This window comes from Streptococcus vestibularis ATCC 49124, from assembly GCF_000188295.1.
In the GTDB taxonomy this organism is placed as follows: Bacteria; Bacillota; Bacilli; order Lactobacillales; family Streptococcaceae; genus Streptococcus; species Streptococcus vestibularis.
In genome coordinates this window covers 106,401-164,071 of record NZ_GL831112.1, presented here as the reverse complement: position 1 = coordinate 164,071, position 57,671 = coordinate 106,401, and the positions used below count along the sequence as shown (strand labels likewise).

Here is a 57,671-nt window from a genome sequence, read left to right as displayed (position 1 = left end):
TTAGAGGTATTATTGTAAGTTTGGCGATCAATATTAATACCAACCCCCTCTACTGATGCTGCTGGTTGAGTAGTATAGATATTATCTTTATACTTTTTAGAAACCTTAGAATAATTTGAGCTATTAGGGAAGAGGCGAGCTAATGTGTAGACACCATCAGTGAACTTACGTTCCAAAGACTCTTGATCTGATCCATCATCATAAGTTAATTTGATATTGTCAAAGTAGACATTATCCTTATCCCAATAATTTTCATTCTTGGTGAACTCAATAGACGATTTAGTTGTCAAAGCTTTAAGAAGGTATGGTCCGTTATAAAGAATAGACGTTGGATCCGTTGACTTACCAAAATCTTTTCCTTTAGATTTCAAAAATCCTGCGTTAACAGGCCAAGTGACAGAGTAAGTCAATTTTGAGTTCCAGTAAGGTTCTGGTTGACTAAGCGTATATTGCAAAGTGTAATCATCAACTGCTTTGATACCTACATTTGAGAAGTCCTTGTTTGCACCTGAAAGGTAATCATTCAAGCCCTTAACTGAGTTTTGTAGCAAATAAATCGCTTCAGAATTAGTATCAGCAGCATGCTTAAGACCTGTTACAAAGTCTTTAGCTGTTACATTGGCATATTCTTCGCCGTCTGAAGTGTACCATTTGACACCCTTACGAATCTTGTAAGTATAAGTCAAACCATCTTGAGAAACAGACCAGTTTTCAGCGACAGAAGGTTTTAGATTCCCGTATTGGTCATTTTCAAACAAACCATCAACACCATTACTAACGGCTGTTGTCATATTTTTCTTATTTGTAGAAACATAGTCTAGGGTTGCAGGATCGCCACCGTAAACATAATTATAAGTCTTCCCAGACGTCTTACTTGATGACGAGCAAGCCGTTAATACACCTACAGATAACAGGCCTACGGCTACCAGTAAAAATACCTTACTCTTTTTCATTCATTACCTCCTTAAATTGTAACGTAAAAAGTTTTAAATCAAAAATTATGTGTATACGCGTAAATTATACCATAACCTCCAACAATCAACACTACTTTCTGAAGATTTTTTATTTTCTACTCAAGTATTCCTATCTAGCTCAATTAAAAAAACCTATCCGAAGATAGGTTTTTACTATTCTTACAATGAGTTAGGATCAACTTTGATACCAGCACCTTGTGTAGTAGTGATTGAAAGGTTTGTGATATAAGTACCTTTCGCTGTAGCTGGTTTAGCTTTTTGAATAGCATCGTTAAATGCTTTAAAGTTTTCAACCAATTTTTCAGATTCGAATGAAACTTTACCGATGATAGCTTGTACGTTACCTGCTTTATCAGCACGGTAAGTGATTTTACCACCTTTAGACTCTTCAACTGCTTTAGCAACGTCCATAGTTACTGTACCAGTTTTAGGGTTTGGCATCAAGTTACGTGGTCCAAGGACACGTCCAAGACGACCAACGATTGCCATCATGTCTGGTGTTGCAACAACAACGTCAAAGTCAAGCCATCCACCGTTGATTTTAGCAACGAGTTCGTCTTCACCAACGAAGTCAGCACCTGCTGCTTTAGCTTCTTCAGCTTTAGCACCACGGGCAAATACAAGAACACGTTGAGTTTTACCAGTACCGTTTGGCAATACCATTGCTCCACGGATTTGTTGGTCAGCTTTCTTAACATCAATGTTAAGATTGTATGATACTTCAACAGTAGCATCGAATTTTGCGAAGTTAGTTTCTTGTGCAAGAGCTACAGCTTCTTCTACGCTGTAAGCTTTTGTGCTGTCGATTTTCTCAAGAGCAGCACGCATTTGTTTGCTTTTTTTAGCCATGTTAATTATTTCTCCTTGTGTAATGTGGTCATAACGACTTTCATCTTCCACGTCACTCAGCGAAGTGAGACGACGTCTGTGGTTTTCTTGTTAACTGAATTAGTCAGTAACAGTGAATCCCATTGAACGTGCAGTACCTTCGATCATACGCATAGCTGATTCGATGTTTGCAGCGTTCAAGTCAGGCATTTTAGTTTCAGCAATTTCTTGTACTTGTGCACGAGTTACTGAAGCAACTTTAACTGAGTTTGGAGTACCTGAACCTTTTTCAACACCTGCAGCTTTTTTCAAAAGAACAGCAGCTGGTGGTGTTTTAGTGATGAAATCAAATGATTTATCTTCATACACAGAGATAACAACTGGGATAATCATACCAGCTTGATCAGCTGTACGAGCGTTAAACTCTTTAGTGAATCCCATGATGTTGATTCCGGCTTGACCAAGAGCTGGTCCAACTGGTGGAGCTGGAGTCGCTTTACCAGCAGGAATCTGAAGTTTTACGATGTTTTCGACTTTTTTAGCCATTTTGTAATTTCCTCCTATTGTGGTTTTGGCGGTAAGTAAGTTTTGTTACCTCCCACAAGTATGTTTTTACATACCCTATCTATTATACAGAAATTCTTTTTAGATGCAAGAATTTCTTATTAAGTTTAGGAAAAAATTTACATAAAGGCCTTTTCGAGGTAAAATAGACTTATGATTCTATATAAATTCTTTGCTATAGCATTTTTGATTTTAACACCTATCTTTGCTTTTATTATCCACCGCTTCTTCAGTTTAAAATATCTCGGGCTTAATTTCGCTGACCTTACCTTCCCACTTTATTTTATTGAAGTGGTTGCTGTATCAGCCCGTTTCTTTACCCATAGTTTTTTGCCTTACATCACCATCTTATTATCCTTGGTGGCTATCATTATCACGATTCAGATGCTAAGAAAAGCACAATCTTTCAAGCTTAAACGTTTTCTTAAGTTGTTCTGGCGTATAAGCTTTTTTATCACTAGTCTTTTCTATTTGGGGACCGTGATTCTCATTTTTATCGTTTCTTAAAAACTAGATTAACTCAGCATTTATATTGTGTGCTGAGTTTTTTTCATTGAATTATAAAAAAGCAGGCAATCACGCCTGCTCAATTTTTCGATATTAAGGGAGGACCTGAGTCATTCGACCAGTATCTACATCATAAACCGCACCGGAGATGATAACATCCTCAGGAATAAGCGGTGACTGACGAAGAATAGCCATATCTTCACGAACACTCTCTTCTACATCTGTGAATGGAAGAAAATCTTGATCAGAAACATCAACACCAAGTTCTTTATTGAGATAGGCGGTAAACTCATCGTTCTTAAAGGTCTGAGCACCACAATCTGTATGGTGGAGAACTACAATTTCTCGTGTCCCCATCTGCTGTTGAGAAATGACCAAAGAACGAATCATATCTTCCGTCACACGACCACCCGCATTACGTAAAATATGAGCGTCACCTAGGGCCAACCCCAAGGCCTGGGCAACGTGAAGGCGTGAATCCATACAAGTCACAATAGCCACCTTAGTCTTTGGTTTCAAGGGAAGATGGGCTGTCCCGTGGAGGTCAACATAGGCTTTGTTGGCATTGAGAAAGTTTTCAAAATAAGACATAATAACTCACTTTCTAATGAAGAAAATAATTTGACTATCAAATTATTTATACACTATCTTATCATCTTTTTCTTAACTTGTCAGCTATTGAGTTCGCAACATAAAAAGGAGAATGGATGCTTGTTAGCATCCATTCTCCTTCAATTCATATTATGAACGTTTTGGCAAGTATCTATTAAGCAAGCCTGCAAAGGTTTGAAGATTGAGACTTTGAACATAAATTTCACCTGTTCCTCTAAAGGTATTAACAACACCCTCTCCTGTCCCAATAGACTGCCAGAAACCATTTTCCAAGTGAATATTATAATCAAGTGTCTGACTCCAGGCAACGACATGAGCATTATCAATAGTCACTTCTTGATTGTTTAGCTCAATTTTTTTAATAGAACCGTAGGCATTTGCCAAGAGGGTTCCTTGGCCTTGAGTCGTCATGACGAAGAAACCACCCTGACCACCAAAAAGAGCCTTACCAACAGACTGGAGCTCCATTGTATAGTAAGCTGTGCCATCAAGTGCTAGAAAGGCACCGTCGTTTAGTCGGTACTGTTTTTCACCTAAATAAAGTGGAATCACTTGACCTGGAGAATCAGGGGCCAAGGCTATATAACCGTTATTGGACTGTGAGATAACCTGAGTAATAAAGCTACTTTCACCCGAAACCATTGAACGCCCAACGGCTTTTACAAAGCGACCTAGACCTGATCCACTGGCATTTAATTTGGTACTCAGTGTCACATTTGGTGTGTGATATACCATACTACCACGCTGGATAAAGACTGTTTCACCTTGATTAAGAGACAACTCTACTAAAGGGAATTGCATGTTGCTGTCTGTGAAAAATTGCATAATAAATACCTCCCTATCCTTATGAAAAGTATAGCATTGGAGGTATACTTTTGCAAACGTTTCCAAAAAAGCGGATTTTTTGTTATCTTAAGAAAAAACTTTTTTGAGTACTTCTCCTACCGTCGTGACCCCAATGACCTGTATACCTTCTGGAATCTTCATGCCATGAAGCGAATTTTTAGGAGCATAAATCTTAGTAAAACCTAGTTTAGCGGCTTCATTGATACGCTGCTCAATACGAGTCACACGACGAATCTCTCCGGTCAAGCCAATTTCTCCTATAAAGGCTTCTTGTGGATTGGTTGGAAGCTCCTTGTAACTAGAGGAGATAGCAACAGCAACTGCAAGGTCAATAGCTGGCTCGTCCAACTTGACACCACCAGCTGATTTGAGATAGGCATCTTGATTTTGGAGAAGAAGGCCGCAACGTTTCTCTAAGACAGCCATGATAAGGCTGACACGGTTAAAGTCCAGTCCCGTCGTTGTCCGCTTTGCATTACCAAAGACGGTCGGTGTCACCAAAGCTTGAACCTCAGCTAGGATAGGTCGACTCCCCTCCATTGTGACAACAATGGCAGAACCTGTGGCACCGTCTAGGCGTTCTTCTAAGAAAACTTGGCTAGGGTTTAGTACCTCGACCAGACCACCTGACTGCATTTCAAAAATCCCAATTTCATTGGTTGAACCAAAACGGTTTTTAACTGCTCGCAGAATACGGAAGGTATGATGACGTTCCCCCTCAAAATAGAGCACCGTATCCACCATGTGCTCCAACATACGTGGTCCAGCCAGCTGTCCCTCCTTGGTCACATGCCCAACAATAAAAGTGGCAATGTTATTGGTTTTGGCAATCTGCATGAGTTCGGCAGTTACTTCACGAACCTGGGAAACAGATCCTTGAACGCCAGAAATCTCTGGGCTCATGATGGTCTGAATTGAGTCGATAATAAGGAAATCGGGTTTGATAGCCTCGACTTGGCTACGGACGGCTTGCATATTGGTCTCAGCATACAGATAAAATTCGTTATCAATATCACCTAAACGTTCACTCCGCAATTTGATTTGCTCGGCCGATTCTTCCCCAGAAACATAGAGGACCGTTCCCTTGTTAGCCAGCTGTGTTGACACTTGTAAGAGAAGGGTGGATTTCCCTATTCCTGGATCTCCTCCAATAAGGACCAAACTCCCCGGAACCACACCGCCACCTAAAACACGGTTAAACTCGTCCATATCAGTTTTTATGCGGGCGTAGTTAATTGAAGAGACTTCTTTTAACTTAGTAGGTTTGGACTTTTCACCCGTCAAACTGACACGGGCATTTTTAACCTCCTGCACCTCAACTTCTTCCTCAAAAGAGGACCAAGAAGAACAATTGGGACAGCGTCCTAGATATTTGGGTGAATTGTAGCCACATTCTCTACAAACAAAAGTTGATTTTTTCTTAGCTATGATTCTAATCCTTTCCTTTCATGATAAACTCAGACATTGCCATCTACCCCTATAAGCTCTAGCTTTTAATACCATTTCTCTAGAAAAACTCTTTTAAATCCAGATTGGTTAAGCAATAAGCCCTATGCTTCTCAAAGATACGAGAAGATATAACCAGCAAGCCGGCCGCAAATTTCTTCTATTTTCCAGTTGACCCGAACCCACCAGTTCGAACGCCATCTGCTTCGTCCCCATCTGCGATTAAGAAAGGTGCGAAGACAGCCTGAACCATGCGTTCGCCAACTTCAAGAGTCACGGGCTGATTAGTAATATTTTTCATCTGGGCGAAGATGTGACCTTCATTCCCAGGATTTCCATAGTAATCGCCATCAATAACTCCAACTGAGTTGATTAAGACCAGACCTTTTTTACGAGGGTTAGAGGAACGGTCATAGAGATAGAGAACCTCACCAGGTTGCATGTAAGCCTTAACACCTGTTGGTACGAGAACAATTTCCCCAGGAGCAATTACAGTATTCTCCGCAACCTTTAAATCATAGCCAGCCGCATGGGCAGTCTCCCGCTTTGGAAGTAAGTCCTGATTGTTATAGGTTGATACAAGTTCAAATCCACGAATTTTAGTCATTATTTTTCCTTTCAATACATCAGTTAACTAATTCTTGTAAAATCAGCTACACTGAATTTAAGAAGAATATTTCTTAAATCTATCCTATTATAATCTATTCGAAATAAGATGACAAAAGTAATAGTCTAATCGTATTCTCATCAAACGAAGATTGACTTTTGCCTAGGAAAACGCTAACATGATACTAGATATAATACTTTTAAGGAGAATTGTCATGAAATTCATCGGACTTGTTGGTACGAATTCAAAACGTTCAACTAATAGACAATTATTGCAATATATTCAGAAGCATTTTGCAGATAAGGCAGAAATTGAACTTGTAGAAATCAGAGATCTTCCTGTCTTTAACAAACCTGCCAATAAGCAATTGCCAGAAAGTGCACTAGAAATCGCTAAAAAAATCGATGAAGCTGATGGTGTCATCATTGGAACACCTGAGTATGACCACTCAATTCCGGCTGTTCTCATGAATGCTTTGGCCTGGCTCTCATACGGTGTTTTCCCTCTTTTGAATAAGCCTGTTATGATTACAGGGGCATCTTATGGAACCCTAGGAGCTTCTCGTGCACAGCTACAACTTCGTCAAATTTTGAATGCTCCAGAAATCAAAGCTAATGTGCTTCCAGACGAATTCTTGCTCTCACATTCCCTTCAAGCTTTTGATAGCAACGGCGATTTAGTTGACCTTGATGTCATCAAAAAATTAGATGCTATTTTCGATGACTTCCGTCTCTACGTCAAAATTACTGGTAAACTCTCACATGCTACAGAGTTGCTACATAAAGAAGCTGAAGACTTCGACTGGGAAAGCCTATAAGACAGGAGAATATAAACTATGAAATTTGTTGGACTCGTTGGAGCAAATTATGATCAATCATATAACCGTAAACTGCTCGAATTTATCAGAAGACATTTTAAAATTAAATTTGAACTTGAAGTTTTAGAAATTGATGAAGTCCCTATGTTTAATCAAGATGAAAAATGGGATGAAAGTTTCCAACTTCGCTTACTTAATAACAAAATTACACGCGCTGATGGTGTTATCATTGCTACACCTGAGCACAACCACACTATCTCTGCAGCACTTAAATCAGTTTTAGAGTGGCTCTCATTCGAAGTGCACCCATTTGAAAACAAGCCTGTAATGATTGTTGGTGCTTCTTATTACGATCAAGGGACTTCACGTGCCCAAGTGCATTTGCGTAAAATCCTTGAAGCGCCTGGTGTTAATGCTTATACACTTCCAGGTAATGAATTCTTGCTTGGAAAGGCTAAAGAAGCTTTTGACCTTGAGGGGAACATTACTAACGAAGGTACTATTAATTTCCTTGAACAATGCTTAGACAATTTCATCCAATATGTAGGAGTGGTTGCTAAATTGAAAAAACCAAAACCAATTGAGCCTGAAGACTTGGATTGTAACAATCCAATCGCTACAACTGTTACTGAGGTCGACCCTGATGATCCTGAATGGGTAGAAAAAGTAGCTGAAATCACTGGTGCCGTATCTGGTGATACCTACGTGAAATTGGACCACGGTATTTTGACGGTTAATCAAATTGACATGTTCCTCAAGGCTATGCCATTTGAATTGACCTATGCCGATGATAATAACCAGTTCCTCTACTACAATAACGCCCATCAAGATCCTGATACTATGTTCGCCAAACGTGTACCGCCTCAATCAGGTAGCCGTATATCAACAGTTCACGGTTCACTTCCACCAGCTCGTATGAAGAATGTGGAATGGGTTATCGGTACCCTTCGTAACGGCAACCAAGAATATGTTCGTACGATTGTTCCAGGGTCACCTGAAGGAGTTATCAATACGCATAACTATCAGGCTATGTACTATGATGATGGTTCTTATGCAGGAATCAATGAAATCGTCTTTAACTTTAAACCATGGCTTGACTGGTATCTCGAAACAACTGGTCAACGCCTTGTCGGAGGAAGCGGTCCTTTTGCACCGGCTGCAGCTAGTCATGGCGGTAGCGACGCAACATCCGGAGCGTCAGACGCTGGTGGTCACGGTGGCGATGTAGCTCCAGCCGCAGATGCTACATCTGGAGCATCCTCATACTAAGACTTGGAAAAGTTGGGGCAACTGTCCTGACTTTTTTCATGGTCATCTTAGATTCATTTTCACTCGAGCTTGCGCATTTGCCATGCTCCAAGCCACACATTTTAGAGGTAAACCTATGTCTCAATTTCAAGAAAAAGTTTTCGCTGCTTGCGCTAAAAAAGAAGCTCTCTTTGACGAAAGTCTGGGGCGCTACGCCTTGCGTTCTATGCTTGCAGGAGCTTATCTTACCATGTCAACTGCTGTAGGAATTATTGGCGCGGATGTTATCGCTACGGGTATTCCAGCCCTTTCCCGCTTCGTCTTTGCCTTTATCTTTGCTATCGGATTGGTCTTCGTTCTCATTTTCAATGGGGAGTTGGCTACTTCAAACATGATGTTCCTGACCAGTGGTGCCTATTATGGTAAAATCAAATGGAGCAAGATGTGTACCATCCTCCTCTACTGTACCTTTTTTAATTTTGTCGGTGCCCTTATCTTGGCCTGGTTCTTCAACCAATCCTTCTCTTTCCAACATTTGACTGACAAGAGTTTCTTAGTTACTGCTGTCTCAACCAAGCTTAGAAAAACAGATTGGATGAACTTTACAGAAGGTATTACAGCTAATATGTTCGTTAATATTGCCATCTTAGGCTACATGCTCCTCAAAGAAGAATCTGCTAAAATTTTCATTGCGCTATCAGCTATCTTTATGTTTGTCTTTTTGATTAATGAACACTTGATTGCGAACTTTGCTTCTTTCATGTTGCTCGGTTTCAACGGTGTGCGTGACGCTGTAGATAATTTCACTTTGGCAAATATTCTACGTCAGTGGATAGTCGTTTTCTTCGGTAACTGGATTGGCGGAGGTATTTTCATTGGTTTGGCATACTCTTGGCTCAATAAAACTAAAACACCTCACATTGATTAGGAGACCACATGCGTCAAAAAACGTTCATCAAACAAACCAGCCTAGCTATTCTACTCTATTTTATTTGCCTAGCCCTTGCAGTTGCCATTGATTTAATCTTTTTTAAAGTTAAAAATATGTATCATACGCCTGCCTTAGCGGCTATCTTTGCAGGCTGGGTCTACTTGGGGCTTATCAGAAAGACAAAACAATTTGGAGCGATTACCTGTCTAGGTATCTTTATGTCCATCTTCTTCTTTGCCTCTGGGCACTTTGTTCTAGCCTTTCTTCCTAGCTTTTTAGCTGGCTTTGTCGCTGATTTTCTAGCTAAGAAAGGGAACTATGAGAATAATAAACTAAATCTACTCTCCTATATGATCTTTTCCCTAGGAAACTTAGCACCCATTATCACCATGTGGCTTGCACCCAAAGCCTATATCGCACAGCTCCTAGCCAAAGGGAAAACTCAAGATTATGTAAATCAAGTTATGGTTCCCTTTACAGGCAGTCATATCTTAATCCTGATTGGCGGAACTCTTATGGCTGCTCTCATTGGAGGCTACATTGCCCAAAATTGGCTGAAAAGATAAATGGCCATCAGCCTTCCTAACAGAGAGTACAAGACAAACATGCTTTTCTTATGTTATAATGAGAAAGAATATAGTCTTTTTCTGCTTTGTTAGAAAGGACCTAAAGGGAGACCTAATGATGAAAAAACAAAAAATCGCTGTCTTGGGCCCTGGTTCATGGGGAACTGCCCTTGCTCAGGTACTCAACGACAACGGACACGAGGTCCGTATTTGGGGAAACATCCCTGAACAAATTGATGAAATTAACGAGAAACACACCAACACCCGCTACTTCAAGGATGTGGTTTTGGATGAAAACATTAAAGCCTATAAGGGACTGTCTGAAGCCCTTGATAGTGTTGACGCTGTTCTCTTTGTTGTTCCGACCAAAGTTACTCGCTTAGTTGCTAAACAAGTTGCTGAACTTTTGGACCACGAAGTTGTTGTCATGCATGCTTCCAAAGGTTTGGAACCTGGAACACACGAACGCCTTTCAACAATCCTTGAAGAAGAGATTCCTAAGGAACTTCGTAGTGAAATTGTTGTCGTATCTGGCCCAAGCCACGCTGAAGAAACTATCGTTCGCGACATCACTTTGATTACAGCAGCATCTAAGGATCTTGAAGTGGCACGCTATGTCCAAGGCATTTTCAGTAATAACTACTTCCGCCTCTACACCAATTCAGATGTGATTGGTGTTGAAACAGCTGGTGCTCTTAAAAACATTATCGCGGTAGGTGCTGGTGCCCTCCACGGTATGGGTTATGGGGACAATGCTAAGGCAGCCGTTATTACTCGTGGACTTGCGGAAATTACTCGTCTTGGTGTGAAACTTGGGGCTGATCCTTTGACTTACAGCGGTCTATCTGGGGTTGGGGACCTTATTGTTACAGGAACTTCTATCCATTCACGTAACTGGCGTGCTGGGGATGCGCTTGGTCGTGGAGAAAAGCTAGAAGACATTGAACGTAACATGGGAATGGTTATCGAAGGTATTTCAACCACAAAGGTTGCCTACGAAATCGCCCAAGAACTTGGCGTCTACATGCCAATTACAACAGCAATCTACAAATCTATCTATGAAGGTGCTGATATCAAGGAATCTATTCTCAATATGATGTCCAATGAATTGCGCTCTGAAAATGAATGGGATAAAAAATAAAAATCTAAGGAGTTCTCATGAAAAATCAAAAAGTTAGAAAAGCTATCATCCCCGCTGCAGGACTCGGAACACGCTTTTTACCAGCTACTAAGGCCTTGGCCAAAGAAATGTTGCCTATCGTTGACAAACCAACCATCCAATTTATCGTTGAAGAAGCCCTCAAATCAGGTATCGAAGATATCTTGGTGGTTACTGGTAAGTCAAAACGTTCTATCGAAGACCACTTTGATTCAAACTTCGAGTTAGAATACAACTTGGAACAAAAAGGTAAGACAGACCTGTTGAAATTGGTTAATGACACCACTGCTATCAACCTCCACTTTATTCGTCAAAGCCATCCACGTGGTCTCGGAGATGCTGTTCTTCAAGCCAAAGCATTTGTCGGAAATGAGCCATTTGTTGTTATGCTTGGTGATGACCTTATGGATATCACTAACGACAAAGCAGTACCTTTAACTAAGCAGCTCATTAACGACTATGAGGAAACACACGCATCAACCATTGCAGTTATGCCTGTACCTCACGAAGAAGTTTCTTCTTATGGTGTCATCGCCCCTCAAGGAAAAGGCGAAAATGGACGTTATAGCGTTGAAACTTTCGTTGAAAAACCAAATCCAGAGGATGCACCAAGTGATCTTGCTATCATCGGTCGTTACCTTCTAACACCTGAAATTTTCAGTATTTTGGAAACTCAAGAACCAGGTGCTGGAAATGAAGTTCAATTGACTGATGCTATTGACACCCTTAACAAGACACAACGCGTCTTTGCTCGCGAATTTACTGGAGACCGTTATGATGTCGGTGACAAATTCGGATTCATGAAAACGTCTATCGATTACGCTCTTAAACATCCTCAAGTTAAAGATGACCTCAAGCAATACCTCATTGACTTGGGACACAAACTTGAAGGCAAACCAGCTAAAAAAGACTAATATAAAAACCATCGAACATGACATTCGATGGTTTTTTTCATATGACTTAAAAATAAGTGAATCCTAGAGGAATCAGCAATAGTAAAATATAGGTTAAAAGGGCTGTAGAACGCCAACCTCTACTAAAAAGGCGACTTTCAACCTTATTGGCCAAAAAGATAGCTGCCAGAGCACCCCCAACTAAACCACCGAGATGACCTGTAATCCCAACACTAGGTGTAAAAAGGTTGAAGATTAAGTTAATAACAATCAAAGCCAAATAATTACGGCCCAACTGATTGAGTAAGGGACTGTGACTATAATAACCAAGAATCACAATCGCCGCAAATAGGCCAAACAAGGAGGTCGAAGCACCAGCTGCAATAACATTAGGTGTAAAAAGCAAGGTAAAGGCATTTCCCATAACACCAGCTAGCAAATAAAGTCCTAGAAAACGTAGAGTACCAAAAATCTGTTCAGCCATCCTCCCCATAAAATAAAGGGTGAGCATATTGAAAAGAAAATGCTCAACACCTATATGGACAAAAATAGGTGTTACAAGACGCCAGAGATCTAAGGGATTGTATTGAACGAAGGTCCCATACATAGCTCCCATCTTAAAGAGACTAAGGGGTGACGTCGCTTGAAAACTATTTAAAAGATATTGACAGATAAAAGTCAACGTCGTAAGCCCCAACAATAGATAGGTTGCTGGGTATTTTTTCCACTCATTTACTGGCATGTAATAACCTTCCTAACGGCGATGTCATGGCTATCTGGGGTAAAATCCATTTCCTGACAGGGATAAACCGTGCTAACTGTCTCCCCTTCAAAATCAGACAAATAGCGATCATAGTAACCTGCTCCGTAACCAATGCGATAGCCTTCAGCATTGAAAACTACTCCTGGCACATGAATCAAATCAATCTCTGATTTTTCCACAGCCAAATCAGACGCAGGTTCCATCAAGCCAAAAGAGGTAGCAACAATATTATCTGGATCATAATCCACAAAAATCATTCGACCTTGTTTATATGTTTTAGGAATCAAAAGTCGTTTACCATCCTTTAAAGCCTGCTTGATTAAAAGACTGGTGTCATATTCATGAGGGAAAGACAAATAAGTCGCAATCACCTGGGCATCTTTATAAGCAGGTAAGGCAATCAATTGCTCCAAAAGATATTTATCTATCTTAGCCTTAGTCTCAGGATCTTGTGAAGTTAACTGAGCCAAGACCGTTTTTCTAAGTTCATTTTTCATAGGTTTATCATATCAAAAAATCTACCAAAAGTCAGACTTGGTAGATTTTTTAGCTGTATCAACTATGGTTAGGCTTCTGCCTTGTGTTTAAGGAATTTTCCAATTTCAGCCACTGCAAAAGCGAGGGCATCTTCATTTGGACTCATCTTAGGATGGTGAAGTGCATATGGCGTGTCAATTCCCAACCAGAACATGACACCAGGAACTTTACTAAGCAAATAACCAAAATCCTCGCCCGTCATAGCTGGTGGACAATCAATCAGGTTAACTTCTGGGCTAGCATCAAAGAAGGCCATCAACTCTTTGGCCAAGGCTGGATTATTTTCCACAGGAAGATAACCACCTTGTTTCAACACGATATCCACTTCCATACCAAAGCTAGCTGCTACTCCTTCTGCAATCTGGCGCACGCGCTTCTGGATAAGGAGACTCATTTCCTGAGTAAGGGTACGAATAGTTCCATAAACCTCTGCAGTTTCAGCGATAACATTGTTAGTAGTTCCTGCATGGAAAGAACCAAAGGTAACTACCCCACCCTGGATAGGGTCAACATTACGACTGACAATCGTTTGCACCTGAGTAATAAAGTAAGAAGCTGCTACAAGAGCATCATTGGCCTCATGTGGAAAGGCCGCATGTCCACCTTTCCCCTTGAAAGTAACGAGGACTTCACAAGTCCCAGCAAAAAGGGTGCTTGTGTTAGTCGCAATATCACCTACCTTGAAATCTGGACGGACGTGGAGGCCATAGAACTCATCTGGCAACCAGTCTCCAAAGGCACCATCCTCATACATAAGCATACCACCAGCTTCATTTTCTTCAGCCGGCTGGAAGAGGAAGAGCATGTTATTTTTAGGTTGTACTTGAAGCATCTGATCCAAGAGACCAAGCGCTGTCGTCATGTGCATATCGTGTCCACAAGCATGCATACGACCTTCATGAGTAGACTTGAAGTCAAGACCTGTTTCCTCTACGATTGGGAGACCATCAATATCTGTACGCCAACCAATAGTTTTTTCAGGAGCATGCCCGTGAAGATAGACAAGAATTCCTGTACGCCAAGTACGTTGCTCCACAAAGTCCTTACCTTCAGTCATTTCAGCAATACGCTCTAAGAGATAAGCCTGAGTTTTAAATTCTTCCAAACCAATTTCAGGAATTTGGTGAAGGTCTCGTCTAATTTTAATTAAATCAAGTGTCATGTTTTTATCCTTTTTATTTCTCTTATTTTATAGAGAATCTAGAAATAGAGGCCCTACAGGCCTCTACTATCAATATGTTACAAGTTACGCAAAGCGTCTTCAAGTGCTGTTTTTTGTTGTGTTTTTTCATCAATTTCCTTGATGATGCGAGCTGGAACACCTGCTACAACCACATTTTCAGGGACATCTTGAGTAACGATAGCGCCAGCGGCAACGACTGAACCGTTACCTACTTGAACACCTTCAATCACAACAGCATTAGCACCAACAAGAACATTATCACCGATACGTACTGGCTCTGCTGAAGCTGGTTCAATCACGCCAGCAAGGACTGCACCCGCACCAATGTGGCTGTTTTTACCAACAGTAGCACGACCACCAAGGATAGCACCCATATCAATCATAGTACCTGCACCGATTTCCGCCCCGATATTGATTACAGCCCCCATCATAACGACAGCATTGTCTTCAATCGTTACTTGGTCACGGATAATGGCACCTGGCTCGATACGGGCATTAAGGTGACGCTTATCAAGCAATGGAACAGCTGAGTTGCGGCCATCTTGTTCCACAACATAATCCTTATTTTCCGTCAAATTCGCAAGAAGCGGCTCGATATCTTTCCAGTCACCGAAAAGAACATTGCCAAGCTTAGTGACAGAAGTTGGAACAGCAGTTGCCAATTCCCCTTCAAAAGTTACTTTAACATTTGTTTTCTTTTCTGCATTACCGATAAAAGCGATAATTTCTTGTGCAGACATTTTTTGTGCAGTCATGAGATTCTCCATTCACATAAAGTTAGGAATTATTATACCAAAAATTCTGATAATTGTCTTTGCTTTTGCCAAATAGAGTGTATTTTTATGTAAATTCTGGCTTTAGAGCTTCTATATCAGTAATCACTCGGTCTGGCTTGATTGGGGAATTCTCCAGTTCTCGACGAGAATACGGGAAGGTATTGAGCAAGATACCATCGATCCCAACTGCTTCAGCCACAGCAATATCAGTCGTCAAGTCATTTCCCACCATGACAGTCTCAGATGGCTTTACCCCATGATCATCCAAAACTTGCTTTAAAAATTCAGGTTGAGGCTTACAGATACCGGCATCCGAAGACAAGTAAATGGCATCAAAGTAAGGTCTTAACGCCATTAAGTCAATCTCAGCATTAGTAAAGGCTGCTTGAGCATTAGACAAGAGATAGAGACGATAGCCCTGCTCTTTTAGAAAGGCTAGAACCTCCTTAGTATGAGGATAAGCTGTCAAATGTTTTCGAGATAAGACGCGAAAGACCATAGCTATCAAATTTCCCCAATCGTCCAGCTGATTAGAGTTACTAGACTGAGGCCGAGCATCTACATAAAGCTGGTTAAAAATGTGGGCTAAATCAATTTCTGGATAAACAACCCCTTTGAGCTCTATTAACTCCTTACGGGCCTGATCCACGTGCTTAGCATAAGCCTTTTTAAGAGCATCACCTTCATAAGCCGCTCCATAAGCCTGGTAAAGTTGGGCTAATTTATCCCATAACATAGGATCCTTCTCATCGGTTAGGATATCAACCAAGGTACCATAAAAATCAAAAATGTAGTTCTTATAGGCTCTATTTTTCATCACTTTTTACCCATTACTGAAACTTTCTTACTTATTGCTCCCATCATACATCTTTTAGGAAGACCAAACAAGCTAACTGAGATATTTTCCCATCAAAAAAATCCCAACGACTGTTAGGATTGCTTATCATCTCTAATACGACCCATCAACAGCTCTCCCGCAACGGTTAATTGCGTCACTGAAGTCAAGCCCAAAGTATCCTTATTGGCATGGAAGAAAAGAGGTGTCATCTCAGCAAATGTTTGAACATGCTCTGATGGCATAGACCAAGTCTTAGCAATCGTCACACGCTCCAAAAGCTCACAGGACTCCTGGAAATGTTCCAAAACATCCTGGTTAGAATAAGCTTGCACCTCCGGTAACAGTTGGCGAAACTCTTTAAGATGATCTTCGTGAGGAATAACCTTAAAAATCAAGCCCTGATCAGACAAAAGTCTTCCAAATTCTTGATAATTAGCTGGTGAAAAGATATCTAAAATGACATCGATACCGTGTTCACGTAAGGGCAATTGAGCCAAATCACCAACAAACCAAGCTACATTTTTCTGAGGATTTTGACGTGCCGCAAGAAGGATAGAATCCTTAGACAAGTCAAAGGCCATGAAATCCTTGTCAAACTCTTGAGCCAACTGACGGCTATAGTAGCCCTCACCACAGGCAACATCTAGAACATGCGAATGTTTAGGAAGATCACGCAAGCGCTCTGAAATCACCTCCAGGATAGGATCATAATAGCCTGCTGCTAAAATCTGGCTCCTCTTTTCAAAAGAAGCCATATCATAGTGCTTATCTCCCTTAGTCTGTCTCAAAAAATTGACAAAGCCCTGCTTGGCAATATTAAAGGTATGCCTATTCTGACAAACCAAGCTAGACAAATCCAAATGCATTGGCGCCTGACAGATAGGACAAGCAAAAAGACTCTCTTGATCTTTAAAAACACTAAATTTGGCCATAAATCCTCCTTAACACAAAAAAAGAGCACACACCTGAAATCGCTTAGGGCTGCTGGATTCCTCCCCTGACCCGCTTCACGCACAGATGTTGCTCCGAAAAATATTATACCATAAATTAAAGTGATTGCAAGTAGGGAACTTAAGACAAGACTAGCAATGCCATAGTGGCATAAATGTCACTACTTTTTATTTCTCTTCACCTTATAATAAATCCATAGCTTGAGGAAAGTACCAAAAGTCAGTGATATAACTGACTTTATTGAAAGGAGAAGTCATACTTAGGGTATCTCTTAGCACGTGGTTAGGGGGCTAAAAGATTTTAAAACTAATCAAGAATAAAAAGAGGAGAATGACAATGATTAACAAAGAAATGAAGGCAGCTGAGCTAGCCTCAGTAACAGGAGGCGGATGGAAAACAAATCTTGCCGTTGGAGTTGGAGGTCTCTGTCTTGCTTCAGGACCTATTGGAACACTTATATGTATTGGTTCCTACAACGGCTACATGGATACTGCTCGATAAGAAGAAAGGACAATAAGAACAATGACTAAAACAACAACCGTAAGAAAATGACTACTCAAGAACTCGAAATCGTATCAGGTGGTACTGTTCCTTGGGTTGCTATTTCAGTAGGAATTGTTGGCTCAAAACTGACTTATGATCTAAGCTATGCTGCGGGTAAATCTTTCTACAATCACGCACACTAATAAAAGAACTTAACTTCAACTGACATCTCAAAGATTTTGAGGATGATAACTTATGAAGTTTACAAAAAATCAAACAAATGATACTACTGCTAATCAATCACCTAAAATGAACAACTATTTACTCGTAAAAATCGCTTTAGCTGGAATTATCAGTAGCCTATTTCTCATACTCCTAATCAACCTTATCTTTCATGTACGATTAGGAACACCAATTATTGACACTAATTTGAAATCCGCTTTTGGTACACTTATCCTCTTCATGCCTATTTTTCTTTTGACAAGAGAACAAGAAAAACATAAGACTAGGGAAGAGTGACTTAAAGAGCCTTCAATAAAACAAGACTCCCTCTAATCTCCCATTGAAAAATGCAAGCTCTTTTGGCTTGCATTTTGTCTTTACATATCTTGCACGACTTCTAATTTAGCCAATCGTTTGGCTTCTTTTTTGCGTTCACGGCTCTGGCGGAAAAAGTCTTGCATAATCTTAGCACAGTCCGCTTCCATGACACTAGTCTCTACTTCTACGCGATGATTGAGACGCTCATCTCTTAGGATATCATAAAGGCTACCTGCACCACCAAATTTTTGATTGCATGCTCCATAGATAACTTTGGGAATACGAGCTAGGCCAATGGCCCCACTACACATGACACAGGGTTCAATAGTCACAAAAAGGGTGCAGTCTAACAAACGCCAGTTGCCCACTGTCCTATTGGCCTCCTGAATGGCCATAACCTCCGCATGCATAATAGCTTGGTTAAGCTCCTCACGCGCATTATGCCCACGACCAACGATTTCTCTATCCTTAACAATAACACAACCAATTGGAATTTCTGCTTTATCTAGAGATTTTTGGGCCTCCTTAAGAGCCTCAGACATAAAGAACTCTTTCTCTTCTTGGCTATAGTCAAGCATTTGTCTTACTCCTGTTCCAAGATTAACGAGATACCGTCTCGCTTAGTCCCTCTATTATAGCATAAGAAAAACATTCCCTTTCCAAAAGGCACAAAAAAAGCTTAGACGAATCATCCTAGCTTCAAACACATTAGTTTGGTGAGTCTTAGGAATCACACTAATGTTGTTCCCCCAAGGCTAGACGAAATGTCAACGACCGCTTAACATCCTAATTTATATGTCAGTCGGAGTGTCATAGTCAATTGTCTGTGAAATCTTTGAAGCGACCTATAGCCTCACAACAATAAACTAAAATGTAACTGTCTCAAACGATTGCAAGGATAGTATTATAGTTGTGATACTTCACACTTTCCTTCCAAACAAGTAATGCCTACTATAGTTTATCACGAAACCTCTATCATTTAATTTAAAAAAGAGAATTGTTAATTGTGTCCACTATTTTGGCTAATCCACCAAACAGCAAAAACATGTTATAACTGCATTTAAAGGTTTTTCGAATAAATTTCTCTACTCTATCTATACTTTTAAACACCTATCATCCTAAGTCTTATCTAATTTTACTATTTATTAGTCTAACGAGTGTTTAATATTTCGTCTCCAACAATTCTTCAAAACAAGGTATGGAACAAGATAATGATTTTTTTGGAGTGATTGCTTCAAAGATAGAAGACTTAAATAGCTAGTACAAAGGATAAACTAAAAGGGAAGTTCTTCTTCTAAAATCAGGTCAGCCAAGTCATTGTCAGGATTATTTTCCCTAACAGCACGCTGAGCACGACTCTCCAGAAGTTGGAAAGAGGAACAAAGCACTTCAGTAACGTAATGAGTTTGACCATCCTTATCATACTTACGAGTGCGAATCTCACCATCAAGAGAAATTAAACTTCCCTTGCTAACATAAGATGCCAAGGTCTCAGCTAAACGGCCCCAAACCACTACTGTAATAAAGTCAGCCTCACGCTCACCATTTTGCGTCTTATAGCGACGATTAACCGCAACTGTGACACGTGTAAAAGACCTGTCGCTAGCAGTCTTAACTATTTCAGGTGTTGCTGTCAAACGTCCAATTAAAATTACTTTGTTATACATTTTTTACCTCCACCTATCTATTCGTAAGAGGGAGTAAAAAAGTGGTTTATTTTAAATAGTTTTACAAATTTTTTCGAGAGGATCCTCTCTAATACTCGAATCCCTCTACTACTCGAAGAATATTATTTTTCTAGAAATAGTACTCCATAAAATATTTTCATTACAAAAATTGATCTTTAAATATTCCCGACTCGCTTAGCTAACTCAACGTTTTTGAACCACAATTTCCCATGAAGCAGGACCGACTTGTTCAAAGCGCGTCACAGGATAATCATTATCTGCAGCCCAGTTTGGTATACTTTCCGTTGCTTGCGTACAATCGAAAGCTATCAACAACTCATCACCTGTAGCTAATTCAGCCATTTTTTTCTTCGCATCAATCAATGGGAATGGACATACCAATCCACCCGTTTCAAGTTTTATCAAAGCCATATGATATTCTCCTCTTAATTTTTGTTGGGTTTTACAAAGATAATATAGGAAGCCGTCCAAACACCTAAAATAGTCACTGGCAAAGCAATCCATCCCTTACTAGAAAAAATTGCTGTAGCTGTTAAACCATTACCAATCGTACAGCCACCAGCCCATGAAGCACCGATTCCCATAAAAATACCCCCTAGTGTGCTCTTACCGATGGTTGACAAGTCTGGCAAGCGCCAACGAAACTCTCGAGACCCCTTTGCAGCAAGAAAGGAACCAAGAAAAATCCCCAATACAAGAAAAACACCCCAACCAAGCTGTTTACTATCACCTGTAATAATATAACTAATTAGATGTGCTGAGGGAGTTGTAATACCTAGCCCTCCAACACGACCTGTCAACTGACTAGCAGGCCAAGCAATTAAAGCAACAAGACCTATTAGAAGTCCTGCAAAATATTTATGGTAAGTTTTCTCAAAAAGATAGTGTCTCACTCCCTTATATTTTGATGGAAGCGTAGCAATCTGACGTCTGGGCTTACGTAACTCTCGAATGACGACAAAACTTGTTATGGCTACTAATAAAACAAGAAAATACCAAACCGGAATTCCTAATTGACCAGCTAAATCATCATTAATTACCCATCGCTTGGCTATTAATTGATTCAAAGAAACAAGAAATCCTGATTTCATAGCTGCTGCACTTATCATATAAAAGAATAGTGCAACCCAACTACCTAGGAGCCCTTCACCGGCACGATACCACGTCCCTGTGGCACATCCCCCAGCGAGAACAATTCCAATACCAAATAGATAGGAGCCCACAATAGCTCCTAACACGGAGAAGTCTTCATAAGAGTTTCCAATAATACCTAATTTAATCAGGGAAAGCACTCCTATACTTTCTACTGTGATTGCAATAAGGAAAGCGTAAAATAAGGTATTATTACGAGCAATATACATGTCTCGGAAACCACCAGTCAAGCAGAAACGAGTTCGTTGCAAAATGAATCCAAATATCAGACCAATGAGCCCACCAGAAAGAACAGTCGTAAGCATAAGTACCTCCTAAAGTAAATATTGATTACATTTTAAGAAAAATATTACAACTTGCATAATCTTTCTTTTTTATAATTAGCTATAAACTTTCTTTATGACAAACAAAAAAGCGGCTTACTTACCGCTTCTTGTCTTATTTACCCTTTCCAGTGTTTGGCTGGATCAAAAGTCTCACCGACTACTGCTGAATCATCAAGTTCAATAATACCACGTTTTTGTGGGGCATTTGGAAGTGCCAACTCACGTGGGGAACACATCATACCATAACTATCTTCACCACGAAGTTTTCCTGGGAAGATAAGGGCACCGCTAGGCATCATAGCACCGGGAAGAGCTACGATAGTTTTAAGACCAAGCGCTGCGTTTGGTGCTCCTGCAACGATTTGGACCTTCTTATCACCAATGTTCACTTGGCAGATGTTAAGGTGGTCACTGTCTGGATGTGGAACCATTTCTTCAATTTGTCCAACCACAAAGACTGGTCCTTGTGTGTTTTCCAAACGCTCTTCAAAGCCCTCTTTAGCCAATTCCTCGTTCAAAACAGCTACATCTTGGTCTGACAAGAAAACTTGACCGTTACCTTTGATATCAATGAGGCTTGACGCTTCAAAAATATTCCAAGCAAGAGTCTTGCCTGTTTCATCAGCTGTGACACGCGCCACTTTACCTTTACGTTCTACGCTACGTTTGACGTCTTTAGTATCTTCCAAAATAACCAACAAAACGTCGCCAACTTGTTCCTTATTGTATGCAAAAATCATGGGTTCTCCTTATACTGTTGCCAAAAAGGCAGTGATTTCTTCTTTAGTTTTACGAGCTTTATTGACCAAGCGTCCCAATTCCTGACCTTTCTGAGTCACAACAAAACTTGGGATACCAAAAATATTCCAAGTTTGTGCCAGAGCCATATAATCATCACGATTAACACGCACAAAGGTCATATCTGGATGGAGGGCTTCGATTTCAGGCATAACAGGGTAGATGAACTGGCAGTCCGGACACCAATCGGCAGTAAAAAAGAAGACCACTTTTTGATCACTCTCGACATAGCTTGCCAGTTCTTCAAAATTATTAGGAATAATCATGCTTGTTCCTCCTCATAGGTCACCTTGTCCTCTGCATAAACAAAGCTATAGGCACGTCCATCCTCTAAGACGATACCTCCTGTGAGCCCAGGATTTTCTTTATCCGTAGGATTCGTGTAAAGAACTGCGATGGGTCCAAGATGTGATAATTCTTGTCTAATATCTTGGATTAATGCAGCTTTCTTCATTTCTACGCGTGACTGTCTATACTTCTCTGTCATTGCCAAGAGACCTAAAGCTCCTACGCCTCCAGCAAACAAGGCCAATGTTTTACGTTTCATAAGAAACATTTTACCATAATTTTAGAGGAATGGGGAGAGGCTACCTATCTCTTAAGAATCGTGCTAAAATAGTAGCAAGTACTACTCAAGGAGGATTTTATGACTACCCTATTTGACAAAATTAAAGAAGTAACCGAGCTTAGCGCTACTTCAGGCTTTGAAGCTCCTGTACGCGACTACCTTCGCAACAATATCACCCCACTTGTAGATGAGGTCCAAACAGATGGTCTCGGTGGTATTTTCGGTATCAAGCATAGCCGGGCAGAAAATACCCCTAAGGTGCTTGTGGCTGCCCACATGGACGAAGTTGGGTTTATGATTAAAGAAATCAAGGCAGACGGAACTTTCCGTGTCGTCGAACTTGGCGGTTGGAACCCACTTGTTGTCAGCTCACAACGCTTCACCCTACACACTCGTGATGGCCGTATCTATCCTGTCATCTCAGGTTCGGTACCACCTCATTTCTTACGTGCCAGCGGTGGGGCTCCAAGTCTTCCTAGTGTTTCTGATATCGTCTTTGATGCTGGTTTTTCCAACCAAGAAGAGGCTAATGCCTACGGTGTTTTTCCAGGTGATGTCATCATTCCTGAATCAGAAACGATCCTCACAGCCAATCAAAAGAATGTCATTTCTAAAGCTTGGGATAACCGTTATGGTGTTCTCATGATTCGCGAACTCTTGGAAAACGTTAAAGATCAAGAACTCAATAATACTCTAATTGCTGGTGCCAATGTTCAAGAAGAAGTTGGTTTACGTGGTGCCCATGTTTCTACCACTAAATTTGATCCTGAAGTTTTCTTTGCAGTGGACTGTTCTCCTGCAGGTGATATTTATGGTAATCAAGGTAAGGTAGGTGATGGTACCCTTATTCGTTTCTTCGACCCAGGTCACATCATGTTGCCAAATATGAAAGATTTCCTTTTGACTACAGCTGAAGAAGCTGGTATCAAATACCAATACTACTGTGCTGCGGGCGGAACAGATGCTGGTGCCGCTCACTTGCAGAATGCTGGTGTCCCATCAACAACTATCGGTGTTTGTGCCCGTTACATTCACTCGCACCAAACCCTTTATGCGATGGATGACTTCCTAGAGGCACAAGCCTTCTTACAAGCGATTGTTAAGAAGTTGGATCGTTCAACAGTGGATTTGATTAAAAACTACTAAGATAAGGAGTAGCCCATGATTATTGGTTTTATTGGCGTTGGAAAGATGGCGACAGCCATTATCAACGGCCTAAATACAAGCTCACATCGTATCATTATTTCAGGGTCTTCCTTGGCTCGTTCGCGCCAAATTGCAGAGGAACTAGAGGTTGAAGCTGCTGCTTCCCATCAGGAATTGTTGGATAAGGCTGACCTGGTCATTCTTGGTATTAAACCTCAAATGTTTGATAAGGTGCTAACTGACCTCAACTTCCATCAACCTATCATGAGTATGGCTGCTGGAGTGACCTTGGAACGCCTCGCTTCACTCACAAGTGCAGACCTACCTCTTATTCGTATCATGCCTAACCTTAATGCTCAGATTCTTAAGAGCACTACCGGTCTTTGTACCAATGATAAGGTATCTGAGGACCTTTTGGCAATTGCCAAGGAAATCACAGATAGTTTTGGAACTACTGTTGAATTGGCTGAGAAGGACTTCGATACCTTCACTGCCCTAGCTGGCTCTAGTCCGGCCTACATCGCCCTCTTTATCGAGGCTCTGGCTAAAGCTGGCGTCAAAAATGGCCTAAGTAAGCAAGTTGCTCTGACCATTGCCACACAGACAGTTCTAGCCACTGCTGAAAATCTCAGTCTAGGTAGCGACAGTCCACATGATCTTATTGACAAAGTATGTAGCCCTGGCGGGACCACTATCGCCGGTCTCATGGACCTTGAGCGGACTGGTCTTACCCATAGTGTGGCTTCAAGTATTGATACAACCATTGCCAAAGCCAAAAAATTATAGTAAAAAGCTCGGAAAATTCCGAGCTTTATTTGATATATGGTGCTAAAAATTGTAAAAGTAACATCATTGAAACCACAATACTATTGTTAATCATATGGGCTATGATACAGTACTCTAACTTTTGACACTTACGATATACTACCCCAAGGGTAAACCCCATACCTGCATATATAATCCAGACACCGATACTATTAGGCATATGAACAAGGCCAAAGAGTAAACTACTTAGAGTCAACCCAACAATAGAATCTGGATTAAAGACACGTCCCATGAGGAGCCCTCTAAAAATCAACTCTTCCACAATCGGTGCCATAATCACCGTAACTGTTATGAGAACAAAGGGATTCATATGGGCATTTTCTATGGCTGCCTGATTGGCGCTATTACTAACACCCTCCATTTGCATGACCATCCCACCTACCCTAGTAACAATGTAAATACCTAGGTAGGTCAAGCCAATCATACCCCATGCCTTTAAGGAAGAAAGTGTCTTGAAGCCCTCAAGAAGCCCCATGCGTTTTCCTAAGAAAAGAGCTCCTGCACTAATGAGTAGCATAACCAAAATTAGGAGACTCACTGCCCTCACGTCTTTAACACGAACAAATATGGTTGGAGCTTGTTCAATACACAAAATTAGGAAAGCCAGTAAGAAATAAAGAAAGCGTTTTAAAATGGACTCTTTGTTCATAAGAAGCTACCTCTTTTCATTGTTATTTTGTACCTTTATTATAATACAAATCTACTGTTTTGACAAGCCACTATGAAATAGAGGGATAATTAAGGAATCTTATCCGATTTTAGATAGGATGAGACGAATAAAGACAAATCCTACAACTAAGCCATAGAGCAAGACAGATAAGACTGTAACATATGGCAACTGAATACTGACAAAGGCATGTAGGGCAATCAAAGCAAAGATAAGCAAAAACTCCAGAATCAGTGTTGCGACTGCTGACGCCTTCAAAATCTGTTTATTTCTCTCATCGTAGGCAGCAATATACATCTGGTGAAGGCGTTTAGGATGACTAAGCGCTGCAAAATAATAAATCGACAGAGCATAACTCCCAATGGTAACCCCCACTACTAATCCTAGTGCATAATCACTAAGACTATTAGAGCAAACAATAAATAATCCCAAAATACCCAAAGAAAAGAAAGAACATGATACTCGGGCTATGTATCTTTTATACTCTGATTCTGCTTTTTTCTTTCCTAACGTCTTCAATAACATATCTTGATACTCCTTAATCTTCCTCAAAAATAAAGACTTCTTCAATAGTCTTTCCAAAATACCTAGCAATTTTAAAAGCCAGCTCCAAGGACGCATTATAGCGACCTTTTTCGAGTGAAATGATGGTCTGCCTGGTGACCCCCATTTCATCTGCTAACTCTGCCTGACTAATCTTATTAGCCTTGCGAAGTTCCTGAATTTTTGTTTCCATGTGGTACCTCAACCTTATCGTTTATTCTCAAATAGTTAAACTCCTTACTTTTCTTTGTTAAGTTAACTTTACATTTATAGTATAGTCTACTTTACATATTTTGTAAAGCCTCTTTTACATTTTTTGTAAAGTTTTCTTTACTTATAGAATTACACATAAATAGAAATAGTCGAATGATTCTGTCAGAGCATTCAAAAAAGCTGGCCAATCACTCAGCCAACTTTTCTGGTCTTATCAAATTTTTGATAACTTATTTAGTTTTAAGGCGCTCAACATCACGCGCAATCACCAACTCTTCATCCGTTGGGATAACAAATACTTTAACAGCTGACTCTGCTGTTGTAATGTCGCCTACATGTCCAAAGACATTCTTTTCAGGATCCACTTCAATACCAAACCAAGTGAGACCATCCAAGACTGAAGCACGAACTTCTGCAGAGTTTTCACCAATACCTGCTGTAAAGACGATAGCATCCGCTCCGTTCAACACACCGAAGTATTGAGCAATGTATTTACGCAAACGATCCACATAAAGATTATAGGCTAACACACATTTTTCATCGCCAGCATTCTTACCAGCAATGATATCACGCATATCACTTGATTTTTCAGAAATACCAAGGAGACCTGATTCCTTATTAAAGACGTGACGGATACGCTCAGCATCTGCCATTTCAGGCTCACGGTCGATAACAAATGGAATAATCGCAGGGTCAAGATCCCCAGTACGTGTTCCCATCATAACGCCACCAAGTGGTGTCAACCCCATTGACGTGTCTACTGATTTACCACCATCAACGGCAGTAATTGAAACACCATTTCCCACATGGGCTGTGATAATCTTAGTTTCTTCAATTGGCTTACCTAACAACTTAGCTGCTTCTTGAGAAACATATTGGTGGCTAGTTCCGTGTGCTCCATACTTACGGACTTGGTAGTCTGTATAGTAACGATTAGGCACTGGATAACGGTAGGCCACTTCCGGCATAGACGTATGGAAGGCTGTATCAAAAACAGCAACACTCGTAATATCTGGGAGGAGCTCCTTAAAGGCCCGAATCCCTGAAGCTGCACCTGGATTGTGCAAAGGTGCTAAGGCTGACAATTCTTCAATCTTAGCCAAGGCATCTTCATCCACCAAGCTTGATTCTTTGAAATATTCTCCACCAGCAACCACACGGTGACCAACACCTGTAATTTCATCATAACTCTTGATAATATCAAAACGAATCAAATCATCAAGCAAGATTTTTACTGCCTGAACATGGTCAGCAATATCTAGGGTTTGCGATTCTGAACGGTCATCAAATTTTACTGTTGAAACAGAATCTTTCAAGCCGATACGTTCAATCAAACCCTTAGCAAGAACAACTTCATCTGGCATCTCATATAGTTGCCATTTCAAGCTTGAGCTTCCTGCATTAATTGCTATTGTTTTTGTCATAAGCCACCTCTTTGTAAAACGCTTTCAATAATATAGTCCTATTCTAACATGTTTTGCTAGAAAATGGAATTATCTGATTTCCATTTTTGGAAATTCTCTGTAAAATCTTTGAGGACCTCTGGATTTTGCAAATCACTAAGTGGATAAACAAAGGTCTCAGGAGCATTTTCAGTTTGTTTTTTAAGCACAAAGATAGACTTCATGTTATGTTTATTGCCAAAAGCTGCTTCTGGAAGAGTGATAACAGCAATAATATCAGCATATCCTGATAGCCATTTCTTAAGCAAATCACTTTGTGGACTTGTCAAAAGATTAGTTGGTGCCAAAAGAATAGCAATACCATCTTTCTTCAAGTACTTGAGTGATTGCTCCATGAGAAGGTGATGGGCATAGGTGTGTTCACCAGTTGCTGCAACCTTGAAACGACTCGCAATCTCATCATTAGGGTAGTAACCAACAGGTAGGTCACTGATAATAACATCACTCTCTTTGAGAATGTGTGGTCGAACAGCATCTTCTTGGATGTAAACTGCACTCGAATTCACCACATCAGCAATACTAGCTGACAAATCGATAAGGAGATCGTCAACTTCCATTCCCATATAATTAAGGGTTTTCTGACTATTATTTAGAAGAGTTTCAGCCAAGTTTCCTGTCCCCGAACCAATCTCCAAAACATCTAATTGGTCGTCCTTGGTCAAACCTTCGAGTAGGTAGAGGATGATAAAGCCAATAGCATCAGGTGTAAACTGGTGATTGGCCTGTAAGGCTTCCAATTGCCCTAGCTTGATAAATAAGAACTGAAAAGCACGACGCCACTCCTCTTTACTTAGATCAAGAGCACGTAATTTCTCGTTGTTTTTGATAATGACTTCATTAGCTACCTCAGCCCCCAAATAATAGGAATTTTGCTCAATAAGCGCATCGTAAGCATGGGTTCCAAGATCACTTTCAATGGTTTGGACATTTTCTAACAACAGCTCAAAGGCTGTCTCAATTGCTTCAAAATTCATGATTTCCTCCGTCCTTCTATCATATCAAAAAGGAAAGAGAATTTCTATTTCTGCTCCTGTTTCTTCACATAACGATAGGTCTTAATTTGGCCTTTACTGACAACTCGAACAATCACTTGTTTATCCTTAACCTCGTAAGTCGTAGTACCCTGAGAAAAACTAAAAGCACCTGCTTCCTTATCCACCAAATCCATGGTCATCTCTGCCATGAGACGACTTTGACTGGTCACTATTTGTGCTTGGTTTTGTCTAGAGCTAGCAACCACCCGTTCCAGATAAACATGAAGAAGGAGTGTGAAAATGCCAGCCATAAAAAGAGCGTAGAGGAGAACGCCTCCCCTAACCTGTTTTTTCAAAAGCATAAATAAAACTCCTTTGTAGTCCATTTTTAAGAGTCACTTGAATAGTAACTATCTGGTTCTTTTGACTTACCGTACTAGATTTGACATCGAAAAGCATTGGTTGATAGCCTCGACCGTCAGCATTTGTTTTTCGAAAATCAGTAGCACTTGAAAGTCCAAAAGCCAGGTCTTGATTATCCTGCTTGACATAGAGTTTGTTCCCCTCTACCTTTACCAACTGACAACCTTCTAATTCTGCCTCCATTTGTTGGACAAATAGAAGCCAGTCTTGGTTTTCTTGTTGTCTTACCTGTTTGACATTGCCCACCAGAACGGTGGTTAAGCCCTGATATACTTGGACAGAACCAGCTATAACCAGTAAGGCTACCAGACATTCCAAAAGGGTAAAGGCGCGAACCTTACTATTTAGAGACATGAGTAATTTCCTTTCCTGATTCATAAACTGTGATGCCCTGCTTGCTACGTTTTACTGTCACTGTGATACCATTTAAGGTCAACTGATCCTGTTTGGTCTGAACTGCCATGGTAGCCACACTCAAGACCTCCTGTTGGTGGAGATTCCTAGCCATTAGCCTACGATTGGTATTGATCTGATCCAAGATAAGACCACTGACGAGTACTAAAACAGCCATTGCTACCAGGCTTTCGATAAGAATATAGCCTCTAAGAGACCGTCTTTTTATATTTACCGCTGCCCATGTTAAGCTGATAGGTCACCACCTCCTTATCACTTGAAAAACGAATCTTGGTGAGGCTCGAGTTGCCTCCTTTGGCATTAAACACTAGCGTCTGCCCCTTATCCAGATGAATATTTTTAGGAATCACCAGACTGGATTTTCCGTTACTGATTTTATCCTTGGTCAACTGCAATTCAACATTGGCCCCTTTCGCCGCTGCCAATCGCTGACTATCTCGGTATAGGTACTCAAAGCGCAGATAAAAAAGATTAGTCTCAACCTGCTGAAAAATACCTGTGACTGAGCCTGACAAACTCAGAGTGAGAAAGGCAACCACTGCTAGAGTCACCAGACTCTCCAACAAGGTAAAGGCTCTAATTGGCCACTGAGCGGCTTTCGCCACCATGTTTCGCATAATAATCATTGTATGAATCTGCCTGTTTTTGCGTGATTTGACCTTCTGAAACAAGAGCGGCTAAGCTAGCTGTCTTGTTATTCTTCATTTCATAAAGTTCTGCTTGAGAATCCACGACCTTGACCACAGCCGCATTTCCAGTCTCTTTAACAGAATCCTTCTGCTTGCTCAAGTTAGGTACAAAGAGCAAAAGGAGAATACTGATAATGAGAAGCACGACCAACATTTCAATCAGTGTAAAAGCTCGTAGTTTAACGGCATTCAATTTTTTTAACATCATTTTCATGACATCATTCCTTCCATATTTTGATACATTGGTAATAGCATGGCTGCATAGATCATTACAATCACGACAGCAACAATAATAAAAATGAGGGGTTGCACAAAGGTTGTTGCCTTATTAAGACGGTTAAAGAAAGCCTGCCAAACCTCTTCAGCATAGACTTCTAACTCATAGCCCAACCTAGCATTAGCCTCTCCATAAGCAATAATCAAGGATAGTTCCTTAGTGAAAAAAGGGTGACTAGCAATACGATCAGGAAAACTCTGTCCTAGCATCAAGGCCTCTTCTAAATCAGCCCCCAGCTCACGAAAGAGCTTAGACTTTTGCTCTTGCATAAGAGAAACCAAGTCTAACAGGTCAATCCCTTGTCCTAAGAGATTTCCCCATTCCCTAGCATAATAGGCGGTCGTATATAGCCTGACAGTTTGGCCTATAAAAGGGATTTTTGCCATTCGTCGATAAAAGACAAGGGCTGGCTGGCGTTTCACCCATAGATAGAGAATTAAGCTTAATACAAGAAGTCCGCACAAAGTCACAAAAAAGAGCTGGGGAAAAATCTGAACCAACTGTATAGCCCAATTCTCCTTACCATCCCCCTCTAACAATTGAGGAAGAAGATAATTTTTGAGCCCCAACATAATCAGAATCAGGAAACCCAGAAGTAGGATAGGGTAGGTCGCTACCTCCATGAGTTTCTTACGAACCTTGGTCATGCGAAGCATGTAGGTTTCAATCTTGGTTAAACTCCCTAGAAGATTACCGTGCTTATCAGCAAGGGCAATCTGAGTAACAATGTTGTCCGAAAAACCCACTGACGCAAACATCTGGTCTAGCCTGTCGCCTCGCATTAAGCTTGCTTTCATAAGAGATAATGACGATTCTTTCAACAAGTGACTTCGCTCCAAAAAGGCTACGATTTCAGTTAAGGTAAAACCGGCCTTTAGAAGTTGTTTGAAGAGCTGGATAACCTTGACTTGCTGATTAATCTTTAATTTTTTCCCCTTGGATATCCCCTTCAGTGAGATATCCTTGTTTAACCAAGCCTTCCAACTGTTGGTTCCAGCTGGCTGACGAATGGCTTTGGAAATTTTCACAGGCAAAATCAATCGCACCTCCTCCCTTAATCAAACGCATATAGGCAATCCCTTGAAGAGCATTATCCAACTCAGACTTATCTACACCGAGGTCCAGAAGACGCTCATAAACACCTGCCACACTCTTTGCGTGAATAGTTGAAAGAACAGTCACTCCTGTCAGACTAGCTCTAATAACCGCTCGAGCAGTCTCCTTATCTCGAATTTCTCCAATAATCAAAACATCCGGGCGGTGACGTAGTGATAGCTTAATCAAATTATCATAGGTCATGTCAATTGCCTGATTTACCTGGAGTTGCAAGACATTATCCTGTTTAATTTCCACAGGATCTTCAATAGAAATCACCTGCTGTCCCTTAAAACGCTCCTGAACCAATTCATGCATAAGTGTGGTCTTCCCAGAACCTACGGGACCCGCAAAGAGATACAGTCCTCGATAATCCAATGCATCCTTAATAGGCTGAATCCCTTGATTCCAGTAAGTTAGCTCTCTTCGTTCGGAATGAAGAACACGAATAACCAAGCTCTCCAAACCTCGATAGTCTCCAACAGTTGATAAACGCAGAGAAACCAAGTGACCGTCACCACAATCATAGTCACAAGAGCCCAATTGACTCCTACGCTTCTCACCTACCATCATTCCCGCCACAAATTTAAAGTGACCAATAAGACTAGCCATGAAATCAGGCCGATATACATCAATCAATCTCCTCTCTTGCCCAACTCGCATATAGAGCTCATAATTATCCTGACGTGGAATGACATAGATGTCTTGAGCCCCACAACTATCAGCATTTTTGATTATTTCTTTAGCAAATTCTGTTATCATAAGGACCTCCTCATAAACCTATTCGTAAAAAGTTTAAAAAAATGAAAAGAAGCTCGAAAAAATTCGAGCTTCTGCATTGTTTAACGTTTAATTTTACAGTGGGCATGACTTGGAAGGTCATTTCGCTTTTCATATCCCGGACTGTGTTTTTCCTCAGGAATTTCCTGCCAATCATCTAAAAGTGCAATCGATCGATAGACCTGCAAGTATTCGTCACACTCCTCACACCAGTGTTTATCCTCTTGGTCCCAAAAAGCAGTCATGACACTACTACGACTGATGTAACTTGGCAAGATTTCTTCCATGGCAAACCAAAGTTTTTTATAGTACTTGAGGGCATCGTAAAAATTTTCAAATTCCTTAGTACTTATAATATCCTCCTGCCAACCTTCCAAGAACCACCACGGTTCCAAATTCCCTTTCATTTCAACTACTTGGTACATTTTTCTTTCTCACTTCATCTTTGGTGTCCTTATTATACAAAATTTTCTGGAAAAGATAAAAAAATGGTCTTATATTTTATATTTATCAAAAATTGAAGAGATTCTAGTCATATAAATACGAAAAGAACCCACAATTCATTGTGAGTTCTTTTGCTTTCATTTTAGTCTTCAGATGTTTCCACAATTGCTTCATCAACAGCAATGTTTTCAATAACTTCAACTTCATTAACTGAAAGTGGTTCAATGTTACGGTAACGAGCCATACCTGTACCAGCAGGGATAGTCTTACCAATAATAACATTTTCTTTAAGACCAAGGAGATGGTCTTTCTTACCACGGATAGCTGCATCTGTAAGCACACGTGTTGTTTCTTGGAAGGAAGCCGCTGACAAGAATGAATTTGTTTCAAGTGAGGCTTTCGTAATACCAAGAAGGACTGGACGAGATGTTGCAGGAACACCACCAGAGATAACAATATCCTTGTTAGCATCTGTGAAGTCAGAAATGTCCATAAGTGTACCTGGAAGGAGGTCTGTATCACCTGGATCCATAACACGTACTTTACGAAGCATTTGACGAACCATTACTTCGACGTGTTTGTCACCGATTTCTACCCCTTGGCTACGGTAAACTTTTTGCACTTCTGCAAGAAGATAAGTTTCAACTGACAAGGTATCACGTACTTCAAGGAGACGTTTAGGTTGGATTGACCCTTCTGTCAAGGCCGCACCACGGTGTACTTCGTCACCAACTTCTACTTTCATACGAGCTGTAAATGGAACGACGTACTCACCCATTCCAGTCTTACCTTGAACAAAGACTTTCTTAGTACGTGTCGCAGCATCTTCTTCGATTTCAATAACAGTACCCTTAACTTCAGTGATAACCGCTTCCCCTTTAGGGTTACGTGCTTCAAAGATTTCCTGGATACGTGGAAGACCCTGTGTGATATCGGTGTTTGAGGCTACCCCACCGGTGTGGAAGGTACGCATGGTAAGCTGTGTACCAGGTTCCCCGATAGATTGGGCAGCGATAGTACCAACTGCTTCACCAACTTCAACCGCATCACCTGTCGCCAAGTTGATACCGTAACAGTGACGGCAGACACCGTGACGTGTGTTACATGTAAAGACTGAACGGATAGTTACTTCTTCAACACCAGCATTGACAATAGCTGCAGCCATGTCTTCAGTAATCAAAGTATCTGGACCTACGATTACTTCACCTGTTGTAGGGTTCTTAACTGATTTCTTAGTATAACGCCCTTGAAGACGTTCTTCAAGTGTTTCCGTAACTTCTTTACCGTCAGTAATAGCACGGATGAGAAGACCACGATCTGTTCCACAGTCATCTTCACGAATAATAACATCTTGAGCAACATCAACCAGACGACGAGTAAGGTAACCTGAGTCAGCTGTCTTAAGGGCCGTATCGGTCATACCTTTACGCGCACCGTGAGTAGAGAAGAACATTTCCAAAACGCTCAAACCTTCACGGAAGTTTGAAAGGATAGGCAATTCCATGATACGTCCGTTAGGAGCAGCCATCAAACCACGCATACCGGCAAGTTGAGAGAAGTTAGAGATGTTACCACGGGCTCCTGAGTCCATCATCATAACGATTGGGTTCTTAGGATCTTGTGTCTCAATCAGACGTTTTTCAAGTGCTTCTTTCGCTTCACGCCATGTTGTTGTAACAGCAACATAGCGGTCATCTTCTGTCATCAAACCACGACGGAAAGCTTTGTTAATTTCTTCAACACGGTGGTGAGCAGCATCGATAATTTCTTGTTTGTTATCGATAACTGGGATATCGGCGATACCCACTGTCAATCCAGCAAGTGTTGAGTGGTAGTAACCAAGGTCTTTCAAACGGTCAAGGAAGGCTGATGTTTCAGTCGTACGAAGACGTTTGAAGGTTTCAGCGATGATGTTACCAAGATTTTTCTTCTTGAATGGCGCATTAATTTCCAAACTATCAATAACTGTTTGGATATCTTGACCTGGTTCAAGGAAGTACTTATCTGGTGTACTATCTGTCAAGTTCTCATTTGTTGTTTCTTGAAGATATGGAATTTCTGCTGGAATGATTGAGTTAAAGAGAATCTTACCAACAGTTGTAACCAAAATCTTGTGAAGTTGGTTTTCTTTCCAAGGTTTATCAGGCATGCTGTCTACTGCGATACCGACACGGCTATGCAAGTGAACATAACCATTACGATAAGCCATAACTGCCTCATCAATATCCTTGAAGACCATACCTTCACCCTCACGGCCTTCTTCTTCCATAGTCAAGTAGTAGTTACCAAGAACCATATCCTGAGATGGCGTTACGACCGGTTTACCGTCTTTAGGGTTAAGGATGTGTTCAGCCGCAAGAAGGAGCAAACGTGCTTCAGCTTGAGCTTCTTCAGACAATGGAACGTGGATGGCCATTTGGTCACCGTCAAAGTCGGCATTGTAGGCCTCACATACCAATGGGTGAAGACGAAGGGCCTTACCATCAATCAAGACAGGTTCGAAGGCTTGGATACCCAAACGGTGGAGGGTAGGTGCGCGGTTAAGAAGTACTGGGTGTTCCTTGATAACATCTTCAAGAATATCCCAAATACGTTCGTCACCACGTTCAACCATACGTTTAGCAGCTTTCACGTTACCTGCGTATTCACGCGCAACGATTTCACGCATAACAAATGGTTTGAAAAGTTCGATGGCCATCAAACGGGGAACACCACATTGATACATTTTAAGTGTTGGACCAACGGCAATAACGGAACGTCCAGAGAAGTCGACACGTTTACCAAGTAAGTTTTGACGGAAACGGCCTTGTTTACCTTTAAGCATGTGACTCAAAGATTTAAGTGGACGACTACCTGGTCCAGTAATTGGACGACCACGACGTCCATTATCAATAAGAGCGTCAACCGCTTCTTGCAACATACGTTTTTCGTTTTGCACGATGATACCTGGAGCACTCAACTCAAGCAAACGAGCCAAACGGTTGTTACGGTTGATCACACGACGGTAGAGGTCGTTCAAGTCAGATGCTGCAAAACGACCACCGTCCAATTGAACCATCGGACGAAGATCTGGTGGCAATACTGGCAAGATGTTAAGTACCATCCATTCTGGTTTATTACCAGACTTGTAGAAGGCATCAAGAACGTCCAAACGACGAACTGCTTTAACACGTTTTTGACCAGTTGCTGTCTTCAACTCTTCTTTGAGTTCAGCAATTTCCGCTTCCAAATCTACTTGTTTCAAGAGATCTTGTATTGCTTCTGCACCCATTTTAGCGACAAATGAACCATGACCATACTCTTGCAATTTTTCACGATATTCACGTTCAGTCAAGAGAGATTTTGGCTCAAGTGGCGTTTCCTTTGGATCGATAACCACGTAAGCTGCGAAGTAAATAACTTCTTCAAGCGCACGAGGACTCATATCCAAAGTCAATCCCATACGAGAAGGGATTCCCTTGAAGTACCAGATATGTGATACTGGTGCTTTCAACTCGATGTGACCCATACGTTCGCGACGAACCTTAGCACGTGTTACTTCAACACCACAGCGGTCACAAACGATACCTTTATAACGGATACGTTTGTATTTTCCACACGCACATTCCCAGTCTTTAGTAGGACCAAAGATCACTTCGTCGAAGAGACCTTCACGTTCTGGTTTGAGCGTACGGTAGTTGATTGTTTCAGGTTTCTTAACTTCACCATAAGACCATGAACGGACCTTGGTCGGTGAAGCTAGTGTGATTTGCATACTTTTAAATCGATTTACGTCAACCACTAGTATTACCTTTCTTTTGTTCTATTGACAATAGCAGCGCTATTCTAACCTTTATCAGCTACCTTAGCAGAGAGATTTAACTCCCTCTCTAAAGCTTATTTTATTCTGTTTTATCTGAAGCTTCTTCTTTATCTTTTTCTAATTCAGTAGCTTCTTGGGCTTGTTGTACACGTGCTTTTTCAAGATCATCAACGTGCATGACGTCGTCATCTTCACCTTCATCAAGATCACGCAATTCAACTTCATGATCGTCTTCATCAAGGACACGCATATCAAGACCGAGTGATTGCAATTCTTTAACAAGTACTCGGAATGATTCTGGTACACCTGGTTTTGGAATTGGTTTACCTTTAGTGATAGCTTCATAGGCTTTCAAACGTCCATTAACGTCATCAGACTTGTAAGTCAAGATTTCTTGAAGAATGTTTGATGCACCGTAAGCTTCAAGGGCCCAAACCTCCATCTCACCGAAACGTTGTCCACCAAATTGTGCTTTACCACCAAGAGGTTGTTGAGTAACAAGTGAGTAAGGACCAACTGAACGGGCGTGAAGTTTATCATCAACCATGTGGTGAAGTTTGATCATGTACATGACACCAACTGACACACGATTATCAAACGGCTCACCTGTACGGCCATCGTAAAGGATTGTCTTAGCATCGCTGTCCATACCAGCTTCACGAACAGTATCCCAGAGATCTTCTGAGCTTGCCCCATCAAAGACTGGTGTTGCGATGTGGATACCCAAGTTACGAGCAGCCATACCAAGGTGAAGTTCCATAACCTGACCAATGTTCATACGTGATGGCACTCCAAGAGGGTTCAACATGATATCAACTGGTGTACCGTCTGGAAGGTAAGGCATGTCTTCAACAGGAACAATACGAGAAACAACCCCTTTGTTACCGTGACGACCGGCCATCTTATCTCCGACCTTGATTTTACGTTTTTGAGCGATGTAAACACGAACAAGCATGTTAACACCTGATTGCAATTCATCACCGTTTGCACGTGTAAAGATTTTAACATCACGAACGACACCATCACCACCGTGAGGTACACGGAGTGATGTATCACGTACTTCACGAGATTTATCACCAAAGATAGCATGGAGAAGACGTTCTTCAGCAGAAAGGTCTTTTTCACCCTTAGGTGTTACCTTACCAACAAGAATATCACCTTCTTTAACCTCAGCACCAATACGGATAATACCCATTTCGTCAAGGTCTTTAAGGGCTTCTTCACCAACGTTTGGCAATTCACGTGTGATTTCTTCAGGTCCAAGCTTTGTATCACGTGTTTCTGATTCGAATTCTTCCAAGTGAACAGATGTATAAACATCGTCTTTCACGAGGCGTTCACTCATGATAACGGCATCCTCGAAGTTGTAACCTTCCCATGTCATGTATGCGACAATAGGGTTTTGACCGAGGGCCATTTCGCCACCTTCCATAGATGGACCGTCAGCGATAAAGTCTCCTTTTTCAACAATATCACCAACCTTAACCAAAGTACGTTGGTTGTAGGCAGTACCTGAGTTTGAACGACGGAATTTTTGAATAGTATAAACATCAAGAGAACCATCTTCACGACGAACTTCAACCTTATCGGCGTCAGAATAAACAACTTTACCGTCGTGTTGAGCGATAACTGCAGCACCTGAATCGTGGGCAGCTTGATATTCCATACCAGTACCAACATAAGGTGCTTTTGGATCAATCAAAGGCACAGCCTGACGTTGCATGTTGGCACCCATGAGGGCACGGTTAGAGTCATCGTTTTCCAAGAAAGGAATACATGCTGTCGCAACGGCAACTACCTGTTTAGGAGAAACATCCACGAAATCTACAAGGTGTGATGGGTATTCTTGGTTATTACCTTGGTGACGACCCATGACAATTTCTTCTGCAAATGTTCCATCTTCGTTCAACTTAGAGTTGGCCTGAGCAACTGTGTACTCATCTTCTTCGTCAGCAGTCAACCAAACCACTTCGTTGGTTACTTTACCAGTTGCACGGTCAACTTTACGGTATGGTGTTTGAATGAAACCGTACTTGTTAAGGTGTCCATATGAAGACAAGTTATTGATCAAACCGATGTTAGGTCCTTCAGGTGTTTCAATTGGACACATACGACCGTAGTGCGTGTAGTGCACGTCACGAACTTCATATCCGGCACGGTCACGTGTCAAACCACCAGGTCCCAAGGCTGACAAACGACGTTTGTGTGACAACTCTGACAATGGGTTGTGTTGGTCCATGAACTGTGACAACTGTGAAGAACCGAAGAATTCTTTAACAGCTGCAGTTACAGGGCGAATATTGATGATTTGTTGTGGTGTCAAGACTTCGTTATCTTGAACTGACATACGCTCACGTACGTTACGTTCCATACGAGCCAAACCAATACGGAATTGGTTGGCAAGCAATTCACCAACCGCACGGATACGACGGTTACCAAGGTGGTCGATATCGTCTACTTTACCGATACCTTCAGCAAGGTTGAGGAAGTAGCTCATTTCAGCCAAGATATCCGCTGTTGTCAAAGCACGAACTTTATCATCTGGGTTGGCATTACCAACAATTGTAACCACACGATCTGGATCATTTGGTGCAACAACCTTGAATTTTTGAAGAACCACAGGTTCTGTAACCACCGCATAATCGTTTGGTGTGTATACAAATTTGTTCAAATCACCATCCAAGTGTTCTGCGATTGAATCAATCACATCACGTGTCATTTCAGTACCAGCTTCAACAAGGATTTCACCTGTTTCAGGATCTACCAAGTTTTCAGCAATTGTTTGTCCCAAAAGACGTGTCTTGATGTTAAGTTTTTTGTTAACTTTGTAACGACCAACAGCAGCCAAGTCGTAACGACGTGGGTCGAAGAAGCGAGCTACAAGCAAGCTACGTGAGCTGTCAGCAGTTTTGGGTTCACCTGGACGAAGTCGTTCATAAATTTCTTTAAGTGCTTCATCAGTGCGCGAATCTGCTGGATTTTTGTGGATATCTTTTTCAACAGTGTTACGAACCAACTCGCTATCACCAAAGATATCAACAATTTCGTCATCACCTGAGAATCCAAGCGCACGCACAAGCGTTGTGAATGGGATCTTACGTGTACGGTCGATACGAGTGTAGGCGATATCTTTTGAATCTGTTTCAAGCTCAAGCCATGCCCCACGGTTAGGAATAACTGTTGATCCGTAACCCACTTTGCCGTTTTTATCAACCTTATCGTTAAAGTAAACACCAGGTGAACGCACCAACTGAGAAACGATAATACGTTCACCACCATTGATGATGAAAGTACCCATCTCAGTCATAATTGGAAAATCTCCGAAGAAGACTTCCTGAGTTTTGATTTCACCAGTTTCTTTGTTAATAAGGCGGAAAGTCACAAAGATTGGTGCTGAGTATGATGCATCGTGGATACGAGCTTCCTCAAGTGTATACTTAGGTTCCTTCAATTCGTAACCAACAAATTCCAATTCCATGGTGTCTGTGAAGTTTGAAATGGGAAGTACATCCTCAAAAACCTCTTTAAGACCAGTATCTAAGAATTCTTTGAATGAATCCGTTTGGATTTCAATCAAGTTTGGTAAATCAAGAACTTCTTTGATTCTTGAAAAACTACGACGGGTACGATGCTTCCCGTATTGAACGTCATGTCCTGCCAAGTCTTCTACTCCTTTTCTACATTCGAGACCTGCTTTGCAAGTCGTGCACTTTAAATATTTGTCTCCTGCCTTTTTCAGTTGCTTGTCCCGCTAACAAGTGATTAGATACTAACATCCACTTATCCGATTAACGATAAGCGAAAACTTTAATCTGTGAATTTTTAGAACCTTTAAATATGTATTACAATAACCAAAAATCCTAAAAATAAGCACAAAAATAGCAGCTAAATCTGACCGAAAAAACGTTGATTTAACTGCTGTATCTCTTGATTGGACAATATTTCAACCAAATAAGACGACAAATAGTTGTCTATATTATACCTAATTTTTTGCTTTTTTGCAAGTTTTCTTGGTAATTCCTAATGTCCTTCAAGAATGCTAGACCAGGCTTTTTGATAGTCACTGTCAGTTCCACCAATAGCAAATTTGTAGGTTGTATCCCCAGGCCCATTTTTAGCCCAATAAGTATCAACCATTTCACCACTTACAGAAACATTACGACCATTGACAGACACTGTTGCTGGTTTAAGGCCTGTTGATTTGAGCACACTTGCCTTAATGGCACTTGAATCGATATTAAACTTATCTCCCGTTTTAAAAATACTCGGATTAGCATTGTAGATGGCGGAAGTTAAACGAGCCATATATTGCGCATTGTAGGTGTAACCCGTTTTAGAATTGGTAGGTGCATTGTCATCATAACCAGCCCAACCTCCAAGGGTAATACCAGGCGTCGATACTATCAACCAAGCATCCGCAAAGTTATCTGTCGTTCCTGTTTTACCCATCCAGTCAGCTGAGGCTGCTGCACCATTGACATTTTTCAACTCAGAATAAAATTGGGTTGTCGCTCCTTTAACCACAACTTCCTTGAGCAGGTTATCCATAATGCTAGCCGTAGCTCTTGAAAAGACCTGAACCCCTTCAGATTTATGCTGATAGATAACTTCGCCAGTCCGGTCAGTAATACTATCAATCATATGGCCCTTCTCATAGACACCACCATTTGAAAGCATTTGATAGGCATTTACCTGTTGGGCAACCGTGGTTTCAATCCCTCCACCAAGAGGTAGACTCTCGATATTGTAGTTAGCAATCTTATAACCCATCTTGGTCATATAGCCCTCAACGTCAACATCATGACGTTGAAGCATTTGATAAGTCCAAAAGGCTGGAATGTTCCATGAGGTATTGAGTGCTTCTTGAAGATTCATCATAGCTGTACCCTTATCACCATCATGGAGAATAGGCGTTCCACCCGTAAAATTAGTTGGGTAGTTAGAAAGGATACTTGAGCTACCCATCAAACCTTGATCAATAGCAATTCCATAAGCGATAATAGGCTTAATAGAAGATCCAGGAGAACGAGCAGTATCAAAGGCATGGTTATTCTGGTTATTCTCATAATTACGACCACCGACAAATCCTAAGATTGCTCCAGTCGCATTATCCATGAGCACATTTCCGACTTCAACTCCACTATTTCCACCTTGGTCGAGGAGGCCACCATATTGAGTCGCAGCATCTTGCATCGCATTATAAACTGCATTATCAATAGTTGTCTTAACGCTGTAGCCACCGGTTTGTAGCTCTTTAAGGGCCATCTCACGATAGGTTTCCTTGGTCTTATCATTTTTCAAATCTTGACTCGACACCTTGTCACGTTTAACGAGATAATCATACATGACATCCTGAGCCTCAGACATGACAGAATAGTACAAATAGTCATGACTTACGGCATCAGACTTCTCACCAGCCTTGAAATCTTTAGTGATATCATAATCCTTATAGCTTTCATACTGCGACTTATCTAGATAGCCACCGCGATAAAGATTGTAGAGTACATCTTGTTGACGTGCCAAGCCATAAGAAAGATCCTCTGCGTTTTTTAATTGTCCATCAGCTGTATAAGGTGAGTAGACAATCGGGCTCTGTGGCAAACCTGCCAGATAGGCCGCCTGAGGAACTGTCAAACCCGCAGCAGAGACCCCAAAAATCCCTTGTGCAGCCTCTTCGATACCAGCAATATTTTTCCCCTTGTTGTTACGACCAAAAGGAGAAACATTCAGATAATCAGTTAAAATTTCATTTTTGGAAGCGCGACGCTCCAATTGTAAAGCATAGATAATCTCTGCCGCCTTACGTTTGAAGGTTGGTGCATCTCCTGTTACCTGTTGCTTGATTAACTGTTGAGTCAGAGTTGAACCACCACTTGAAGAGCCAACTCCCAAAACTGATGATACCAACGCCCTAAAAACTGCCTTTGGTACAACACCCTTATGCTTTTTAAAATTTTCATCCTCAGTCGCAATGATGGCATTTTTGACATTGTTAGAAATCGCATCACTCTCAATAGGTGTTCTCAGCAAGTCAGTGTCAATATCCGCAATCTTCTTGGAATCGGAATAGCTCATCGAAGATACCAAACTAACCTCACTAATCTGATTCAACAAGGTTTTGTCCTTAATCGATGGAACAGACTCAATTTGACTCCCCAGATAACCCAAACCAATTCCTGCACCGAATAGGGTAAGAACGATAATAACCACATAAAAGAAATCAGACAAGAGCTTTAAGGTTTTTAAGAAAACATCACCCATGTCTAAGAGTGTCACCCCATCCTCAGGCGACTTCCGTGCTTGCTTACGATTCCACTTAGATCCAGTCGTAGCTTTCCTTTCTTTAAAATATTTATCTCCTCTTTTAGACCTAGGACTAGCAAACTTTGTACGAATAGTCTGCCCTAGTCGCCTAAAATAATTTATTATTTTTTCAAAATTCATAGAAATACCTCAAAGCCTATTATAACAAACTTTGACAAAGCTTGCATAGGGTTGCTTTCTTTTGGTATAATGGTGCAGAATATACTTTACTGGAGAATATCATGACAATTTTTGAAGAACTAAAAGCACGTGGCTTGATTTTTCAAACCACTGATGAAGAAGCCCTTGTAAAAGCCTTTGAAGAGGGACCAGTCTCATACTACACTGGTTATGACCCAACAGCAGACAGTCTCCACCTTGGACACCTTGTCGCTATCCTTACTAGTCGTCGCCTTCAATTGGCTGGCCACAAACCTTACGCCCTTGTTGGGGGTGCGACAGGTTTGATTGGTGACCCATCATTTAAAGATGCTGAGCGTAGCCTCCAAACCAAAGAAACCGTTGAAGGTTGGGTAGAAAAAATCCAAGGCCAACTCTCTCGCTTCCTTGATTTTGAAAATGGTGACAACAAAGCCGTTATGGTCAACAACTATGACTGGTTTGGTTCAGTTAGCTTCATCGATTTCTTGCGTGATGTCGGTAAATACTTCACAGTTAACTACATGATGAGCAAGGAATCTGTTAAGAAACGTATCGAAACAGGTATCTCTTACACTGAGTTCGCTTACCAAATTATGCAAGGTTACGACTTCTATGAACTCAATGATAAATATGGCGTAACCCTCCAAATTGGTGGTTCTGACCAATGGGGTAACATGACAGCAGGTACTGAGCTATTGCGTCGTAAAGCGGACAAATCTGGACACGTTATCACAGTTCCACTTATCACAGATTCAACCGGTAAAAAATTCGGTAAATCTGAAGGTAACGCTGTCTGGCTTGACTCTACTAAGACAACACCTTACGAAATGTACCAATTCTGGCTTAACGTTATGGACGATGACGCCGTTCGTTTCTTGAAAATTTTCACTTTCTTGTCACTTGAAGAAATCGAAGAAATCGGTAAAGAATTTGACCAAGCTCGTCACCAACGTTTAGCACAAAAGGTTCTGGCTCGCGAAGTTGTTACTTTGGTTCACGGTAAAGAAGCCTATGAACAAGCTGTTCACATCACTGAACAACTCTTCGCTGGTAACCTTAAAGCTCTCTCAGCACGTGACCTTAAAGTTGCCCTTAACGGTGTCCCAACATATGAAATTTCAGCAGATGAAAATCTGAACATTGTTGAACTTCTCGTCAATGCAAAAATTTCACCATCTAAACGTCAAGCACGTGAAGATGTCCAAAACGGCGCTATCTACATCAACGGTGAACGTGTACAAGACCTGGATTACACTCTCTCAGATACAGATAAAATTGATAATGAAATTACTGTTATCCGTCGTGGTAAGAAGAAAAACTTTGTCTTGACTTACTAATTTATAGCTATTCTCACTCCTTAATGGAGTGAGTTTTTTTATCCAAAAAAAGCAGTCGGATTCCCAACTACTCTCTTCAGAACACAAAAAACCAGTACTAGACTGGTTTTTGAGACTATCACATTAGTTATAGATTTTGAATGCGTCATCGTCATTTTGACCAACGAATGGCATTGCTTTACGCAATTCAGCACCAATCTTTTCAATTTCAAGCTCTTCAGCTTCTTTACGGTAAGCTTTCAAACGTGGGAAGCCAGCATCATGGTCTTCAACGAATTCACGTGCAAATTTACCTGATTGGATATCCGCAAGGGCAGCTTTCATGTTTTCTTTGACTTCTGGACCGATGACACGTGGACCAGTTACAAAGTCACCAAATTCTGCAGTATTTGAACATGATTGACGCATTTTCTTGAATCCACCTTCGTAGATCAAGTCAACGATCAATTTCATTTCGTGAAGCACTTCAAAGTAAGCCAATTGTGGTGCATAGCCTGCTTCAGTCAAGACTTCAAAACCAGCTTCAATAAGATGTGTCAACCCACCCATAAGAACCGCTTGCTCACCAAACAAATCTTCTTCAGTTTCTTCTTTAAATGTTGTTACAAGTAATCCAACACGTGCAGAACCAATACCTTTAGCCCAGTCCATAGCGATGTCTTTAGCATTGCCTGTAGCATCTTGATATACTGCGTAAAGTGCTGGAACACCAAAGCCTTCTGTATATGTACGGCGTACCAAGTGACCTGGTCCTTTAGGAGCAACCATAAAGACATCAACATCTTTAGGGACTTTGATGAATTCGAAGTGGATGTTAAATCCGTGTGCAAAACCAAGAGCTTTGCCTGCACTCAAGTTTGGCTCAATTTCATCTTTATAGATATCTTTTTGAATTTCATCTGGTGCCAAAACCATAATGATATCAGCCAATTTAGTTGCTTCTGCTACTGTGTAAGTATCAAAACCATCTTCTTTAGCTTTATCAAATGATTTACCTGGACGAACACCGATGATCACATCGTGACCTGAATCACGCAAGTTTTGTGCATGCGCATGACCTTGTGAACCGTAACCGATAACGGCGATTTTTTTACCGTCAAGTGCTGCTACTTTTACGTCTTTTTCATATTCCATTTGAACTGCCATAGTAATATGTCTCTTTTCTAAAAAAATATTTTATTGCCTTTTTAAGGCTGGGTTAACAAATTTAGGTTGGATTTTTTAATCACGGGTAAATCCAGTAGCACCCGTACGAGCGATATTCTTGATTCCGTAAGGACGAATAACTCGTAGAAGCGCCTCGCTCTTTTCAGCATCACCTGTCATCTGGATAGTGATAGAGCTTGGTGCTACATCAACCACCGAAGCACGGAAAGGTTGAATAATCGCCAAGATTTCAGCACGCTTAGATGTTGGTGCTGATACCTTAATTAGGATAACTTCACGTTCCAAGTGTGGCTGATCCGTGATATCACGGATACGAATCACATCAATCTGACGATTAAGCTGTTTGATGATTTGTTCCACTTCATTTTGAGAATTCACATCAATAATAATCGTAATACGTGAAACGTTAGGATCCTCAGAAGCCCCTACAGAGATACTTTCAATATTAACTTGACGTCGTGAAAGAACACCTGTGAAGCGGTTAAGGACACCCGAACGGTTCTGAAGTTTAGCTGTTAACATTCTACGCATTGAACTTCACCCCCAACATTTCGTGATTACTCTTACCAGCCGGAACGATTGGCAAGACATGCTCTTTACGAGAGATATCCACCTCGATGAACATTGGCACGTCTTCCTTGATAACTTCCAAATCCTGATCAATTGTCTCTGGATTATCAAACTTGTAAGACTTAATGCCGTAAGCTTGAGCCATCAATTGGAAATCCGGAAGAGTATCAAAGACAGACTCTGATGTACGCCCTTCGTAGAAGGACTCTTGCCATTGACGTACCATACCAAGCGAGTGATTGTTCAACATAACAACCTTGATTGGCACCTTGTAAATATTTAAGATAGCCAATTCTTGGTTCGTCATTTGGAAACCACCATCACCAACAAAGAGGATAACTTCTTTATCAGGATTAGCAATTTTAGCACCAATTGCTGCTGGGACACCGAATCCCATTGTTCCAAGACCACCTGAGGTCACCAATTGACGCTCATTTTGGTATGGATAATACTGAGCTGTCCACATTTGATGTTGACCAACGTCAGTAACAACAACGGCGTCACCCTTAGTCAATTCACCAATACGCTCGATAACCGACTGAGGCTGTACCATACGTTCTTTCTTATCGTAAGAACGTACACGCTCTTTGTCTTTTGTAACTTTTTCAATCCATTTTTCAGTGTTATTCTGAACTACCGGTTCTGCTAAGAGCATTTCAAGGGCTTGTTTAGCATCACCAACAACCGGAAGGTCCACTGCAATAATTTTACCAATCTCAGCTGGATCTACATCAATATGGACAACCTTAGCATTTTTAGCAAATGTTTTAGGATTACCTGTCAAACGATCATCAAAACGACAACCAATGGCAATCATAAAGTCAGCATCGGTCATAGCAATGTTAGCCGCATATGAACCGTGCATACCACCCATCCCCAAGAAAAGGGGATGACTAGTAGCAATTGTCCCTTGTCCTAGAAGACTTGTAACAACTGGGATTTGGTAGCGCTCTGCAAAAGCAACTAGCTCCTTAGCAGATTCGGAATAAGACACCCCACCTCCAGCTACAATAACCGGCTTTTTAGCTTTCCCCAACTGCTTCAAGATTTTCTTGATTTGCATTTCGTTTGGTCTTAGCGTCGGTTGGTAACTTGGAAGATTAATTTCAGTATCATTGATGAAGGCTGTTTCCTTAGCTACGACATCTTTAGGGAGGTCGATAACAACTGGACCAGGACGACCAGTTGTTGCGATATGAACCGCTTCTCGAATAATACGAGGAATATCAGCCGTATCACGAATCTGGTAGTTGTATTTGGTAATTGGCATGGTAATTCCGACAATGTCAGCCTCTTGGAAGGCATCCTTACCAATACCTGATGTTGCTACCTGACCTGTAAAGACCAGGAGAGGTACACTATCACTCATAGCATCTGCAATCCCGGTAATAGCATTTGTTGCACCGGGACCACTCGTTACAAGAGCAACACCAAGTTTACCAGTTGATTTAGCATAACCTTCAGCTTCGTGCAGACTTCCTTGCTCATGACGAGACAAAATATGATTAATATCTTCATTTTTGTAAATAGCATCATACAAAGGAAGAACCGCTCCGCCAGGATACCCAAAAATAGTTGAAATCCCAAGTTCAAGAAGTGTATCAAGAATCAAATCAGCACCAGAGCGTGCTTCTTCAAGTTCAATTTTCTCCACATGGACCTCCTTTAGCAATTGTTTTTTTCGAATTGTCTAAAAATTCAAAACCTTGTATACTATAATAACATTTTTAACTAAATTTGCAAGGGTTTCAGAGAAAAATATCACAAACTCTTCGGAAATAATATTCTTAGTTTTTTTCTTGTGCTTGACGTTCTGCTTTACGTTCTTCAAATTCTTCATCACTCATCAGAGTTCCACCGACATTAGCTGATTTAGCAAAAGCAGTGTAACGGCGCAACCATCCACTTGAGATCTTAGATTTGAAAGGTTTCAAATGTTTACGGCGTGCTTCAAGTGTCGCATCATCTACGAGCAAATCAATGGTACGGTTGGGAAGATCAATCACAATTTCATCCCCATCTTCAATCAGAGCGATATTGCCACCTTCCGCAGCTTCTGGAGATACGTGACCAATAGCAATACCACGAGTTGCTCCTGAGAAACGACCATCAGTAATCAGAGCAACATCCTTACCAAGACCGCGGCCTACAATCTTAGAGGTTGGCGCTAACATCTCTGGCATACCAGGACCACCCTGAGGGCCTTCGTAACGAATGACAACAACATGGCCCTTCTTAACCGTTCCATTATCAATCAATTCAAGGGCTTGAGCTTGTGAATCACAACAAATGGCTTTACCACGGAAAGTTTTAACGGATGGATCTACACCACCAACCTTGATAACAGCCCCATCCTGAGCAATATTTCCATAAAGGATAGACAAACCGCCAACCGGTGAAATAGGTTGCTCGATTGGATGGATAATTTCTTCATTTTTGATTTCAGCACCAGCTACATTTTCTTTTAAGGTTTTACCAGTAACCGTAATACGATCACCCTTAATGGCACCTTTCTTAATCAACTGATTAATAATTGCTGGAACACCACCTGCTTCATGTACATCATGCATGGTATAGATGCTGGAAGGAGCAATTTTAGAGAGATAAGGTGTCTTCTTAGCAATCTCATTGATGTCCTTAAGGTCATAGTCAATACCAGCCTCACGCGCAATAGCAAGGGTATGAAGAACGGTATTGGTTGAACCACCCATGGCCATATCTAGAGCAAAAGCATCATCGATGGCTTCTTTGGTCACAATATCACGTGGGCGAACATTATTTTTGATGTTATCCATTAATTTTGTGGCTGCTTGACGAACCAATTCACGACGTTCGTCTGAAACGGCTAGGATAGTACCGTTACCTGGAAGGGCAAGACCCAAAACTTCCATCAAACAGTTCATTGAATTGGCAGTAAACATTCCTGAACATGAACCACAAGTCGGACAGGCATTTTTCTCTAAATAATCAAGCTCTTCTTTGCTCATATCTCCAGCCTGATAAGTACCTACAGCTTCAAACAAGCTTGATAAAGTAGCCTGATGACCAGTCATATCAACTCCACCCTTCATAGGTCCACCTGAACAGAATACCGCTGGCACATTAGTACGCATGGCTGCCAAAATCATTCCTGGTGTAATCTTATCACAGTTTGGGATATAGAACACACCGTCAAACCAGTGGGCATTAATAACAGTCTCTGCAGCATCAGCAATTAATTCTCGTGAAGGAAGGCTGTAACGCATCCCAATATGTCCCATGGCAATCCCGTCATCTACACCAATGGTATTAAACTCAAAAGGAATACCACCAGCTTCACGGATAGCCTCCTTGGCAATATCCGCTAATTCACGTAGGTGGACATGTCCTGGAACAATATCAATATAAGAATTACAAATAGCAATAAAGGGCTTTTGCATATCCTTAGAAGATTTAACCTGTCCAGTCGCATACAAAAGTCCACGTGCAGGTGCTTTATCAACACCAACTTTGATCATATCACTTCTCATGACCTTACCTTCAATCTATAAAATTTCTTACAACATATGTTACCACTTTGGAAAGTAATGTCAAGGAATTTTCAGAATATTTCTGTAATTCCGAAAAAATGGCTTTACAGTATCGAAACGATCTAAATAAAAAGGAAGCCCTAAGACTTCCTAAATGATTATTTTTAAATTACTCAACGCTAAAGAGGTATGGATAAACTGGTTGGTCTCCTTGGAAGATTTCAACTTCGATATCTTCGTGAGCCTCTTCCAATTTTTCCGCAAGTGCTTGAGCTTGTTCTTGATTACCTTCTTCGCCGACGTAAATCATAACAATTTCACTGTCTTCGTCAATCATCTTGTCAAAGGTGTCAAGGAGGGCTTGGTCCATATCTGGTGTAGACACAAGGATCTTACCATCCACCATACCAAGGATATCATTTTCATGAATCTCAAGACCATCAATAGTTGTGTCACGTACTGCCAAAGTCACGCTACCACTTGTTACATCTGAAAGACTAACTGTCATAGCTTCAACATTAGCTTCGATACTTTGGCTAGGATCGAAAGCAAGCAAGCTTGTAAAGCCTTGTGGAACTGTACGTGTTTCAACAACAGCCGCATTAACATCCACTACTTCAGCAGCTGATTGTGCTGCCATAAAGATGTTTTTATTATTTGGCAAGATGATAACATTCTTGGCATTAACCTGCTCAATGGCCTTAACGATATCCTCCGTTGATGGGTTCATTGTTTGACCACCTGAAATCACATAGTCAACACCTTGTGATTTGAAGATATCTGCAAGTCCATCTCCGGCAACAACTGCAATAAGGGCAAAGTCTTTAGGAGTAGAAGGCGCAGTTTGAATGGCTTCTGCTTTTTGAACTTGTGCATCGTGTTGATTACGCATGTTGTCAACCTTAACTTTGACAAGAGCACCATATTTAAGACCTTCTTGCATGACAAGACCTGGATCCTCTGTATGGACGTGAACTTTTACAATTTCATCGTCGTTAACAACAAGGAGAGAATCCCCAAGATTACTCAAATAATTTTGGAACTCTTCATAATCAAAGTCTTTCACATAAGTTGGACCTTGTTTGAGACCAACCATGATTTCCGTACAGTACCCGAAGGTAATATCTTCTGTTGCAACATGACCTGCAACTGACTTATGATGTTCTGCATTGATCATCTCTGTCATAGTAGCAGGTGTCGCTTGGAAGTCCTCTGAAGCGATATACTCACCTGTGAGGGCTGACAAGAAACCTTCATAAATAAAGACCAAACCTTGACCACCTGAGTCTACTACACCAACTTCTTTCAAAACTGGAAGCATCTCTGGTGTCTTAGCCAAGGCAGCCTTAGCCCCATCAAGAGCTGCACGCATAACCTCAACAGCATCATTAGTAGATTCAGATTTCTTAACCGCTGCTGAAGCTGCACCACGTGATACTGTAAGAATTGTTCCTTCGACAGGTTTCATAACAGCTTTATACGCAACTTCAACACCTAATTGGAAGGCGTGAGCTAGATCTTGGCCGTCAAGTTCCGTTTTATCCTTGATGCTTTGACCAAAACCACGGAACAATTGTGATGTAATAACACCTGAGTTACCGCGAGCACCCATCAAGAGACCTTTAGACAAAATCTGACCAACTTCACCAACTGTTGAAGCTGTTTGATCTGCGACAGCCTTGGCTCCGTTATCCATAGTCATTCCCATGTTTGTTCCAGTATCTCCATCTGGTACTGGGAAGACATTGAGTGAATTCACATATTCTGCTTGCTTACCTAGACGTGTTGCTGCCGCTTGGACCATCTCCTGAAGTAAGCTTGTTGTAATTTTAGACACTAGTTTTCTCCTACGACTTTGATATTTTGAACGTAAACATTTACTGTTTCAGTCTTGATACCGAGTTGATTCTCAAGATTAAATTTCACACGTTCTTGAATATTTTTTGAAACCTCACTAATCTTAACACCATAACTCATAACAGTGTAGACATCCACAGTGATACCTGCATCAGTAGATTTCACGACAACTCCTTTTGCGTAGTTTTCTTTTCCAAGAAGTGCTTGAAAATTATCTCGGATAGCACTCTTACTTGCCATACCGACAACGCCAAAAATTTCTGTTGCTGAACCGCCAACTACTGTTGCGATGACATCATCTGACAATTCGATTTGACCATCTTTTGTATTGATTTTTACAGTCATAATTACTACCTCAAAAAGTTTTTATCAGCTTATTTTACCATATTCGAGCTTACTTGTAAAAAATAAGAAGAAGATACCCTTTGAATAAAAGTATCTCCTCAATATTTATCATTAAAACTTTCTCTTTATGAGATAACGACGGTACATCACATAGAGGAAGACCGCACGCCATACATTATCAACAACGGTTGCAATCCAAACACCTGCCAGGCCCATTCCCAAACTCACTCCTAGGAAGTAGCCTGAGAAAATTCGGATTAGCCACATCCCAATAGTTGTCGCATAGAAAGGTATCTTAGCCTTACCCAGACCTTGCCAAACTGCTGTGTAGACTAAAGTCGCCGAAGTCACGGGATTTCCTAGGAACGAATAAAGAATAACGACCTGACTAGCAGCAATAGCTGCTTTATTATCTGTAAAGAAGCTTGACAATCCATGGCCAAAAAATAAGATGCTTCCGGAAACCAAAACCATCAAGAAGGTTGAAATCCAGTAAGACTCTCGTATAATACGCTTCATCTGCGCCTTATCCCCTCGCCCCAGACTATTGGAAACCAAGATAACTGTAGCCGTGGCGACTCCCATACCAGGCATATAGTTAAACTGGGTGATATTTTCACCAATGGCATTACCACCGACAACAGCTGTACCAAAGGTAACAATAATAGCCACAATGACCACATCTCCAGCACGCATCATCAGTCGTTCACCTGCTGCTGGCAAAGCAATTCCCAACAACTCCTTGTTAAAAGGTTTGGTAACTTCAAACTGTTTCACATCCAATTTCATTGCAGTCCATAGTATGGCTGTCCCAACTAGGCGAGAACAAACCGTAGCTGTAGCTACCCCAATAATCCCCCAATGTCCAACAAAAATAGCCAAAGAAGATAGAAGAGCGTTAAGAAGATTGGTCAAAAGACTGACGACCATGGAAATACGAGGACGTCCCTTGGCTCGTAGTATATTACCAAAGGTAGTCATCAAAGCTAGAAAGACCACACCTCCACCGACTAGAGCCAAATAGAGACTGCCAGCCTGGGTCACAGATTGCTCAGTGCCCAGAAGATTGAGAATGGATCCACCAACAAAAATGGAGAGTAGACCCAAGACGATACTAAGAGCAAGGGTAATAATAATAGCATCCCAGGTATCTCTGTTAGTCGCTTTAACGTCTCCTTTTCCTAGGCTTCTAGCAATGACACTGGCACTCGAAGCCCCCAGCGCAATGAAGATAGCCTGATAAATCGTAATGATATTATTGGCCACGGAAACCCCCGATATAGCAACAATACCAACCTGAGCTACTAGGTAAGAATCGACAACCCCCATCAACATTTGTAAGAGGTTTTCAGCCATAGCCGGTAAGGCTATGTTTAAAATTTTCTTTGTTTCTGTCATAACATTTTCTTTTATATTGATAAAAATAGGGCTGATTTCTCAGCTCCTATTTTTTATTCTTATACACCAAGATAGCTTTCAACTGCTTTTTGCATATCAGCTGCCGCAACAACTGTTTTATGGCGAACTTCTGCATGTTCAAGTCCATCTACAGCAGCTGGGATAGCTACACCTGAAAGTTGGTGCAAATCTTCTACTGCTTTGAAATCATCCCCACTGTCTTTACCAGTGACAGCTGAAACAGCCACACGTGGGAATTTGTAAGGGCTAGCTGTTGAAGCGATAACTGTTGGTGTGTGGTCATCTGTCTTTTGAACGTATGCTTCGTAAACAGCTGAGGCAACTGCTGTATGAGGATCTTCGATATATTTGTCTTCATCATAGACACGCTTGATTTCAGCAGCTGTTTCATCCTCAGTTGCAAAACCTGCTGCAAACAAATCAAGAATATCTTTATCTGCATCAGCCAAAGTATACTCACCTTTAGTCACAAGTGCATCCATAAGCTCTTTAGTCTTAACCGCATCATTACCAAGAAGGTGGAAAATCAAGCGTTCTAGGTTAGAAGATACCAAAATGTCCATAGAAGGACTTGTTGTTACCTTGAAATCGCGTTTCTTGTCATAAGTACCTGTTGCAAAGAAGTCTGTAAGGACATTATTTTCGTTAGAAGCACAGATTAATTTACCAACTGGGACACCAATTTGACGTGCATAGTAAGCCGCCAAGATGTTACCAAAGTTTCCTGTTGGGACTGTGAAGTTAACCTTATCTCCGTTTTGGATATGACCTGCCTTAACCAACTGCGCATAGGCATATACATAGTAAACCACTTGTGGTACCAAACGACCGACGTTCATTGAGTTAGCTGATGAGAATTGCGTATGATGAGTCAACAATTTCTCACGCAAATCAACATCATTAAACATACGTTTCACATCGGTTTGGGCATCATCAAAGTTACCATCAATGGCAATGACGTGAGTGTTAGCACCTGTTTGAGTTGTCATTTGCAATTCTTGGATTTTTGAAACACCATCTTTTGGATAAAAGACAATAATTTCAGTTCCAGGGACATCTGCAAAACCAGCCATGGCAGCTTTACCAGTATCACCTGATGTCGCTGTCAAAATAACAATCTTGTTATCAACACCTTGTTTCTTCGCTGATGTTGTTAGCAAATAAGGCAAGATTGAAAGCGCCATATCTTTGAAAGCAATGGTAGAACCATGAAAGAGCTCAAGGTTGTAATGGTTTTGAAGTTTGACCACTGGTGCAATAGCAGCTGTATCAAACTTGTCGTCATAAGCATTTGTGATACAGTAATCCAATTCTTCTTCAGTAAAATCATCCAAGAAAGCAGACAAGACTAATTTAGCAACTTCTTGGTAAGAAGCGTCTTTCAATTGATCAAAGTCCAAAGCAATCTCAGGTGTTGTCAATGGGGTGAACAAGCCACCATCTGTTGCCAGTCCTTGAAGAATAGCCTGACTAGCAGTTACTTTATTATTTTCGTCACGTGTTGATTGGTATACAAGTGTCATGGTAAATCCTCTTTTTAGATAGTGTGTGGCTCTATTGTAGCATAATTGTCAGAATATTTCTACACGTATTGTGACTTGTGAGAGAATCATTCGGATTTCACTTGTTTAATTTCATTTAAATACCAGAAAAAATCCGGAATTTCTATCCCAGATTTTCTTTTAAAATTTATCTTTGGTGTCATTCTTAGTTGAAAAAGTGATATCTTTTGATTTACCCTCACCACAATATTCTTTGAGGTTACTGGGTACCTTGATTCTTTTAATTTTTGACCAGGATTGAAGTAAACAGTTACCATCCTATCAGCTTATTATAACAATTCTTAAAGCGTTTTTCTATCTTATTCAGGAAAGTCCTTTATTTTTAGTTTGGATAAACACTCTAATATAGTAGCTTTTAGTAAAAAAGTAGCCCTCATAGAGCTACTTTAGGCTATCACTTAACCTTTGTAGTCAAAGGCAACTTCAATAATTTCTTTCAATTCTGAAATAAGTGGTTCTTTCGGATTAGCTGTTGTACATTGGTCTTCATAAGCATGTTCAGCCAAAGTATAGACAGTGTCTTGAAGAAGTTTCTTAGTAACACCTTGTCCCTTCCAGTTCATGTCAATACCAACGGCAATACCCAATTCGTATACTTTTTGTGCCAAAACTTCAACCAATTCAGCATCTGATTGTTTGTCAGTACCCCATCCCATGAAACGAGCGATGTCTGCGTAATCCTTGTCTGCACGGAAGTAGTCATATTTAGGGAACATAGCGTGTTTTTGAGGATCACGACCATTGTAACGGATTACGTGAGGCATCAAAATCGCATTGGTACGTCCGTGTGGAATGTCAAACATAGGACCAACCTTGTGAGCTAGTGAGTGGTTGATTCCAAGGAAGGCATTGGCAAAGGCCATACCAGCCATTGTAGACGCATTATGCATCTTTTCACGTGATTCTTCATCACCAAAGCGATAAGAATGTTCAAGATTTTCAAAAACAAGTTTAATGGCTTGAAGTGAAAGCCCACGTGTATAGTCGCTAGCCATGACTGATACATAAGATTCAATGGCGTGAGTCAAAACGTCCATACCTGTATCTGCTGTAACGCTAGCAGGCACACTCATAACCAAAGCAGGGTCAACGATGGCAATATCTGGAGTCAAAGCGTAATCTGCCAATGGATACTTGATGTGAGTTTCACTATCAGTGATAACCGCAAATGACGTTACTTCTGAACCTGTCCCTGAAGTTGTTGGGATACAGATAAAGGTTGTCTTCTGAGCGTAAGGAATCTTGTAAGTACGTTTACGGATATCTAAGAATTTTTGTTTAGCGCCGAAGAAGCTTACATCTGGGTGTTCAAAGAACATCCACATAGCCTTAGCAGCGTCCATTGCAGAACCACCACCAAGAGCGATGATAACATCTGGTTGGAAGTCTACAAAGCGTTCTAAACCTTTGTAAACCGTATTCGTAGATGGATTTGGCTCAACATCTGAGAAAACATCTACTGCTGGTTTATGGCGGTTAAGTTCCAATTGGCGTTTAACCAAGTCAGCGTAACCAAACTGAACCATACCAGGGTCACAAACCAACATCACGCGGTCAGCTTCAATGTGACGCAAGTAAGTTATTGAATCTTTTTCGAAGAAGATTTTTGGTGGAACACGAAACCATTGCATGTTATTGCGACGCTTTGACAATGTCTTGACATTCAAGAGATCAAATGAGCTAACATTGTGTGAAACTGAGTTATGACCGTATGAACCACAACCAAGAGTCAATGATGGAATCATATTGTTGTAGATATTACCGATACCACCTTCAGCTGATGGACTATTAACCAAAACACGGCAGGCTTTCATGCGGATACCATATTGGAGTTGAAGCTCTTCATTTTCAGTGTGGATAACAGCTGTATGTCCAAGACCTCCCAAATTGAGCATGCCTTCTGCTTTTTTGAATCCATCCTGAACGCCATCAGATTTGATAAGGGCAAGTACTGGAGACAATTTTTCCAAGGCAAGTGGGTGTTCCATTGTTGCATCTGGAATTTCTGCCAAAAGCATTTTCGTACCTGCAGGTACTTTAAGACCAGCTTTTTCAGCAATTTCCATAGCTGAGTGACCTACAATAGCGCCGTTTACAGCTGTACGCGCCTCATTAAGAACGACTTTTTCTAATTTAGCAATATCAGCTTTTTTAGAAATGATGACACATTGATGTGCCTCAAATTCAGCCTTAACTTCATCATAAATAGCTGCATCAACGATAGCTGCTTGTTCAGAAGCGCAAATCATACCATTGTCAAACGTTTTTGAAACGATGATATCGTTGACAGCACGTTTAACCTTAGCATCAGCAGCAATATAAGATGGGACGTTTCCGGCTCCTACACCAAGCGCTGGTTTACCAGTTGAATAAGCAGCCTTAACCATACCAGGTCCACCAGTCGCAAGCACTGTGGCAATCTTAGGATGGTTCATCAAAAGACCAGTTGCTTCGATAGATGGCTCTTCAATCCACTGGATGCAGTCCTTAGGTGCACCTGCTTCAATAGCTGCATCACGAACGATACGAGCTGCCTCTGCAGATGATTTTTGAGCTGATGGGTGGAAGGCAAAGACGATAGAGTTACGAGTCTTAAGAGCGATAAGGGCTTTGAAAATCGTTGTTGAAGTTGGGTTAGTTGTTGGTGTCACCCCACAGATAACGCCTACTGGCTCAGCGATAGAAACCAAACCTTGTTCTTTATCTTCAGCGATAACGCCTACTGTCCTGTCATATTTAATACTATTCCAAATGTATTCAGAAGCATACATATTTTTGATGGCTTTATCTTCATAAATACCACGACCTGTTTCATCAACAGCCAATTTTGCCAAATACATATGTTTATCTAGGGCAGCAATCGCAGCTTGGTGAACAATGTGGTCCACTTGCTCCTGCGTAAAGTTAGACATGGCATCGAGAGCTTCAACCCCTTTTGTTGCCAATTCATCTATTACTGTTTGAACATCTTTAGTTTGTTTAGTCATATGAAACTCCTTTGAATATTTGTTAAAAACTTCACAAGATTTAATACAAGTCTATTATAGCGCTTTCTATATATTGTGTAAACCCTTACATTGATAA

The 57,671-nt window shown here is 41.0% G+C and carries 58 protein-coding genes and 1 other RNA gene (1 of these 59 only partly in view); 13 read left to right on the top strand and 46 right to left on the bottom strand.

All coding sequences use genetic code 11. The features are described 5' to 3' along the window. The 3 genes from HMPREF9425_RS00890 to rplK all read right to left on the bottom strand — a co-directional run. Positions 1 to 953 carry the 5' end (the start) of a peptide ABC transporter substrate-binding protein gene (locus HMPREF9425_RS00890; protein WP_003092023.1) on the bottom strand. The gene continues 1,018 nt to the left of window position 1, outside the view, so the window shows 953 of its 1,971 coding nt (coding positions 1–953); its start codon is at positions 951 to 953; the stop codon falls past the left edge of the window. A gap of 180 nt (positions 954 to 1,133) precedes the next feature. Next, positions 1,134 to 1,823, bottom strand: a complete 690-nt coding sequence (rplA, locus tag HMPREF9425_RS00885; protein WP_037621255.1) for a 50S ribosomal protein L1 — start codon at positions 1,821 to 1,823, stop codon at positions 1,134 to 1,136. A 99-nt stretch (positions 1,824 to 1,922) separates the two neighbouring features. Then, the gene (rplK, locus tag HMPREF9425_RS00880; RefSeq protein WP_002885648.1) at positions 1,923 to 2,348 is read right to left on the bottom strand and encodes a 50S ribosomal protein L11; all 426 of its coding nucleotides are present in this window, start codon (positions 2,346 to 2,348) and stop codon (positions 1,923 to 1,925) included. A 171-nt stretch (positions 2,349 to 2,519) separates the two neighbouring features. Here rplK and HMPREF9425_RS00875 point away from each other — a divergent pair, with 171 nt between their 5' ends. Then, on the top strand, positions 2,520 to 2,873 hold the full coding sequence (locus tag HMPREF9425_RS00875; RefSeq protein WP_003095949.1) for a DUF3397 domain-containing protein: 354 nt from the start codon (positions 2,520 to 2,522) through the stop codon (positions 2,871 to 2,873). Positions 2,874 to 2,966: 93 nt separating this feature from the next. Here HMPREF9425_RS00875 and HMPREF9425_RS00870 read toward each other — a convergent pair whose 3' ends face one another. From HMPREF9425_RS00870 to HMPREF9425_RS00855, 4 genes are all read right to left on the bottom strand, one after another. Beyond that, the gene (locus HMPREF9425_RS00870; protein ID WP_003092048.1) at positions 2,967 to 3,464 is read right to left on the bottom strand and encodes a beta-class carbonic anhydrase; all 498 of its coding nucleotides are present in this window, start codon (positions 3,462 to 3,464) and stop codon (positions 2,967 to 2,969) included. A 150-nt stretch (positions 3,465 to 3,614) separates the two neighbouring features. Further along, entirely contained in the window at positions 3,615 to 4,310 is a 696-nt protein-coding gene (locus tag HMPREF9425_RS00865; protein WP_003095947.1) for a TIGR00266 family protein, read from the bottom strand. An 87-nt stretch (positions 4,311 to 4,397) separates the two neighbouring features. Further along, complete coding sequence (radA, locus tag HMPREF9425_RS00860; RefSeq protein ID WP_081448730.1) at positions 4,398 to 5,759, bottom strand: DNA repair protein RadA; 1,362 nt, start codon at positions 5,757 to 5,759, stop codon at positions 4,398 to 4,400. Between the two features lie 178 nt (positions 5,760 to 5,937). Next, the gene (locus HMPREF9425_RS00855; protein ID WP_003095942.1) at positions 5,938 to 6,384 is read right to left on the bottom strand and encodes a dUTP diphosphatase; all 447 of its coding nucleotides are present in this window, start codon (positions 6,382 to 6,384) and stop codon (positions 5,938 to 5,940) included. Between the two features lie 214 nt (positions 6,385 to 6,598). Here HMPREF9425_RS00855 and HMPREF9425_RS00850 point away from each other — a divergent pair, with 214 nt between their 5' ends. The 6 genes from HMPREF9425_RS00850 to galU all read left to right on the top strand — a co-directional run bounded on the left by HMPREF9425_RS00850 (position 6,599) and on the right by galU (position 12,019). Further along, positions 6,599 to 7,201 (top strand): NADPH-dependent FMN reductase, encoded by a 603-nt coding sequence (locus tag HMPREF9425_RS00850; protein ID WP_037621253.1) that lies wholly within the window; start codon positions 6,599 to 6,601, stop codon positions 7,199 to 7,201. An 18-nt stretch (positions 7,202 to 7,219) separates the two neighbouring features. Next, positions 7,220 to 8,470 carry an NAD(P)H-dependent oxidoreductase gene (locus HMPREF9425_RS00845; RefSeq protein WP_003095937.1) on the top strand — a complete coding sequence of 417 codons (1,251 nt, stop codon included), beginning with the start codon at positions 7,220 to 7,222 and terminating at the stop codon, positions 8,468 to 8,470. Positions 8,471 to 8,585: 115 nt separating this feature from the next. Beyond that, positions 8,586 to 9,377 carry a formate/nitrite transporter family protein gene (locus tag HMPREF9425_RS00840; RefSeq protein WP_037621251.1) on the top strand — a complete coding sequence of 264 codons (792 nt, stop codon included), beginning with the start codon at positions 8,586 to 8,588 and terminating at the stop codon, positions 9,375 to 9,377. Positions 9,378 to 9,385: 8 nt separating this feature from the next. Next, complete coding sequence (locus tag HMPREF9425_RS00835; protein WP_003095933.1) at positions 9,386 to 9,946, top strand: MptD family putative ECF transporter S component; 561 nt, start codon at positions 9,386 to 9,388, stop codon at positions 9,944 to 9,946. Positions 9,947 to 10,064: 118 nt separating this feature from the next. After that, positions 10,065 to 11,087 carry an NAD(P)H-dependent glycerol-3-phosphate dehydrogenase gene (locus tag HMPREF9425_RS00830; protein ID WP_037621619.1) on the top strand — a complete coding sequence of 341 codons (1,023 nt, stop codon included), beginning with the start codon at positions 10,065 to 10,067 and terminating at the stop codon, positions 11,085 to 11,087. 17 nt (positions 11,088 to 11,104) lie between these two features. Continuing rightward, positions 11,105 to 12,019, top strand: a complete 915-nt coding sequence (gene galU / locus HMPREF9425_RS00825) for a UTP--glucose-1-phosphate uridylyltransferase GalU (RefSeq protein ID WP_003095929.1) — start codon at positions 11,105 to 11,107, stop codon at positions 12,017 to 12,019. A gap of 46 nt (positions 12,020 to 12,065) precedes the next feature. Here galU and HMPREF9425_RS00820 read toward each other — a convergent pair whose 3' ends face one another. The 7 genes from HMPREF9425_RS00820 to ffs form a co-directional block, all read right to left on the bottom strand. Then, positions 12,066 to 12,740, bottom strand: a complete 675-nt coding sequence (locus HMPREF9425_RS00820; protein WP_003095927.1) for a rhomboid family intramembrane serine protease — start codon at positions 12,738 to 12,740, stop codon at positions 12,066 to 12,068. Beyond that, positions 12,731 to 13,258 carry a 5-formyltetrahydrofolate cyclo-ligase gene (locus HMPREF9425_RS00815; RefSeq protein WP_003095926.1) on the bottom strand — a complete coding sequence of 176 codons (528 nt, stop codon included), beginning with the start codon at positions 13,256 to 13,258 and terminating at the stop codon, positions 12,731 to 12,733. Before HMPREF9425_RS00815 ends, HMPREF9425_RS00820 begins: the two co-directional genes overlap by 10 nt. A 68-nt stretch (positions 13,259 to 13,326) precedes the next feature. Next, complete coding sequence (locus tag HMPREF9425_RS00810) at positions 13,327 to 14,460, bottom strand: N-acetyldiaminopimelate deacetylase (protein ID WP_003095924.1); 1,134 nt, start codon at positions 14,458 to 14,460, stop codon at positions 13,327 to 13,329. Between the two features lie 77 nt (positions 14,461 to 14,537). Continuing rightward, complete coding sequence (gene dapD, locus HMPREF9425_RS00805; protein ID WP_037621250.1) at positions 14,538 to 15,236, bottom strand: 2,3,4,5-tetrahydropyridine-2,6-dicarboxylate N-acetyltransferase; 699 nt, start codon at positions 15,234 to 15,236, stop codon at positions 14,538 to 14,540. Positions 15,237 to 15,321: 85 nt separating this feature from the next. Further along, positions 15,322 to 16,074, bottom strand: coding sequence for an HAD family hydrolase (locus HMPREF9425_RS00800; protein WP_003095921.1), 753 nt, complete (start codon positions 16,072 to 16,074; stop codon positions 15,322 to 15,324). Positions 16,075 to 16,187: 113 nt separating this feature from the next. Next, on the bottom strand, positions 16,188 to 17,027 hold the full coding sequence (locus HMPREF9425_RS00795; RefSeq protein WP_003095919.1) for a putative RNA methyltransferase: 840 nt from the start codon (positions 17,025 to 17,027) through the stop codon (positions 16,188 to 16,190). A 14-nt stretch (positions 17,028 to 17,041) separates the two neighbouring features. Then, positions 17,042 to 17,127: signal recognition particle sRNA small type (gene ffs, locus HMPREF9425_RS09115), an RNA gene on the bottom strand. Between the two features lie 255 nt (positions 17,128 to 17,382). Here ffs and HMPREF9425_RS00790 point away from each other — a divergent pair. From HMPREF9425_RS00790 to HMPREF9425_RS00780, 3 genes are read left to right on the top strand one after another with little or no spacing between them, the layout of a single operon-like run. Beyond that, positions 17,383 to 17,547, top strand: a complete 165-nt coding sequence (locus HMPREF9425_RS00790) for a class IIb bacteriocin, lactobin A/cerein 7B family (RefSeq protein ID WP_003091944.1) — start codon at positions 17,383 to 17,385, stop codon at positions 17,545 to 17,547. Between the two features lie 47 nt (positions 17,548 to 17,594). Beyond that, positions 17,595 to 17,732 carry a class IIb bacteriocin, lactobin A/cerein 7B family gene (locus HMPREF9425_RS00785; protein WP_003092077.1) on the top strand — a complete coding sequence of 46 codons (138 nt, stop codon included), beginning with the start codon at positions 17,595 to 17,597 and terminating at the stop codon, positions 17,730 to 17,732. Positions 17,733 to 17,784: 52 nt separating this feature from the next. Continuing rightward, on the top strand, positions 17,785 to 18,048 hold the full coding sequence (locus tag HMPREF9425_RS00780) for a hypothetical protein (RefSeq protein WP_003091993.1): 264 nt from the start codon (positions 17,785 to 17,787) through the stop codon (positions 18,046 to 18,048). 80 nt (positions 18,049 to 18,128) lie between these two features. Here the strand turns inward: HMPREF9425_RS00780 and tadA are convergent, their stop codons facing one another. The 7 genes from tadA to HMPREF9425_RS00745 form a co-directional block, all read right to left on the bottom strand. Further along, positions 18,129 to 18,647, bottom strand: coding sequence for a tRNA adenosine(34) deaminase TadA (gene tadA / locus HMPREF9425_RS00775; protein ID WP_003095914.1), 519 nt, complete (start codon positions 18,645 to 18,647; stop codon positions 18,129 to 18,131). A gap of 696 nt (positions 18,648 to 19,343) precedes the next feature. Further along, positions 19,344 to 19,736, bottom strand: coding sequence for a single-stranded DNA-binding protein (locus HMPREF9425_RS00770; RefSeq protein WP_003095913.1), 393 nt, complete (start codon positions 19,734 to 19,736; stop codon positions 19,344 to 19,346). Between the two features lie 204 nt (positions 19,737 to 19,940). Next, a complete protein-coding gene (locus HMPREF9425_RS00765; RefSeq protein ID WP_003095911.1) occupies positions 19,941 to 20,168 on the bottom strand; it encodes a sulfurtransferase TusA family protein in 228 nt (75 codons plus the stop codon). Positions 20,169 to 20,182: 14 nt separating this feature from the next. Beyond that, positions 20,183 to 21,214: a YeeE/YedE family protein gene (locus HMPREF9425_RS00760; RefSeq protein WP_003095909.1), complete on the bottom strand. Its 1,032-nt coding sequence runs from the start codon at positions 21,212 to 21,214 to the stop codon at positions 20,183 to 20,185. 137 nt (positions 21,215 to 21,351) lie between these two features. Continuing rightward, entirely contained in the window at positions 21,352 to 21,975 is a 624-nt protein-coding gene (ytpR, locus tag HMPREF9425_RS00755; protein ID WP_003092102.1) for a YtpR family tRNA-binding protein, read from the bottom strand. A 9-nt stretch (positions 21,976 to 21,984) separates the two neighbouring features. Next, complete coding sequence (locus HMPREF9425_RS00750; RefSeq protein WP_003095907.1) at positions 21,985 to 22,299, bottom strand: thioredoxin family protein; 315 nt, start codon at positions 22,297 to 22,299, stop codon at positions 21,985 to 21,987. Continuing rightward, positions 22,296 to 22,580: a DUF4651 domain-containing protein gene (locus HMPREF9425_RS00745; RefSeq protein ID WP_037621617.1), complete on the bottom strand. Its 285-nt coding sequence runs from the start codon at positions 22,578 to 22,580 to the stop codon at positions 22,296 to 22,298. The genes HMPREF9425_RS00750 and HMPREF9425_RS00745 overlap by 4 nt, the downstream gene beginning before the upstream one ends. A gap of 99 nt (positions 22,581 to 22,679) precedes the next feature. Here HMPREF9425_RS00745 and pepA point away from each other — a divergent pair, with 99 nt between their 5' ends. Next, positions 22,680 to 23,747, top strand: coding sequence for a glutamyl aminopeptidase (pepA, locus tag HMPREF9425_RS00740; protein ID WP_003095903.1), 1,068 nt, complete (start codon positions 22,680 to 22,682; stop codon positions 23,745 to 23,747). A gap of 15 nt (positions 23,748 to 23,762) precedes the next feature. After that, positions 23,763 to 24,533, top strand: coding sequence for a pyrroline-5-carboxylate reductase (gene proC / locus HMPREF9425_RS00735; protein ID WP_003095901.1), 771 nt, complete (start codon positions 23,763 to 23,765; stop codon positions 24,531 to 24,533). Between the two features lie 25 nt (positions 24,534 to 24,558). Here the strand turns inward: proC and HMPREF9425_RS00730 are convergent, their stop codons facing one another. The 16 genes from HMPREF9425_RS00730 to pbp1b all read right to left on the bottom strand — a co-directional run bounded on the left by HMPREF9425_RS00730 (position 24,559) and on the right by pbp1b (position 42,800). Continuing rightward, entirely contained in the window at positions 24,559 to 25,221 is a 663-nt protein-coding gene (locus HMPREF9425_RS00730) for a CPBP family intramembrane glutamic endopeptidase (RefSeq protein ID WP_003095899.1), read from the bottom strand. A 99-nt stretch (positions 25,222 to 25,320) separates the two neighbouring features. Further along, positions 25,321 to 25,764, bottom strand: coding sequence for a hypothetical protein (locus HMPREF9425_RS00725; protein WP_037621248.1), 444 nt, complete (start codon positions 25,762 to 25,764; stop codon positions 25,321 to 25,323). Positions 25,765 to 25,777: 13 nt separating this feature from the next. Beyond that, positions 25,778 to 25,975 carry a helix-turn-helix transcriptional regulator gene (locus HMPREF9425_RS00720; protein ID WP_002885716.1) on the bottom strand — a complete coding sequence of 66 codons (198 nt, stop codon included), beginning with the start codon at positions 25,973 to 25,975 and terminating at the stop codon, positions 25,778 to 25,780. Positions 25,976 to 26,225: 250 nt separating this feature from the next. Next, positions 26,226 to 27,419, bottom strand: coding sequence for an acetate kinase (locus tag HMPREF9425_RS00715; RefSeq protein WP_003095894.1), 1,194 nt, complete (start codon positions 27,417 to 27,419; stop codon positions 26,226 to 26,228). 56 nt (positions 27,420 to 27,475) lie between these two features. After that, positions 27,476 to 28,432: a class I SAM-dependent methyltransferase gene (locus HMPREF9425_RS00710; RefSeq protein ID WP_003091902.1), complete on the bottom strand. Its 957-nt coding sequence runs from the start codon at positions 28,430 to 28,432 to the stop codon at positions 27,476 to 27,478. Positions 28,433 to 28,476: 44 nt separating this feature from the next. After that, positions 28,477 to 28,794 carry a competence type IV pilus minor pilin ComGG gene (gene comGG, locus HMPREF9425_RS00705; RefSeq protein WP_003092009.1) on the bottom strand — a complete coding sequence of 106 codons (318 nt, stop codon included), beginning with the start codon at positions 28,792 to 28,794 and terminating at the stop codon, positions 28,477 to 28,479. Beyond that, positions 28,772 to 29,209 carry a competence type IV pilus minor pilin ComGF gene (comGF, locus tag HMPREF9425_RS00700; RefSeq protein WP_003091908.1) on the bottom strand — a complete coding sequence of 146 codons (438 nt, stop codon included), beginning with the start codon at positions 29,207 to 29,209 and terminating at the stop codon, positions 28,772 to 28,774. The genes comGG and comGF overlap by 23 nt, the downstream gene beginning before the upstream one ends. After that, on the bottom strand, positions 29,196 to 29,426 hold the full coding sequence (gene comGE, locus HMPREF9425_RS00695; protein ID WP_003095891.1) for a competence type IV pilus minor pilin ComGE: 231 nt from the start codon (positions 29,424 to 29,426) through the stop codon (positions 29,196 to 29,198). The genes comGF and comGE overlap by 14 nt, the downstream gene beginning before the upstream one ends. 31 nt (positions 29,427 to 29,457) lie before the next feature. Further along, a complete protein-coding gene (gene comGD, locus HMPREF9425_RS00690; RefSeq protein WP_253665936.1) occupies positions 29,458 to 29,886 on the bottom strand; it encodes a competence type IV pilus minor pilin ComGD in 429 nt (142 codons plus the stop codon). Then, a complete protein-coding gene (comGC, locus tag HMPREF9425_RS00685; protein ID WP_002885815.1) occupies positions 29,846 to 30,172 on the bottom strand; it encodes a competence type IV pilus major pilin ComGC in 327 nt (108 codons plus the stop codon). Before comGC ends, comGD begins: the two co-directional genes overlap by 41 nt. Further along, positions 30,169 to 31,269 carry a competence type IV pilus assembly protein ComGB gene (gene comGB, locus HMPREF9425_RS00680; protein WP_155809878.1) on the bottom strand — a complete coding sequence of 367 codons (1,101 nt, stop codon included), beginning with the start codon at positions 31,267 to 31,269 and terminating at the stop codon, positions 30,169 to 30,171. The genes comGC and comGB overlap by 4 nt, the downstream gene beginning before the upstream one ends. Further along, complete coding sequence (comGA, locus tag HMPREF9425_RS00675; RefSeq protein WP_003095883.1) at positions 31,151 to 32,092, bottom strand: competence type IV pilus ATPase ComGA; 942 nt, start codon at positions 32,090 to 32,092, stop codon at positions 31,151 to 31,153. The genes comGB and comGA overlap by 119 nt, the downstream gene beginning before the upstream one ends. Positions 32,093 to 32,172: 80 nt before the next feature. Beyond that, positions 32,173 to 32,535: a DUF1033 family protein gene (locus HMPREF9425_RS00670; protein ID WP_003095881.1), complete on the bottom strand. Its 363-nt coding sequence runs from the start codon at positions 32,533 to 32,535 to the stop codon at positions 32,173 to 32,175. A 161-nt stretch (positions 32,536 to 32,696) separates the two neighbouring features. Further along, positions 32,697 to 36,335 (bottom strand): DNA-directed RNA polymerase subunit beta', encoded by a 3,639-nt coding sequence (gene rpoC / locus HMPREF9425_RS00665; RefSeq protein WP_037621242.1) that lies wholly within the window; start codon positions 36,333 to 36,335, stop codon positions 32,697 to 32,699. 100 nt (positions 36,336 to 36,435) lie between these two features. Next, positions 36,436 to 40,017 carry a DNA-directed RNA polymerase subunit beta gene (rpoB, locus tag HMPREF9425_RS00660; RefSeq protein WP_003091947.1) on the bottom strand — a complete coding sequence of 1,194 codons (3,582 nt, stop codon included), beginning with the start codon at positions 40,015 to 40,017 and terminating at the stop codon, positions 36,436 to 36,438. 359 nt (positions 40,018 to 40,376) lie between these two features. Then, a complete protein-coding gene (gene pbp1b / locus HMPREF9425_RS00655; protein WP_003095877.1) occupies positions 40,377 to 42,800 on the bottom strand; it encodes a penicillin-binding protein PBP1B in 2,424 nt (807 codons plus the stop codon). A 101-nt stretch (positions 42,801 to 42,901) separates the two neighbouring features. On the opposite strand from pbp1b, the gene tyrS reads away from it, so the two are divergent. Continuing rightward, the gene (gene tyrS / locus HMPREF9425_RS00650; RefSeq protein ID WP_037621240.1) at positions 42,902 to 44,158 is read left to right on the top strand and encodes a tyrosine--tRNA ligase; all 1,257 of its coding nucleotides are present in this window, start codon (positions 42,902 to 42,904) and stop codon (positions 44,156 to 44,158) included. A 123-nt stretch (positions 44,159 to 44,281) separates the two neighbouring features. Here tyrS and ilvC read toward each other — a convergent pair whose 3' ends face one another. The 9 genes from ilvC to adhE all read right to left on the bottom strand — a co-directional run bounded on the left by ilvC (position 44,282) and on the right by adhE (position 57,619). After that, positions 44,282 to 45,304: a ketol-acid reductoisomerase gene (ilvC, locus tag HMPREF9425_RS00645; protein ID WP_002887024.1), complete on the bottom strand. Its 1,023-nt coding sequence runs from the start codon at positions 45,302 to 45,304 to the stop codon at positions 44,282 to 44,284. 75 nt (positions 45,305 to 45,379) lie between these two features. Beyond that, positions 45,380 to 45,856 (bottom strand): acetolactate synthase small subunit, encoded by a 477-nt coding sequence (gene ilvN / locus HMPREF9425_RS00640; RefSeq protein WP_003095869.1) that lies wholly within the window; start codon positions 45,854 to 45,856, stop codon positions 45,380 to 45,382. Then, the gene (locus HMPREF9425_RS00635) at positions 45,849 to 47,549 is read right to left on the bottom strand and encodes an acetolactate synthase large subunit (RefSeq protein WP_003092011.1); all 1,701 of its coding nucleotides are present in this window, start codon (positions 47,547 to 47,549) and stop codon (positions 45,849 to 45,851) included. Before HMPREF9425_RS00635 ends, ilvN begins: the two co-directional genes overlap by 8 nt. A 133-nt stretch (positions 47,550 to 47,682) precedes the next feature. Then, positions 47,683 to 49,404, bottom strand: coding sequence for a dihydroxy-acid dehydratase (gene ilvD / locus HMPREF9425_RS00630; RefSeq protein ID WP_003095867.1), 1,722 nt, complete (start codon positions 49,402 to 49,404; stop codon positions 47,683 to 47,685). 169 nt (positions 49,405 to 49,573) lie between these two features. After that, on the bottom strand, positions 49,574 to 51,241 hold the full coding sequence (locus HMPREF9425_RS00625) for a DAK2 domain-containing protein (RefSeq protein WP_003095865.1): 1,668 nt from the start codon (positions 51,239 to 51,241) through the stop codon (positions 49,574 to 49,576). After that, positions 51,241 to 51,606 carry an Asp23/Gls24 family envelope stress response protein gene (locus tag HMPREF9425_RS00620; RefSeq protein ID WP_003092032.1) on the bottom strand — a complete coding sequence of 122 codons (366 nt, stop codon included), beginning with the start codon at positions 51,604 to 51,606 and terminating at the stop codon, positions 51,241 to 51,243. The genes HMPREF9425_RS00625 and HMPREF9425_RS00620 overlap by 1 nt, the downstream gene beginning before the upstream one ends. Before the next feature lie 111 nt (positions 51,607 to 51,717). Next, complete coding sequence (locus HMPREF9425_RS00615) at positions 51,718 to 53,004, bottom strand: MATE family efflux transporter (RefSeq protein WP_003095863.1); 1,287 nt, start codon at positions 53,002 to 53,004, stop codon at positions 51,718 to 51,720. Between the two features lie 59 nt (positions 53,005 to 53,063). Continuing rightward, complete coding sequence (gene thrC, locus HMPREF9425_RS00610; protein ID WP_003095862.1) at positions 53,064 to 54,548, bottom strand: threonine synthase; 1,485 nt, start codon at positions 54,546 to 54,548, stop codon at positions 53,064 to 53,066. 437 nt (positions 54,549 to 54,985) lie between these two features. Further along, positions 54,986 to 57,619 carry a bifunctional acetaldehyde-CoA/alcohol dehydrogenase gene (gene adhE, locus HMPREF9425_RS00600; RefSeq protein WP_282645303.1) on the bottom strand — a complete coding sequence of 878 codons (2,634 nt, stop codon included), beginning with the start codon at positions 57,617 to 57,619 and terminating at the stop codon, positions 54,986 to 54,988. Positions 57,620 to 57,671 lie beyond the last annotated feature (52 nt).

Excerpts from the sequence above, each read along its gene's own strand:
- rplA (WP_037621255.1), bottom strand. The coding sequence starts at position 1,823 with ATGGCTAAAAAAAGCAAACAAATGCGTGCTGCTCTTGAGAAAATCGAC.
- rplK (WP_002885648.1), bottom strand. The coding sequence starts at position 2,348 with ATGGCTAAAAAAGTCGAAAACATCGTAAAACTTCAGATTCCTGCTGGT.
- HMPREF9425_RS00875 (WP_003095949.1), top strand. The coding sequence starts at position 2,520 with ATGATTCTATATAAATTCTTTGCTATAGCATTTTTGATTTTAACACCT.
- HMPREF9425_RS00870 (WP_003092048.1), bottom strand. The coding sequence starts at position 3,464 with ATGTCTTATTTTGAAAACTTTCTCAATGCCAACAAAGCCTATGTTGAC.
- HMPREF9425_RS00865 (WP_003095947.1), bottom strand. The coding sequence starts at position 4,310 with ATGCAATTTTTCACAGACAGCAACATGCAATTCCCTTTAGTAGAGTTG.
- HMPREF9425_RS00855 (WP_003095942.1), bottom strand. The coding sequence starts at position 6,384 with ATGACTAAAATTCGTGGATTTGAACTTGTATCAACCTATAACAATCAG.
- HMPREF9425_RS00850 (WP_037621253.1), top strand. The coding sequence starts at position 6,599 with ATGAAATTCATCGGACTTGTTGGTACGAATTCAAAACGTTCAACTAAT.
- HMPREF9425_RS00845 (WP_003095937.1), top strand. The coding sequence starts at position 7,220 with ATGAAATTTGTTGGACTCGTTGGAGCAAATTATGATCAATCATATAAC.
- HMPREF9425_RS00840 (WP_037621251.1), top strand. The coding sequence starts at position 8,586 with ATGTCTCAATTTCAAGAAAAAGTTTTCGCTGCTTGCGCTAAAAAAGAA.
- HMPREF9425_RS00835 (WP_003095933.1), top strand. The coding sequence starts at position 9,386 with ATGCGTCAAAAAACGTTCATCAAACAAACCAGCCTAGCTATTCTACTC.
- HMPREF9425_RS00830 (WP_037621619.1), top strand. The coding sequence starts at position 10,065 with ATGAAAAAACAAAAAATCGCTGTCTTGGGCCCTGGTTCATGGGGAACT.
- galU (WP_003095929.1), top strand. The coding sequence starts at position 11,105 with ATGAAAAATCAAAAAGTTAGAAAAGCTATCATCCCCGCTGCAGGACTC.
- HMPREF9425_RS00820 (WP_003095927.1), bottom strand. The coding sequence starts at position 12,740 with ATGCCAGTAAATGAGTGGAAAAAATACCCAGCAACCTATCTATTGTTG.
- HMPREF9425_RS00815 (WP_003095926.1), bottom strand. The coding sequence starts at position 13,258 with ATGAAAAATGAACTTAGAAAAACGGTCTTGGCTCAGTTAACTTCACAA.
- HMPREF9425_RS00810 (WP_003095924.1), bottom strand. The coding sequence starts at position 14,460 with ATGACACTTGATTTAATTAAAATTAGACGAGACCTTCACCAAATTCCT.
- dapD (WP_037621250.1), bottom strand. The coding sequence starts at position 15,236 with ATGACTGCACAAAAAATGTCTGCACAAGAAATTATCGCTTTTATCGGT.
- HMPREF9425_RS00800 (WP_003095921.1), bottom strand. The coding sequence starts at position 16,074 with ATGAAAAATAGAGCCTATAAGAACTACATTTTTGATTTTTATGGTACC.
- HMPREF9425_RS00795 (WP_003095919.1), bottom strand. The coding sequence starts at position 17,027 with ATGGCCAAATTTAGTGTTTTTAAAGATCAAGAGAGTCTTTTTGCTTGT.
- HMPREF9425_RS00790 (WP_003091944.1), top strand. The coding sequence starts at position 17,383 with ATGATTAACAAAGAAATGAAGGCAGCTGAGCTAGCCTCAGTAACAGGA.
- HMPREF9425_RS00785 (WP_003092077.1), top strand. The coding sequence starts at position 17,595 with ATGACTACTCAAGAACTCGAAATCGTATCAGGTGGTACTGTTCCTTGG.
- HMPREF9425_RS00780 (WP_003091993.1), top strand. The coding sequence starts at position 17,785 with ATGAAGTTTACAAAAAATCAAACAAATGATACTACTGCTAATCAATCA.
- tadA (WP_003095914.1), bottom strand. The coding sequence starts at position 18,647 with ATGCTTGACTATAGCCAAGAAGAGAAAGAGTTCTTTATGTCTGAGGCT.
- HMPREF9425_RS00770 (WP_003095913.1), bottom strand. The coding sequence starts at position 19,736 with ATGTATAACAAAGTAATTTTAATTGGACGTTTGACAGCAACACCTGAA.
- HMPREF9425_RS00765 (WP_003095911.1), bottom strand. The coding sequence starts at position 20,168 with ATGGCTTTGATAAAACTTGAAACGGGTGGATTGGTATGTCCATTCCCA.
- HMPREF9425_RS00760 (WP_003095909.1), bottom strand. The coding sequence starts at position 21,214 with ATGCTTACGACTGTTCTTTCTGGTGGGCTCATTGGTCTGATATTTGGA.
- ytpR (WP_003092102.1), bottom strand. The coding sequence starts at position 21,975 with ATGATTTTTGCATACAATAAGGAACAAGTTGGCGACGTTTTGTTGGTT.
- HMPREF9425_RS00750 (WP_003095907.1), bottom strand. The coding sequence starts at position 22,299 with ATGATTATTCCTAATAATTTTGAAGAACTGGCAAGCTATGTCGAGAGT.
- HMPREF9425_RS00745 (WP_037621617.1), bottom strand. The coding sequence starts at position 22,580 with ATGAAACGTAAAACATTGGCCTTGTTTGCTGGAGGCGTAGGAGCTTTA.
- pepA (WP_003095903.1), top strand. The coding sequence starts at position 22,680 with ATGACTACCCTATTTGACAAAATTAAAGAAGTAACCGAGCTTAGCGCT.
- proC (WP_003095901.1), top strand. The coding sequence starts at position 23,763 with ATGATTATTGGTTTTATTGGCGTTGGAAAGATGGCGACAGCCATTATC.
- HMPREF9425_RS00730 (WP_003095899.1), bottom strand. The coding sequence starts at position 25,221 with ATGAACAAAGAGTCCATTTTAAAACGCTTTCTTTATTTCTTACTGGCT.
- HMPREF9425_RS00725 (WP_037621248.1), bottom strand. The coding sequence starts at position 25,764 with ATGTTATTGAAGACGTTAGGAAAGAAAAAAGCAGAATCAGAGTATAAA.
- HMPREF9425_RS00720 (WP_002885716.1), bottom strand. The coding sequence starts at position 25,975 with ATGGAAACAAAAATTCAGGAACTTCGCAAGGCTAATAAGATTAGTCAG.
- HMPREF9425_RS00715 (WP_003095894.1), bottom strand. The coding sequence starts at position 27,419 with ATGACAAAAACAATAGCAATTAATGCAGGAAGCTCAAGCTTGAAATGG.
- HMPREF9425_RS00710 (WP_003091902.1), bottom strand. The coding sequence starts at position 28,432 with ATGAATTTTGAAGCAATTGAGACAGCCTTTGAGCTGTTGTTAGAAAAT.
- comGG (WP_003092009.1), bottom strand. The coding sequence starts at position 28,794 with ATGCTTTTGAAAAAACAGGTTAGGGGAGGCGTTCTCCTCTACGCTCTT.
- comGF (WP_003091908.1), bottom strand. The coding sequence starts at position 29,209 with ATGTCTCTAAATAGTAAGGTTCGCGCCTTTACCCTTTTGGAATGTCTG.
- comGE (WP_003095891.1), bottom strand. The coding sequence starts at position 29,426 with ATGGCTGTTTTAGTACTCGTCAGTGGTCTTATCTTGGATCAGATCAAT.
- comGD (WP_253665936.1), bottom strand. The coding sequence starts at position 29,886 with ATGCGAAACATGGTGGCGAAAGCCGCTCAGTGGCCAATTAGAGCCTTT.
- comGC (WP_002885815.1), bottom strand. The coding sequence starts at position 30,172 with ATGAAAATGATGTTAAAAAAATTGAATGCCGTTAAACTACGAGCTTTT.
- comGA (WP_003095883.1), bottom strand. The coding sequence starts at position 32,092 with ATGATAACAGAATTTGCTAAAGAAATAATCAAAAATGCTGATAGTTGT.
- HMPREF9425_RS00670 (WP_003095881.1), bottom strand. The coding sequence starts at position 32,535 with ATGTACCAAGTAGTTGAAATGAAAGGGAATTTGGAACCGTGGTGGTTC.
- pbp1b (WP_003095877.1), bottom strand. The coding sequence starts at position 42,800 with ATGAATTTTGAAAAAATAATAAATTATTTTAGGCGACTAGGGCAGACT.
- tyrS (WP_037621240.1), top strand. The coding sequence starts at position 42,902 with ATGACAATTTTTGAAGAACTAAAAGCACGTGGCTTGATTTTTCAAACC.
- ilvC (WP_002887024.1), bottom strand. The coding sequence starts at position 45,304 with ATGGCAGTTCAAATGGAATATGAAAAAGACGTAAAAGTAGCAGCACTT.
- ilvN (WP_003095869.1), bottom strand. The coding sequence starts at position 45,856 with ATGCGTAGAATGTTAACAGCTAAACTTCAGAACCGTTCGGGTGTCCTT.
- ilvD (WP_003095867.1), bottom strand. The coding sequence starts at position 49,404 with ATGAGAAGTGATATGATCAAAGTTGGTGTTGATAAAGCACCTGCACGT.
- HMPREF9425_RS00620 (WP_003092032.1), bottom strand. The coding sequence starts at position 51,606 with ATGACTGTAAAAATCAATACAAAAGATGGTCAAATCGAATTGTCAGAT.
- HMPREF9425_RS00615 (WP_003095863.1), bottom strand. The coding sequence starts at position 53,004 with ATGACAGAAACAAAGAAAATTTTAAACATAGCCTTACCGGCTATGGCT.
- thrC (WP_003095862.1), bottom strand. The coding sequence starts at position 54,548 with ATGACACTTGTATACCAATCAACACGTGACGAAAATAATAAAGTAACT.